53 protein-coding genes and 1 tRNA gene (1 of these 54 cut by a window edge) are annotated in these 56,786 nt (G+C 67.0%); 30 read left to right on the forward strand and 24 right to left on the reverse strand.

Annotated features, from left to right (window positions below; all coding sequences use genetic code 11):
* The 3 genes in view from BN976_RS21735 to BN976_RS21745 are tightly spaced (at most 7 nt apart) and all read left to right on the forward strand, a layout consistent with a single transcriptional unit that may run on beyond the window.
* A protein-coding gene (locus tag BN976_RS21735) for a hypothetical protein (protein WP_235622100.1) crosses the window boundary here: on the forward strand, positions 1-257 show its 3' end. The gene continues 397 nt to the left of window position 1, outside the view; 257 of the gene's 654 nt are visible here — the last part of the coding sequence; the start codon falls outside the window, past its left edge; its stop codon occupies positions 255-257.
* A complete protein-coding gene (locus BN976_RS21740) occupies positions 254-2,434 on the forward strand; it encodes an Rv1355c family protein (protein WP_036373775.1) in 2,181 nt (726 codons plus the stop codon). The genes BN976_RS21735 and BN976_RS21740 overlap by 4 nt, the downstream gene beginning before the upstream one ends.
* A 7-nt stretch (positions 2,435-2,441) precedes the next feature.
* Positions 2,442-4,295, forward strand: coding sequence for a putative bifunctional diguanylate cyclase/phosphodiesterase (locus tag BN976_RS21745; RefSeq protein WP_011779202.1), 1,854 nt, complete (start codon positions 2,442-2,444; stop codon positions 4,293-4,295).
* Here BN976_RS21745 and BN976_RS21750 read toward each other — a convergent pair.
* Positions 4,276-5,118: an FAD-binding protein gene (locus BN976_RS21750; protein WP_036373778.1), complete on the reverse strand. Its 843-nt coding sequence runs from the start codon at positions 5,116-5,118 to the stop codon at positions 4,276-4,278. The two genes, BN976_RS21745 and BN976_RS21750, sit on opposite strands and share 20 nt — an antisense overlap.
* A 327-nt stretch (positions 5,119-5,445) precedes the next feature.
* Between BN976_RS21750 and BN976_RS21755 the strand changes: the two genes are divergently transcribed.
* Together BN976_RS21755 and BN976_RS21760 are read left to right on the forward strand one after the other, a co-directional pair.
* Positions 5,446-6,678 carry an acyl-CoA dehydrogenase family protein gene (locus BN976_RS21755; protein WP_036373781.1) on the forward strand — a complete coding sequence of 411 codons (1,233 nt, stop codon included), beginning with the start codon at positions 5,446-5,448 and terminating at the stop codon, positions 6,676-6,678.
* Positions 6,679-7,821, forward strand: a complete 1,143-nt coding sequence (locus tag BN976_RS21760; RefSeq protein WP_036373783.1) for an acyl-CoA dehydrogenase family protein — start codon at positions 6,679-6,681, stop codon at positions 7,819-7,821. It abuts the gene before it with no gap.
* 48 nt (positions 7,822-7,869) lie between these two features.
* On the opposite strand, the gene BN976_RS21765 is transcribed toward BN976_RS21760, so the two are convergent.
* From BN976_RS21765 to BN976_RS21775, 3 genes are all read right to left on the reverse strand, one after another.
* Positions 7,870-8,754 carry a universal stress protein gene (locus tag BN976_RS21765; protein WP_036373786.1) on the reverse strand — a complete coding sequence of 295 codons (885 nt, stop codon included), beginning with the start codon at positions 8,752-8,754 and terminating at the stop codon, positions 7,870-7,872.
* A 128-nt stretch (positions 8,755-8,882) separates the two neighbouring features.
* Positions 8,883-9,995, reverse strand: coding sequence for a DUF1214 domain-containing protein (locus BN976_RS21770; protein WP_036373788.1), 1,113 nt, complete (start codon positions 9,993-9,995; stop codon positions 8,883-8,885).
* Entirely contained in the window at positions 9,992-10,567 is a 576-nt protein-coding gene (locus tag BN976_RS21775) for a TetR/AcrR family transcriptional regulator (protein ID WP_036373791.1), read from the reverse strand. Before BN976_RS21775 ends, BN976_RS21770 begins: the two co-directional genes overlap by 4 nt.
* A 27-nt stretch (positions 10,568-10,594) precedes the next feature.
* Here BN976_RS21775 and BN976_RS21780 point away from each other — a divergent pair, with 27 nt between their 5' ends.
* The gene (locus tag BN976_RS21780) at positions 10,595-11,839 is read left to right on the forward strand and encodes a sulfotransferase family protein (RefSeq protein WP_036373794.1); all 1,245 of its coding nucleotides are present in this window, start codon (positions 10,595-10,597) and stop codon (positions 11,837-11,839) included.
* Between the two features lie 22 nt (positions 11,840-11,861).
* Here the strand turns inward: BN976_RS21780 and BN976_RS21785 are convergent, their stop codons facing one another.
* Positions 11,862-12,686 carry an endonuclease/exonuclease/phosphatase family protein gene (locus BN976_RS21785; RefSeq protein ID WP_051558532.1) on the reverse strand — a complete coding sequence of 275 codons (825 nt, stop codon included), beginning with the start codon at positions 12,684-12,686 and terminating at the stop codon, positions 11,862-11,864.
* Positions 12,687-12,733: 47 nt separating this feature from the next.
* Between BN976_RS21785 and BN976_RS21790 the strand changes: the two genes are divergently transcribed.
* Both BN976_RS21790 and BN976_RS21795 read left to right on the forward strand, forming a co-directional pair.
* Positions 12,734-13,288, forward strand: coding sequence for a hypothetical protein (locus BN976_RS21790; RefSeq protein ID WP_036373797.1), 555 nt, complete (start codon positions 12,734-12,736; stop codon positions 13,286-13,288).
* Positions 13,289-13,488: 200 nt separating this feature from the next.
* Positions 13,489-14,166 carry a Crp/Fnr family transcriptional regulator gene (locus BN976_RS21795; RefSeq protein WP_036373800.1) on the forward strand — a complete coding sequence of 226 codons (678 nt, stop codon included), beginning with the start codon at positions 13,489-13,491 and terminating at the stop codon, positions 14,164-14,166.
* A 112-nt stretch (positions 14,167-14,278) separates the two neighbouring features.
* Here the strand turns inward: BN976_RS21795 and BN976_RS21800 are convergent, their stop codons facing one another.
* A complete protein-coding gene (locus BN976_RS21800) occupies positions 14,279-14,560 on the reverse strand; it encodes a fibronectin-binding protein (RefSeq protein ID WP_235622101.1) in 282 nt (93 codons plus the stop codon).
* Between the two features lie 989 nt (positions 14,561-15,549).
* Here BN976_RS21800 and BN976_RS21805 point away from each other — a divergent pair.
* The 9 genes from BN976_RS21805 (at position 15,550) to BN976_RS21845 (ending at position 25,256) form a co-directional block, all read left to right on the forward strand.
* Positions 15,550-16,260 carry an MlaE family ABC transporter permease gene (locus BN976_RS21805; RefSeq protein ID WP_036374263.1) on the forward strand — a complete coding sequence of 237 codons (711 nt, stop codon included), beginning with the start codon at positions 15,550-15,552 and terminating at the stop codon, positions 16,258-16,260.
* A gap of 20 nt (positions 16,261-16,280) precedes the next feature.
* Positions 16,281-17,111: an ABC transporter permease gene (locus tag BN976_RS21810; protein WP_199558995.1), complete on the forward strand. Its 831-nt coding sequence runs from the start codon at positions 16,281-16,283 to the stop codon at positions 17,109-17,111.
* A gap of 3 nt (positions 17,112-17,114) precedes the next feature.
* Positions 17,115-18,491, forward strand: a complete 1,377-nt coding sequence (locus tag BN976_RS21815; protein WP_036373810.1) for an MCE family protein — start codon at positions 17,115-17,117, stop codon at positions 18,489-18,491.
* A 24-nt stretch (positions 18,492-18,515) separates the two neighbouring features.
* Positions 18,516-19,547, forward strand: a complete 1,032-nt coding sequence (locus BN976_RS21820; protein WP_051558534.1) for an MCE family protein — start codon at positions 18,516-18,518, stop codon at positions 19,545-19,547.
* The gene (locus BN976_RS21825) at positions 19,544-20,824 is read left to right on the forward strand and encodes an MCE family protein (RefSeq protein WP_036374268.1); all 1,281 of its coding nucleotides are present in this window, start codon (positions 19,544-19,546) and stop codon (positions 20,822-20,824) included. Before BN976_RS21820 ends, BN976_RS21825 begins: the two co-directional genes overlap by 4 nt.
* Entirely contained in the window at positions 20,821-22,092 is a 1,272-nt protein-coding gene (locus tag BN976_RS21830) for an MCE family protein (RefSeq protein ID WP_036373812.1), read from the forward strand. Before BN976_RS21825 ends, BN976_RS21830 begins: the two co-directional genes overlap by 4 nt.
* Positions 22,089-23,237 carry an MCE family protein gene (locus BN976_RS21835; RefSeq protein ID WP_051558535.1) on the forward strand — a complete coding sequence of 383 codons (1,149 nt, stop codon included), beginning with the start codon at positions 22,089-22,091 and terminating at the stop codon, positions 23,235-23,237. The genes BN976_RS21830 and BN976_RS21835 overlap by 4 nt, the downstream gene beginning before the upstream one ends.
* 1 nt (position 23,238) lies before the next feature.
* Positions 23,239-24,690, forward strand: a complete 1,452-nt coding sequence (locus tag BN976_RS21840; RefSeq protein ID WP_036373815.1) for an MCE family protein — start codon at positions 23,239-23,241, stop codon at positions 24,688-24,690.
* Between the two features lie 74 nt (positions 24,691-24,764).
* Entirely contained in the window at positions 24,765-25,256 is a 492-nt protein-coding gene (locus BN976_RS21845; protein WP_036373818.1) for a CAP domain-containing protein, read from the forward strand.
* A 14-nt stretch (positions 25,257-25,270) separates the two neighbouring features.
* On the opposite strand, the gene BN976_RS21850 is transcribed toward BN976_RS21845, so the two are convergent.
* Both BN976_RS21850 and BN976_RS21855 read right to left on the reverse strand, forming a co-directional pair.
* Positions 25,271-25,921 (reverse strand): TetR family transcriptional regulator, encoded by a 651-nt coding sequence (locus BN976_RS21850; RefSeq protein ID WP_036373820.1) that lies wholly within the window; start codon positions 25,919-25,921, stop codon positions 25,271-25,273.
* Between the two features lie 230 nt (positions 25,922-26,151).
* Positions 26,152-27,720 carry an aldehyde dehydrogenase family protein gene (locus BN976_RS21855; protein WP_036373824.1) on the reverse strand — a complete coding sequence of 523 codons (1,569 nt, stop codon included), beginning with the start codon at positions 27,718-27,720 and terminating at the stop codon, positions 26,152-26,154.
* Between the two features lie 261 nt (positions 27,721-27,981).
* Here BN976_RS21855 and BN976_RS21860 point away from each other — a divergent pair, with 261 nt between their 5' ends.
* From BN976_RS21860 to BN976_RS21895, 8 genes are all read left to right on the forward strand, one after another.
* Positions 27,982-28,176, forward strand: coding sequence for a ferredoxin (locus tag BN976_RS21860; RefSeq protein ID WP_036373827.1), 195 nt, complete (start codon positions 27,982-27,984; stop codon positions 28,174-28,176).
* 346 nt (positions 28,177-28,522) lie between these two features.
* A complete protein-coding gene (locus BN976_RS21865) occupies positions 28,523-29,389 on the forward strand; it encodes an SDR family NAD(P)-dependent oxidoreductase (RefSeq protein WP_036373829.1) in 867 nt (288 codons plus the stop codon).
* A gap of 29 nt (positions 29,390-29,418) precedes the next feature.
* On the forward strand, positions 29,419-30,648 hold the full coding sequence (locus BN976_RS21870) for a cytochrome P450 (RefSeq protein ID WP_036373832.1): 1,230 nt from the start codon (positions 29,419-29,421) through the stop codon (positions 30,646-30,648).
* 7 nt (positions 30,649-30,655) lie between these two features.
* Positions 30,656-31,837 carry an aromatic ring-hydroxylating oxygenase subunit alpha gene (locus BN976_RS21875; RefSeq protein WP_036373834.1) on the forward strand — a complete coding sequence of 394 codons (1,182 nt, stop codon included), beginning with the start codon at positions 30,656-30,658 and terminating at the stop codon, positions 31,835-31,837.
* A 6-nt stretch (positions 31,838-31,843) separates the two neighbouring features.
* Positions 31,844-32,737, forward strand: coding sequence for a hypothetical protein (locus BN976_RS21880; protein ID WP_036373836.1), 894 nt, complete (start codon positions 31,844-31,846; stop codon positions 32,735-32,737).
* Entirely contained in the window at positions 32,734-33,489 is a 756-nt protein-coding gene (locus BN976_RS34710) for a Zn-ribbon domain-containing OB-fold protein (protein WP_036373839.1), read from the forward strand. The genes BN976_RS21880 and BN976_RS34710 overlap by 4 nt, the downstream gene beginning before the upstream one ends.
* Positions 33,486-34,652 (forward strand): thiolase C-terminal domain-containing protein, encoded by a 1,167-nt coding sequence (locus BN976_RS21890; protein WP_036373842.1) that lies wholly within the window; start codon positions 33,486-33,488, stop codon positions 34,650-34,652. The genes BN976_RS34710 and BN976_RS21890 overlap by 4 nt, the downstream gene beginning before the upstream one ends.
* Positions 34,653-34,685: 33 nt before the next feature.
* Positions 34,686-36,206, forward strand: a complete 1,521-nt coding sequence (locus BN976_RS21895; protein ID WP_036373845.1) for a class I adenylate-forming enzyme family protein — start codon at positions 34,686-34,688, stop codon at positions 36,204-36,206.
* A 15-nt stretch (positions 36,207-36,221) separates the two neighbouring features.
* Here BN976_RS21895 and BN976_RS21900 read toward each other — a convergent pair whose 3' ends face one another.
* The 3 genes from BN976_RS21900 to BN976_RS21910 form a co-directional block, all read right to left on the reverse strand.
* Positions 36,222-37,670: an aldehyde dehydrogenase gene (locus tag BN976_RS21900; RefSeq protein ID WP_036373848.1), complete on the reverse strand. Its 1,449-nt coding sequence runs from the start codon at positions 37,668-37,670 to the stop codon at positions 36,222-36,224.
* A gap of 117 nt (positions 37,671-37,787) precedes the next feature.
* Positions 37,788-39,185, reverse strand: a complete 1,398-nt coding sequence (locus BN976_RS21905; RefSeq protein WP_036373850.1) for a phenylacetate--CoA ligase family protein — start codon at positions 39,183-39,185, stop codon at positions 37,788-37,790.
* A gap of 51 nt (positions 39,186-39,236) precedes the next feature.
* Positions 39,237-39,527, reverse strand: coding sequence for a hypothetical protein (locus BN976_RS21910; protein ID WP_051558536.1), 291 nt, complete (start codon positions 39,525-39,527; stop codon positions 39,237-39,239).
* Positions 39,528-39,663: 136 nt separating this feature from the next.
* Between BN976_RS21910 and BN976_RS21915 the strand changes: the two genes are divergently transcribed.
* Together BN976_RS21915 and BN976_RS21920 are read left to right on the forward strand one after the other, a co-directional pair.
* Positions 39,664-40,215, forward strand: coding sequence for a DUF2243 domain-containing protein (locus tag BN976_RS21915; RefSeq protein WP_036374276.1), 552 nt, complete (start codon positions 39,664-39,666; stop codon positions 40,213-40,215).
* 204 nt (positions 40,216-40,419) lie between these two features.
* Positions 40,420-41,946 carry an HNH endonuclease signature motif containing protein gene (locus tag BN976_RS21920; RefSeq protein WP_036373853.1) on the forward strand — a complete coding sequence of 509 codons (1,527 nt, stop codon included), beginning with the start codon at positions 40,420-40,422 and terminating at the stop codon, positions 41,944-41,946.
* Between the two features lie 210 nt (positions 41,947-42,156).
* Here the strand turns inward: BN976_RS21920 and BN976_RS21925 are convergent, their stop codons facing one another.
* The 13 genes from BN976_RS21925 to pgm form a co-directional block, all read right to left on the reverse strand.
* Positions 42,157-43,611: a carboxylesterase/lipase family protein gene (locus BN976_RS21925; protein ID WP_036373857.1), complete on the reverse strand. Its 1,455-nt coding sequence runs from the start codon at positions 43,609-43,611 to the stop codon at positions 42,157-42,159.
* Positions 43,608-44,129, reverse strand: coding sequence for a VOC family protein (locus BN976_RS21930; RefSeq protein ID WP_036373860.1), 522 nt, complete (start codon positions 44,127-44,129; stop codon positions 43,608-43,610). The genes BN976_RS21925 and BN976_RS21930 overlap by 4 nt, the downstream gene beginning before the upstream one ends.
* 2 nt (positions 44,130-44,131) lie before the next feature.
* Complete coding sequence (locus BN976_RS21935; RefSeq protein WP_036373863.1) at positions 44,132-45,376, reverse strand: DUF1214 domain-containing protein; 1,245 nt, start codon at positions 45,374-45,376, stop codon at positions 44,132-44,134.
* The gene (locus tag BN976_RS21940) at positions 45,376-46,527 is read right to left on the reverse strand and encodes a sulfotransferase family protein (protein ID WP_036373865.1); all 1,152 of its coding nucleotides are present in this window, start codon (positions 46,525-46,527) and stop codon (positions 45,376-45,378) included. Before BN976_RS21940 ends, BN976_RS21935 begins: the two co-directional genes overlap by 1 nt.
* On the reverse strand, positions 46,524-47,648 hold the full coding sequence (locus BN976_RS21945) for an LLM class flavin-dependent oxidoreductase (RefSeq protein ID WP_036373868.1): 1,125 nt from the start codon (positions 47,646-47,648) through the stop codon (positions 46,524-46,526). The genes BN976_RS21940 and BN976_RS21945 overlap by 4 nt, the downstream gene beginning before the upstream one ends.
* Before the next feature lie 98 nt (positions 47,649-47,746).
* Positions 47,747-48,004 (reverse strand): DUF3297 family protein, encoded by a 258-nt coding sequence (locus BN976_RS21950; protein WP_036373871.1) that lies wholly within the window; start codon positions 48,002-48,004, stop codon positions 47,747-47,749.
* 222 nt (positions 48,005-48,226) lie between these two features.
* Complete coding sequence (locus BN976_RS21955) at positions 48,227-48,946, reverse strand: DUF4189 domain-containing protein (RefSeq protein WP_036373874.1); 720 nt, start codon at positions 48,944-48,946, stop codon at positions 48,227-48,229.
* A gap of 193 nt (positions 48,947-49,139) precedes the next feature.
* Positions 49,140-49,277 (reverse strand): hypothetical protein, encoded by a 138-nt coding sequence (locus BN976_RS33880; RefSeq protein WP_158498040.1) that lies wholly within the window; start codon positions 49,275-49,277, stop codon positions 49,140-49,142.
* 62 nt (positions 49,278-49,339) lie between these two features.
* Positions 49,340-49,627, reverse strand: coding sequence for a diguanylate cyclase domain-containing protein (locus BN976_RS34465; protein ID WP_322787923.1), 288 nt, complete (start codon positions 49,625-49,627; stop codon positions 49,340-49,342).
* Positions 49,519-51,165, reverse strand: coding sequence for a diguanylate cyclase domain-containing protein (locus tag BN976_RS21960; RefSeq protein ID WP_235622102.1), 1,647 nt, complete (start codon positions 51,163-51,165; stop codon positions 49,519-49,521). The genes BN976_RS34465 and BN976_RS21960 overlap by 109 nt, the downstream gene beginning before the upstream one ends.
* 565 nt (positions 51,166-51,730) lie before the next feature.
* Positions 51,731-51,803, reverse strand: a tRNA-Ala gene (locus tag BN976_RS21965).
* A 53-nt stretch (positions 51,804-51,856) separates the two neighbouring features.
* Positions 51,857-53,059 (reverse strand): MFS transporter, encoded by a 1,203-nt coding sequence (locus BN976_RS21970; RefSeq protein ID WP_235622103.1) that lies wholly within the window; start codon positions 53,057-53,059, stop codon positions 51,857-51,859.
* Positions 53,060-53,219: 160 nt separating this feature from the next.
* Positions 53,220-54,893: a phosphoglucomutase (alpha-D-glucose-1,6-bisphosphate-dependent) gene (pgm, locus tag BN976_RS21975; RefSeq protein WP_036373880.1), complete on the reverse strand. Its 1,674-nt coding sequence runs from the start codon at positions 54,891-54,893 to the stop codon at positions 53,220-53,222.
* Between the two features lie 61 nt (positions 54,894-54,954).
* On the opposite strand from pgm, the gene crcB (BN976_RS21980) reads away from it, so the two are divergent.
* From crcB (BN976_RS21980) to BN976_RS21990, 3 genes are read left to right on the forward strand one after another with little or no spacing between them, the layout of a single operon-like run.
* A complete protein-coding gene (gene crcB, locus BN976_RS21980) occupies positions 54,955-55,350 on the forward strand; it encodes a fluoride efflux transporter CrcB (protein ID WP_036373883.1) in 396 nt (131 codons plus the stop codon).
* The gene (gene crcB, locus BN976_RS21985) at positions 55,347-55,715 is read left to right on the forward strand and encodes a fluoride efflux transporter CrcB (protein WP_036373886.1); all 369 of its coding nucleotides are present in this window, start codon (positions 55,347-55,349) and stop codon (positions 55,713-55,715) included. Before crcB (BN976_RS21980) ends, crcB (BN976_RS21985) begins: the two co-directional genes overlap by 4 nt.
* On the forward strand, positions 55,712-56,737 hold the full coding sequence (locus BN976_RS21990; RefSeq protein WP_036373890.1) for a putative PII-like signaling protein: 1,026 nt from the start codon (positions 55,712-55,714) through the stop codon (positions 56,735-56,737). The genes crcB (BN976_RS21985) and BN976_RS21990 overlap by 4 nt, the downstream gene beginning before the upstream one ends.
* Positions 56,738-56,786: the final 49 nt, after the last annotated feature.

The following is a 56,786-nucleotide window of genomic DNA, read 5'->3' on the forward strand; positions in this document are numbered from 1 at the left end:
TGCAATTCTGCATGGCCACGTCGGCGCCTCACGTTCTCGACAAGTGGCGCTCCTCCGGTGGTGTGGTCGCCTCGATCCCCGCCACGCCGTACCCGGACCCCCGTTACCGCACCAAGATGATGTGGTGGGACCGCAGCACGTTCATCCGGCACGCGGAGCCGGCGCAGGTGTCGAAGATCTTCAACGAAATCCTGGACATGCAACGATCGCGGGTCGCGCCCGAGGGAACCGGAAGTCTGCGTGATAATGCCCTGTGACATTTGAGCACTCTGGTGCGCAGGCAGACGACTCCAACGGACGTGTCGAGGACCAGAGTGCCGCAGGCGCGCTCGTCCTCGACCCGGCCGAGCCGGCCGATCAACAGGTCCTGGACTCTCTGCGTGGCGATCCGGCCATCGTGTTCATCGACCGCGCCGCGCAACAGGCCGAGACGCTGGCTCGGCTGCTGCCGGCTCCGACAGGAGAACTGACCGACGAGCCGCGGCGCTGGGCCTACTATCCGTGGCGTCGTACCGTCGTCAGCATCCTCGGCCCGCGCGCGTTCGCGCGGGTGCGTGCGGACCGCAACCGCAACCTGATCACCTCGCAGGAGCAGGAGGCGCTCGGCTCGCTCCGGGTCGGAGTGGTCGGTCTCAGCGTCGGCCACGCCGTCGCACACACGCTGGCGATGCAGGGGCTCTGCGGCGAGTTACGCCTTGCGGACTTCGACGATCTCGAGCTGTCGAATCTGAACCGGGTTCCGGCAACGGTTTTCGACATCGGTGTGAACAAGGCGGTCACGGCGGCACGCAGGATCGCCGAGGTCGATCCGTACCTCGCGGTCCGCGTGATCGATTCCGGCTTGACGGACCAGACCGTCGATGCGTTCCTCGACGGGCTCGACATCGTGGTCGAGGAATGTGACTCGCTTGATGTCAAAGCGCTTGTCCGGGAAGCGGCGCGCAGCCGGCGGCAGCCGGTGCTGATGGCGACCAGCGACCGCGGCCTCATCGACGTCGAACGGTTCGACCTCGAGCCGGAACGGCCCATCTTCCACGGCCTGCTCGGCGAGGTCGACGCGGCGAGTCTGGCCGGCCTGGACAGCCGGGAGAAAATCCCCCACGTGCTACGGATCATCGACGGCGGCAACCTCTCCGCGCGGGGGGCCGCATCGCTCGTCGAGGTAGGGCAGACGCTGTCGACGTGGCCGCAGTTGGTGGGTGACGTCCTGGTCGGGGCCGCCGCCGTCGCCGAGGCAGTACGCAGAATCGGCCTGGGGGAACCACTTTCGTCGGGCCGGGCACGCCTCGACACGGCGACGGCCCTGACGGGGCTGACGGACCCGATGCGGCGGGCCCCGCAACCCGGTTGGGATCCGGTGTCGGTCGAGGATCCGGCGGACGTTCGCGATGCCGTGCACGCGGTGGCGCTCGCCGCCAATCGCGCGCCGTCGGGCGGCAATGTCCAGCCGTGGCACATCGAGTCTGGACGAGACGTCGTGACGATCCGTGTCGCCCCGGAGTTCCAGTCCACGATCGACGTGGCGTTCCGCGGTAGCGCGGTGGCGGTGGGCGCGGCCACGTTCAATGCGCGCGTCGCCGCCGCCGCCCATCAGTTGTCGGGCGAGGTGACGTTCGTCGAGGGTGACGACCGGTCACCGCTGACCGCCGTGGTCACCCTCACCGAAGGCCGCGACGAGCACCTTGCTTCGCTGTATCCGGCACTTGCGGCGCGAGAGACCAACCGCCGCCACGGAACCCCCTCGGAGCTGCCACGGGCCACCGTGGCCGCGCTTGACGCCGCGGGCCGGCGGGAAGGGGCCCGCGTGCAGCTGCTGGAGGATCGGGAGGTCATCGACGCGCTCGGCACCCTCCTGGCCGAGACCGACCGGATTCGCTATCTCACCCCGCATCTGCACACCGACATGGCCTCGGAGCTGCGTTGGCCCGGTGACGGCTTGCCAGATTCGGGGATCGACGTGCGCAGCCTCGAGTTGGGCGCCGCGGAGCTCGTCACACTCGACATCCTGCGCAGACCCGAGGTCATGTCACTGCTGACCACGTGGAATGCCGGCGCCGTGCTGGGCGCCGACACCAGGGCGCGCATCGTCAACAGCGGTGCGCTGGCGTTGATCCTGACCGATGACATTTCCCTCACCGGCTATGCGCGGGGAGGCTCGGCGGCCGAGGCCGTGTGGATCGCAGCGCAGCAGCACGGTCTTTCGGTACAGCCGATATCCCCGGTCTTCCTGTACGCCCACACCGCCGATGAACTCCACGAGCTTTCACCGCGATTCGCCGACCGTCTGGCTGATCTGCAGAGACGGTTCCGTCAACTGACAGCTGTCGGTCCCGGCGAGGCGACGGCGCTGATCCTGCGACTCACCTCCGCACCGCCCCCATCGGTGCGGAGCAGACGGCGCCCCCTCCACAGCGCTTCAACGCCCGTATCCTGACTCCACGATGTCTGACAGCGACACACTCCGCAGTCTCGACCTGGTCATCACCTCGGTGGCCACCAAGTTGATGGCTGCCAATGCGGCGACCTCCGTCGAGGTGAGTCAGCGGGTGTTGGCCGAACTCGTCGACTACCTGGGCGTCGACGTCAGCTTCCTGCGCTACAACGACCACAAGATCCGGGCGTCGCGTCTGGTCGCCGAATGGCCGGTGCGGCCCGGCGTTCCCGACCCCGATCCGCTCGCCCTCGTGTACTTCGCCGACGCCGACCCCGTGTTCGCTCAGTCCGAGCACGGCAAGAAGCCGATGGTGTTCCGCCCGGAGCCGGCCACGGACGACTACCAGAAGCGCATCGAGGAAACCCGCGCCGTGCCCGCGACATCGATGGCCGCGGCGCCACTGGTGTCCGGCGAACTCACCACCGGTGTGCTCGGATTCATCAAGTTCGGCGACAGGGAGTGGACCGCCGAGGAACTCAACGGTCTCGAAGCGATCGCGTCGTTGTTCGCCCAGGTCCAGGCGCGGGTGCAGGCCGAAGAACAGCTGCGCTACCTCGCCGAGCACGACGACCTGACCGGGTTGTACAACCGTCGCGCCCTGCTCGCCCATCTCGACGAGCGACTCGCAGAAGGCCGACCCGGCCCGGTGTCGGCGTTGTTCTTCGACCTGGACCGACTCAAGGCGATCAACGACTATCTCGGTCATACCGCCGGCGACTGGTTCATCCGGGTGCTCGCCGAACGCCTCCGGCGGGGCGCCGACTGCCCCAACATAATCGCCCGCCTCGGTGGTGACGAGTTCGTCCTCGTCCCCACCGTGCCGATGGACGGCGCGGCCGCCGAGGCCCTGGCCCACCGTCTGCAGTCGACGTTGCGCGAACGCGTCTCGATCGACGGCGAGATGCTGACGCGCACCGTCAGCATCGGGGTGGCGCAGGGCATACCGGGCCGCGACACCACGTCAGACCTGCTCCGCAGAGCCGATCAGGCCGTGCTGACCGCCAAAGGCTCCGGCGGCAACGAGGTCGTCGTCTTCACCGACGACATGTCGATGAGGCACGAGTTCAACAACGACATCGAACTCCATCTGCAGAGCGTGATCGAGAACGGCGCCCTGCTGCTGCACTACCTGCCCGAGGTCGACATGCGCACCGGCGAGATCCTGGCGTGCGAAGCCCTGGTCCGCTGGCAGCATCCCACCCGCGGTCTGTTGTCTCCCGAGTCCTTCATCGGTGTCGCCGAATCCATAAACCTGGCGGGCGAGTTGGGCCGCTGGGTGATGCGTTCGGCGTGCGCCGACTTCGCCGGCTGGCGCGCACGCGGCATCGGAACGGGCACGGTGATGCGCATCAACGTGTCACCGGTGCAGCTGGTCACGGACGGTTTCGTCGAGTCGGTGGCCGGTATCGTCGACGAGTTCGACCTCGACGAGGGGTCCGTGTGCCTGGAGATCACCGAGAGCGTGGTGGTGCAGGACATCGAGACCACCCGGGTCACCCTCAAGGGTCTCAAGGAGGCCGGTGTCCGCATCGCGATCGACGACTTCGGCACCGGATACAGCGCACTGTCGCACCTGAAGTCGCTGCCGGTGGACACCCTCAAGATCGACAAGAGCTTCGTCCGTGAACTCGGTTCCGATCCAGGCGATCTCGCGATCGTGCGAGCGGTCATCGCGCTCGCCGAAGCGTTCGGCCTGGAGTTGGTGGCCGAAGGCGTCGAAACCGAGGCCGCCGCAATGACCTTGCTGCGCCACGGGTGCCATCGAGCCCAGGGATTCCTGCTGTCGCGCCCGATCGACGGTGCCGCGATGAAAGCCCTGCTTGCCCGAGGCCGGGTCCCGGTCAGCTTCGCGAAGTCCTGACCTCCGGGGCGGCCGGCCGCGAGCTGTGAAGGGGGCACGCCTGGGCCACGGCGCTGTCGGAGGTCAGAAGTTCGACTCGCCCGAAACGGCTGGCCTCCTTGCCGACCAGCGCGACACGCAGCAGTGCATGTCCGGGAAAGCCGGGCGGGGACGCGCCGCGGGCGGGAATCCCGTTGCGACAGATGAGCACGCCGTGGCGTGCCCGGACTGTCAGCGGACCACTCTCGGTGCCGAAGACCGCCCCGGTCACCACACCGTCCTCGAACACCAGGCGCTCGAACCGAGTGACGGGGTTCGGAAATATGTCGCGGTCGCGGGCTTCGTCGCTGAGCCAATCGTGTACCGAACCGACCGTATCGTCGGGATCCGGCGCCATCACCCCGATCTCGGTGACCTTGAACAGGTCGCCGTCCCCACCATCCATCGTCGTCGAGGTCCAGTCGGTGACCTGGGTGTACAGGTAGCCCGACGGCGACGGAACGCAGACCGCGGCCCACTCCCGCAGCCGCGGGCCCTCGAAGGGCGGCACCATCCGTCCGCGCGCCGGCGTGGTCTCGCTCATCAGCCGCACGGGAAGATCCGGATCGAGTTGCCGCAGGCCTGCCACGTCGAGATCTGCGGTCAGCTGACCGAGGTATTCGACGGTGTCCTCGTCGCCGGCGTGGTCGAACCAGCCGCGATCGGCGTCCGTGGGCGACGGCGCAGTGGCGAGAAATACCTCTCCGTCTTGTTCGACAGCTGCAATTGCCGTCGCCAGTCCAGCCAAACCGGTGTCGGTGCACACCACGTCGACTTCGTCGTCCCAATCGGGCTCGCAGAACAAGGTTATTTGCCTCTTATTTGCCGTGACCGGAGTTTCTCGGCCCGCTAAAGGCTATGGCATCGGCAATATCGACACCAAACCGAATTGTGTCCGCGGGTCACCACAGCCGTGACGGGGTCTGAGGGGATTTGCCATCACGACTGTGGCAACCGACAAAAACTATCACCGAAGTGCCGTTCGGGCCCCGGTACGCCCGCTGCCCGACGGTCAGGGGCCGACTCGACAACCGGGGACAGAGCGTCCGAGGACACAATGCACCCCCGGTGTGACCCCCACTTAACTAACTAGGTTTACTGTGTTTCTGGCGTTCTGTGGGAGGAGACAGCGATGGACCTGGAGTGGTCGGCCACCGACCTGGCGTTCCGCGACGAGGTGCGGGCCTTTCTCGACGAGAGCTTGACCCCTGAACTGCGCCGCGCCGGACGCCTGATGACCAGCGTGTACGCCGACCACGATGCGAGCATGGCGTGGCAGCAGATCCTGCACGAGCGCGGCTGGGCGGCACCGGCGTGGCCGGTGGCCCACGGCGGCTGCGACTGGAGCCTGACCCAGCACTACATCTTCAGCCGGGAGTCCACCCTGGCGGGCGCGCCGTCACTGTCGCCGATGGGAATCAGGATGGTCGCCCACGCGATCATCAGGTTCGGCTCCGACGAGCAAAAGAACTACTTCTTGCCGCGCATCCTCACCGGCGAGGTCTTCTTCTGCCAGGGCTACTCGGAGCCGGAGGCCGGCTCCGATCTCGCCGCGCTGTCGATGGCGGCCCGTGACGACGGGGATCACCTGGTCTGCACCGGCAGCAAGATCTGGACTACGCACGCCCGGGAAGCCAACTGGATGTTCGCACTGGTGCGCACCACCCGCTCGGAGAAGAAGCAGCGGGGCATCACGTTCGTCCTGATCGACATGTCGACACCGGGCATCGAGATCCGACCGCTGGTGATGACCTCCGGCGAAGAGGTGCAGAACCAGGTCTTCTTCGACGACGTGCGCGTGCCGAAGGCCAACGTCATCGGTGAGATCGACGACGGCTGGACCGTGGCCAAGTACCTGCTGGAGTTCGAACGCGGCGGTGGCGCCTCCGCCCCGGTCCTCCAGGTGATGGTCGAGGAGATCACCACCGCGGCCGCCGGACAACCCGGCCCCTCCGGCGGACGGCTTCTCGACGATCCCGCCTTCGCGCGCAAGCTCGCCGACGTCCGGATCCGCACCGAGGTCCTGGAAATCCTCGAGTACCAGGTACTGGCCGTGGTGGCCGAAGGCGGTAACCCCGGAGCGAAGTCGTCGATGCTCAAGGTGCTCAGCACCGAGCTCAGCCAAGCCATCACCGAACTGGCCATGGAGGCCGCCGGCCCCCGCGGACGGGTGTATCAACCGCATGCGACGTGTCCCGGCGGACCCATCGCCGAGTTCGAGCCGCCCGCCGATGATTACGTCAGCGGCGAACCCTGGCAGGCCGTCGCACCACTGCGGTACTTCAATGACCGCGCCGGCTCGATCTATGCCGGGAGCAACGAAATTCAGCGCAATATCCTCGCCAAGGCTGCATTGGGGCTGTAGATGGACTTCAAACTCAACGACGAACAGGAATTGTTGCGCAGCGGGCTCACCAGGTTTCTGGCCACCCGCTACGACCTGGAGAAGAGCCGCGCGGCGGCCAAGACCGGCCTCGGCTGGCAGCCCGAGATCTGGCGTGCCTTCGCCGAAGAACTCGGTATCCTCGGCGCCGCGCTGCCCGAGGAGAACGGCGGCATCGGCGGCGGACCGGTGGAGATGATGCTGATCGCCGAAGCGCTGGGACACGCGCTCGTGGTCGAACCTTACGTCGACACCGCCGTCGTGGCCGCCGGGCTACTGCTGCGCGCTGGGGGTGACACCGCCACCGCGCTGCTGGAGGAGATCGTCGCCGGCACCGCGATTGTGTCGCTGGCCGCCACCGAACCCACCTCCGGCGAGTTCTGGCAGGATGTCACCACCAGCGCCACCCGCGACGGTGACAGCTGGGTCCTGAGGGGACAGAAGATCGTTTCGGCGAGCACCCCGCTGGCCAGTCACGTGCTGGTCACCGCGCGCACGTCGGGCGAGCGAGCCGACGCGGACGGCATCTCGCTGTTCCTTGTCGAACTCGGTTCGGCCGCAACGGATATCATGCTGCACCACTATCGCACGGTCGACGATCGACGGGCCTCCGACATCGCGCTCGACGGTCTGCGGCTACCGACGACGGCGCTGTTGGGCGCCGAAGGCGGTGCGTGGCCGTCGATCGCTCTGGCTCGCGACGAGGGCGCCGCGGCGATCTGCGCCGAGGCGGTCGGCGGCATGCGCAAGGTGCTGGCCGACACCGTCGAATACTGCAAGCAACGCCAGCAGTTCGGCCAATCCATCGGAAGCTTCCAGGTGTTGCAGCACCGGATGGTCGACATGTACATGGAAGTCGAACAGTCCGCGGCGGCGGTGCTGTTGGCGGTCCTCAAGCTCGACAGCGACGACGTCACCCGAGCCAGGGCGGTCTCGGCCGCCAAGGCGACGGTCGGGCGCGCCGCACAGTTCGTCGGCCAACAGGCGGTGCAACTGCACGGCGGTATGGGCATGACCGAAGAACTGGCGATCGGCCATTACTTCAAGCGGCTGACCGCCCTGCAGTTCGAGTTCGGGTCCACCGACCACCACGTCACCCGGTATGCCCGGCTGACCAATCGCTGAGTCGGCCGGTCGGACAGCGACCGCCCGGCCGTCAGCGGCCTGCGGTCGTCACCTCCTGGCCACGATCACCGGCCCGCGGGCCGACTGCACGACCTGGGAGCCCACCGAGCCGAGCAGCATTCCGCCGAACCCGCCGCGGCCGTGGCTACCGACCACGAGGAGCTGACCCTTGGCCGCCTCCTCCAGCAGTCGGCGGGCCGGTTGGTCACGACACACCACCCGATGCACGGTGACGTCGGGGTAGCGCTCCTGCCAGCCCGCCAACCGCTCGGCGAGCAGCATGTCCTCCTCCGGCTGTATCTCGGCCCAACCGGCACCGGGCAGCTCGTATCCGGCGTCACTCCAGGTGTGCACCGCGACCAGATCGACGCCGCGGAACGACGCCTCGTCGAACGCGATGGCGGTGGCATGCTCGGAGGCCGGCGAGCCGTCCACCCCCACCACCACCGGCGCCTGCGCGGGATGCGGGATCAGCGGGTCCTCGTCGTGGATCACCGCCACCGGGCAGTGCGCGTGGTGTACCACCCCGGAACTGACCGAGCCGAGCAGACGACGTTCCCACTTACCCAGACCCCGACTGCCCATGACGAGCATCTCGGCGTCCTTGGCCAGATCGACCAGTGCGGCGACGGGTTGACCGGAAAGCACCACCTCGTCCACGGTCAGCGCTTCACCACCCTCGGTGGCCGCAGTCACCAGGGCACGCGCATCGGTGAGAATCCGTTCGGCTTCCAGCTTCTCGTCCTCGAAGAAGGCGGCGGGAAGCGGAACCTGAATCCACGACTGCGTCGCAGCGCTGGGCAGCACGTGGGCCAACGTCAGCGGGATGCGGCGCATGGCGGCATCGCGGGCGGCCCAGTCGACCGCGACACGGGATGCGTCCGAACCGTCCACTGCGACAACGATGCCGACGGGTGCGGGTTGGGTGGACATCTGGGCGCCTCCTCGATGAGATCGGCGGCACGCTACCGCCGGACAATACGACAGTAACGCCGAGGCGGGCGCGCGGGTCAGTGGTCGGCCGTCACCGTGCGCAGGGACCAAAGTCCTCTGTAGCGATCTCAGCTCACGGTCGTCGGCGCCTCGGCGACGTCGACCAGCATCACCTCGGGCCGGGCAGGTACCTGGTCGGCCAGGAACCAGCGGAACGCCAGGTTCCCGCGCGGGTAGTCCAGCGTGGTCAGGGAGTTCGGGTGGCTCGTCATCCCCCGCGACACCACGACCGTGATCGAGCCGTCGCTGTTGGGTACTGCGGTGAACCCGTTGACCGAGCTACGGGCGTCGGACACACCCGGAACGGCCATGAACTGGTTCCACACCACGAGGTTCCAGAACCGGCAGCTCGGAGGTCGGTGCGTGATGACGAGCGCCTCGCCCTCGGCGAGGTCGAAACTGCCGTACGCATAGCAGGCGTCACGCGCCGACCAGCCGAAGTTGGCGTCCGGAACCTGGTAGGGCTCCGCGAATTCATTTGCCGCCATGGCTGTTTCGTGTCCGAGGCGGTGCGCATCGGCGTTCTTGACCCCCACCGCCAGCGGCAGGATGGCGAACATGGTGCGCAGCCACGCCGCGCCGGCCCGCAGCGCCGCCGCAGTCTCCGCCTCCCCGTGGCGGAACGGGTCGGGGGGCTCGAGCGCCTCGATCGTCCACGTCACCGGCCGCCCCACCGACGGATCGGCCTGGTAGTCGCGCGTCATCAGCACCGCCGCATCGGGTTCGGGGCCGAAGTCGAAACTGAAGTTGCCGTCCTCGTCGAAGTCGAGGTCGTCGTCGCGCAGGATCGCCACGATCCGGTCCGACCACGCGCCGGGACTGGGCTCGTTGTAGGCCGTCACCGAAAAATACACACTGTCACCGCGATTGCCGCTGATCCGGTACCTGCGGGCGGGGTCGACCGGACACATGTAGTAGATGGCGTCGGTGTTGTCCCCGCCCCAACGCCGATCCGGCCGGAACGGCGAGTTCACCTCCAGCCATCGCGGGCGGCTGCGATCGGCGAACAGGTAGGTGTCCAGTGCGACCCCCAGGGTGGTCGCGATCATCCGGTACCCGTCGGCGATGTGGCGGTCATCGGTGACGGCCCTCGGGCCGGTCATGAACGACTCATCCAAACCCCGCAGGGTGTCGAGCAGTTCCCGCCACGCAGCGGTGGCCTCATGAGATTCGGTGGTCATGAACTGATTCCCTTCGTGATCAGGTGCGCGGTCCGCTCGATCCACGCGTCGTCGACGTTCGCACCGCGGGTGATCAAGGCCAACAACGTCATTCCGGTCACCGCTTCGGCGAGTTCCACCGCGGTGACACCACGACGAACCTCGCCCCGCTGCACCGCGGACTCCAGATAGTTGTTGAGGTCGCGCACCAACACGTCGGCGAAGCGTTCCAGCAGCGCTGCATGCAGCGTCGGATCTGAGGCCATCTCACCGACCAGTCCGGGCAGGGCAGCGCGGGCGGCCGGGGTGCTGAGCACGGCGAGCGTACGCCGGAGCATTTCGCGCACATCCCCGTGCAGGGACCCGGTGCGGGGAATCTCGATCGTGGCGTCGACGGGGAACACCGCTTCGTGCACGAGGTGGGCTTTTCCACGCCAGCGCCGATAGATCGCCGGCTTGCTGGTGCCCGCGCGCGCCGCGATCGCATCGAGCGACAGCTCGGCGTACGACGATTCACTGATCAACTCGACCGTCGCCCGCAGCACCGCGTCGTCGATGGCCCGATTTCTGGGACGTCCCACATCTGTCGTCATTACGATACTGAGAGTAACATAACCGGCGTGACGGACACCACAGACGGTTTCATCCATCTCGACGACCTCGCAGAACCCCGGTACAGCCCTGCGGCGCAACAGCTTCGCGAGATGATGGCGACCCTGGCACCGGATTGCCCGCTGGACACCGACATCCTGCACGCGCGGGCGCGGGAGGCGACCGGACTGGACGATTTCGGCCCGCAGGACTACCGCGAGCGGCTCGATCGTTACGTGGCCGAGCTCCGCGAGATCGACATGCACGGTCCTGGACTCGTGAACTTCCACGCCCAGCTCTCACAATGGCTGAAGAACCGCCTCCTGCTGACCGATCTCCTCGCCCGGCATCCCGAGATCGAGGACATCGAACTCGTCGCACCGGTGGTGATCGCGGGCCTGCCCCGATCGGGCACCACCCACCTGCACAACATGCTGGCCTCGGCGCCCACCTTCCGCAGCCTGCCCTACTGGGAGAGCGTCGAACCGTTCCCGCTGCCGGCCGAGGCGGGTATCGAACCCGATCCGCGGGTGGGGCGGATGGACGTGGCCGTGCAGACCATGGATCTGCTGATGCCCCACTTCGCGCTCATGCACGAGATGACCACCGACCATGTGCACGAAGAGATCCAGCTGCTGGCCAACGACTTCTCCACGATGTTGATGGACACCCTCGCCCACGTGCCCCGCTGGACCGACTATTTCTGGAGCACGGATCAGACGTCCTCGTACCGGTATCTGGTCACCCAGCTCAAGGCACTCCAGTTCCTGCGCGGCGGCAGGCGATGGATTCTCAAGTCACCGCAGCACCTCGGGCAGCTGCGGGTCCTCGACAAAGTGATGCCCGGCGTCGTGGTCGTGTTCACCCACCGCGATCCGGTTCCCGTGGCGCTGTCGATGATCGCGATGGTCACCTACTCCGAGCGGATGCACCGTGACAAGGTGGACGTTCCGACAGTTGCCCGCGCATGGGTGGACCGACTGGAACACCTGCTCAACGCGTGCGTGCGCGATCGCGACGTCATTCCCGCCGAGCGCTCCGCCGACATCCCCTTCGACGATTTCATGGCCGACGAGATCGGTACCGCCGAACGTGTGTACCGCGTCGCGGGCGAACCGCTCACCGAGGAATCCCGGTCGGCCATCGGCCGGTACCTGGACGGCCATCGCCGCGGCAGGCACGGCCGGGTATACACGTCGGCGGAGATGTTCGGCCTGGACCCCGAAGAACTACGAGACCGGTTCACGCCCTACAGCCGGCGATTCCTCAGCTGATTTCGATGAGAGATCTTCGGAGTCAACGGTTTTCGCTCCTCCACAGAGATTCTTCGCCCGGGGCGCCGAGGTGACGGCCCTCGGGGCGGTGCTGCAGATCCACCACCACGGGCCGGTGATCGGAGATCGGCATCCGTGGTGTCCGGCACGCGGTGGGGGTGAGTGCGGGGTCATCGGTCAGTACGTGGTCGAGTTGCGATACGGGCCTGTCGGCGGGAAACGTCGGTGCTGACGCCAACTGCCGCAGCCCCGACCACCGCCGCGCGGCCGCAGCCGACATGTTGAGATCGCCGGTGACGATCCGCGGCCAGGGCAGCCCCCGGACGTCGCGCAACAGCCGGTGCAACTGGACACGGTTCCACCCCGGGACGAACGACAGATGGGTGTTGACCACGGTGAGATTTCCCAGCGGGGTGTCGAACTGGCCGATCACGGCCGCCCGCGGCTCCTCGTCGATGATCTGCACCCGGCGCGGAGCGCTCAGGTACATGGGAAAACGGAAAGGGATTCGCGGTAATCGGAGGACCTGCCAGTTCAATGCGGGATAGCGCGACAACAGCGCGACCCCGTAGGCCGCGGTTCCCGGCTGCTCCTCACCGGTAGCGGCCATCCAGGTGGCCCCCGGAGTGCCGGCGATAGCCGCGACGAAGCGGTGACTTCGCGCCCCCATCGCATCCGCCGCCAGGGCGGTCAGATCCGCCAGCCCGGACCGCGCCTGGATCGAGTCCACTTCCTGCAGCGCCAGGATATCGGCGTCCAGCCGGGCCACACACTCGGCGAACCGGTCCAAATCCACGCCGTCACCCGGGGTGCGCCCGTGCAGGATGTTGAAGGTCACCAACTTCATGGGTACCCGCCTACCCATCCTGCGACGAAAACCAACGGCGGTGCGAAATGTCCCACGATGATCTGCGCGAGGCGCTGCGCCGGGCCGCGTCGGCACTCAAGGCCGACGGCCCGCCGTTCGCGCTGGCCGGAAGCTACGCGCTCTGGGTGCACGGCGGCCCCGAACCCAGCCACGACGTCGACTTCGTGGTCGCCGAGGAGGATGTCGAGGCGGCGGCGATGACGCTGTCCAAGGCAGGTTTCGATATCCGCCGTCCGCCCGAGGAGTGGCTGTTCAAGGCCGCGCTCGGAGTCGACGGGCCCGCGCTCGTCGACGTGCTGCACCGGATCAACCGCGTGCCGGTCGACGCCGCACTGATCGAGCGTGCCGAAGTCCAGGATGTGCTCGCGCTGGCCATCCCCGTCCTGACTCCCACCGAGGTCCTCACGCAGAAGCTGCGCGCGCTCAACGAACACCACTGCGATTTCACCGCCCTGCTGCCGTTGGTGCGCGCGGTGCGCGAGCAGCTCGACTGGCCCGCACTGCGCGAGAACACCTCGGCGAACCCGTTCGCAGCGGCGTTCCTGTCCCTGTGTCAGAGCCTGGGCATCGCCCACGGTTAGCGAAGAGCGCTGAGGCATCGGCACATTCGGGAACCAGCTTGAGCAGCGCACCGGCTTGGCGGTTCCCGGCGCCGTAACGCAAACCGGCACGCACGCTCGCGAGATGTGCCCCGCACCTGCTACGTTACGCATGCTCTTGATGTGTAATGCCTGCCTCGGGGCGGCGCGCGGGTCAAGCGCGCGAATCGGGAAAGGGCAGCGTGGACGAAGTACTGGCGCGGGCCGCCATCTTCCAGGGTGTGGATGCAGACGCCGTGGCGGCGCTGTGCAGCCAACTGCAGCAGGTGTCTTTCCCCCGCGGTCACCGGGTCTTCGCGGAAGGCGAACTGGGCGACCGGCTCTACATCATCACCTCCGGAAAGGTGAAGGTCGGCTGCGCCGCGCCCGACGGCCGCGAGAGCCTGCTGACGCTGATGGGGCCGGCCGACATGTTCGGCGAGCTGGCCATCTTCGACCCGGGGCCGCGAACGTCCACCGTCACCACCCTGACGGCGGTGCAGGCCGTCACGATGGATCGTGACGCACTGCGGTTCTGGATCGCCGAACGCCCCGAGATCGCCGATCAACTGCTGCGCGTGCTGGCCCGACGGCTGCGACGCACCAATGACACGTTGTCCGACCTGATCTTCACCGACGTACCGGGTCGAGTGGCCAAGCAGCTGCTCGACCTCGCACGCCGGTTCGGGGTCCAGCAGGACGGTTCCCTGCGGGTGGATCACGGGCTCACGCAGGAGGAGCTCGCCCAGCTGGCCGGCTCGTCCCGCGAGACGATCAACAAGGCGCTGGCCGATTTCGTGCAGCGCGGCTGGATCGAACAGCGCGGCAAGTCGACCATCATCCGCGATCCGGCCCGGCTGGCCCGCCGCGCACAGCGCTGAAAGCCGATCGTCGATCAGCTCCCGCGCCACCCTGACCGGTCCGGTTGGATATCGCCGCGCCGACGGGCCCTCCCCTGTCGGGACGACCCCGCTATCGCCTGCCTGTCGACCGTCAGATGCACCCGTTGATGCAGTAGTCGGCCGGCGTCCGTTCCTCGGGCAGCGGTACGGAAGGGTCGGCCGCCGGCATATTCTGCGTCAGGTCGATGTCACCCTCCCACTCGGGGGCAATCGGCACGAAGTGGCAGAGGAACGTCACCGCCAACTGACAAGGATTCTCCACCGGCTCGGCGAGTGACGCAGGCGGCGAGGCGATCACAAAGCCCAGAGCTCCGGCCCCGATTGCAGCGCCCACCCGTCGCCGGATCCGGAGTCGCCGTTGCGATGTTCTCATCGTGTCCCACCTACGTGACGAACTGTGTCGGAGACGGCAGACATCGCCGCCGGCAGCACCGGTCAGTAAACCTAACGTCGCACGGTTTACTCCCTGGCAATCTACCCTGGCGCCGCAGCTGCTGCCAAGACCCGATCGGGAGCGGCACCAGCAACCACGGCCGTGGCCCAGCAACGGCGCCGCCCCTCGTCGGCCAGTCGCTCGGCCACCCACCGCTTGGCCGACCCCCGATGCGCACGACCCTTGGCGACAGCGCGCTCGCCGCGCGCCCGACTCGACCACCGATGCGGACAACCGGATCCCCCGACACGGAGACCGGCCCGGTCTCACACCACACCGTTCGAACGCGAGCTCTGCCGATCCGGTCGGCTCGATTCCCCTTCTGACGCCATAGCCATCCCGGCGACCGCGCCGCGCCACCTCCTGAATCAGTATGTTCCACCTGCATATACGCATCCGAAGAACACACAAACCGGACAGCCGATTGACCATCAATATCTATAGCGGTAAGGTTTGCGCAGCCCGGTGGCCTGGGTCACAGTGCACCGATACCCGCGCACGGAGGCACAGCACTCGGCCGTTCCAGACCGCACGCCGATGACCGAGATACGACCACAAGCTTGAAAGATGGAGGCGCATCCCATGCTCGGAGTGGGACCACGCGACGCGTCGCCGCGGGTCGGCCTGTTCGCGCCCAGAAACGGGCAGGGCGCAGGCCGCCACCGACAGAGCAAACATCGGTCTGCCTCATATCCGTCCAGAACTCCGCGACCGACTGCTGTCCCTCATCCCTCGCGTCGTGACACCGTCGGCCGCAAGCCGGCGAGCACCCGGGGTCGGGGATGTCCGGAATGAGTCAGACCGCGGGCCCCGAATCGCCCAACAGCTCGGTATCGGCCTTGTCCCGCAGCAGGTTTGACGAGGGTCTGACGCGATTCTCGGCCACCCCGACGGCGAAGCCACTGCGCGCGCTCGGCGGATTCTTCGCCATGGCGCTGGATGTGCTCGTGCTCATTCCGCGCCGCCCTTTCGCATGGCGAGAGTTTCTGCTGCAGGCCTGGTTCGTGGCGCGTGTGTCGATGATGCCGACTCTGATGCTGGCCATCCCGTTCACGGTGCTGATGGTCTTCACCTTCAACATCCTGCTGGTGGAGTTCGGTGCCGCCGACTATTCGGGGACCGGCGCGGCATACGGGACCGTCACCCAGATCGGCCCTGTGGTCACGGTTCTCGTGGTCTCGGGAGCCGGCGCCACCGCCATGTGCGCAGACCTCGGCGCACGCACCATCCGAGAGGAACTGGACGCCTTGAAAGTGATGGGCGTCGACCCGATACAAGCGCTGGTCGTTCCCCGGGTGCTCGCCGCGACAGTCGTCGCCACTCTGTTGTCGTCGGTGGTCATCCTCGTCGGCCTCGTGGGCAGTTTCGTCTTTGCAGTCTTCATCCAGCACGTGACACCGGGCTCTTTCGTCGGCGGGCTCACCGTCATCACCAAGGCACCCGACGTGGTGATCTCGTTGATCAAGTCGAGCCTGTTCGGGCTCGCGGCCGGGCTGATCGCCTGCTACAAGGGCGTTTCCGTGCGCGGAGGCCCCGCCGGCGTCGGTAATGCCGTGAACGAGACCGTCGTGTACACCTTCATGGCGCTGTTCGCCATCAACATCATCGCCACTGCGGTGGGAGTGAAGGCAACCCTGTGAGCACCAGCGTCCCGGCCGGCATGCACCCTCGGTTGCATCGCGCCTACAGCAGGCACGTCGAAGGTCTCACGCGGATCGGCACTCAGTCCCAGTTCTACTTCACCACAGTCGCGGGAATCCGCGATGCGCTGGTCCACTACAAGGGCGAAACCGTACGTCTGATCGCCCAGATGAGTCTGGGCACAGGGGCATTGGCGATCATCGGGGGAACGGTGGTGATCGTCGGATTCCTGACACTGTCGACCGGTGCGCTCGTCGCGGTTCAGGGCTACAACCAGTTCGCCAACGTCGGCGTCGAAGCCTTGACCGGCTTCGCGTCCGCGTTCTTCAACGTGCGGCTCATCGCCCCCGTCATCGCTGGGATCGCCCTCGCCGCGACCATCGGTGCCGGCGCAACCGCGCAACTCGGGGCGATGCGGATCAACGAGGAGATCGACGCTCTGGAGGTGATGGGCGTGCGGTCGGTGGCATACCTGGCGTCCAACCGCGTCATCGCGGGCGTGATCGTCGTGATGCCGCTGTACTGCGTCGCGATGATCACGGCCTTCCTGGCGGCGCGGTTCGGGACAACCGTGATCTACGGACAGTCCAGCGGTGTCTACGACCATTACTTCAACACCTTCCTGAATCCGACCGACATCATCTGGTCGTTCTTTCAGGCGGTCCTGATGGCGATTGTCATCATGCTCGTCCACACCTACTACGGGTTCAACGCATCCGGCGGTCCGGCAGGTGTCGGCGAAGCGGTGGGCCGAGCGGTCCGGACATCCATGATCGCGGCCGTCTTCGTCGTGTTGTTCGTCTCGCTGGCGATCTACGGCCAGTCCGGCAACTTCAATCTGTCGGGATAACGCATGCGTACGGGGCACCGAATCGATCGGATCCATCCGCTGTGGTGGACCGCGGGACTGTTCACGGCGATCGCCGTCTTCGTGGCGGTGTGTACGGCGTCGTTCACCGGAACGTTCCACAACTACCTGCCGGTCACTGTGACGTCTGATCGCACCGGCCTGGTCATGGAGTCCGGCGCCAAGGTGAAGATGCGCGGCGTCGAGGTGGGCCGCGTCGCCGGTGTCGCCGGAGGCAACGAGCACGTCAGCCTCAAACTCGAGCTCTACCCCGATAAGGTCGGCATGATCCCGGCCAATGTCGAACCAGAGATCAAAGCCACCACCGCATTCGGGGCCAAGTACGTCGACTTCGTCTACCCGCAGGACCCGAGCGGCACGAGTCTGGCCCCGGACGCGGTGCTGGCCTCGCGTAACGTCGGCACCGAAGTCAACACGGTGTTCGACAGCCTCGTCAGCATTCTCGATCAGATCGAGGTGCCCAAGCTCAAGGCGGTGCTGTCGGCTGTCGCCGAGGGCGTACGCGGCAAGGGCGAGCGGATCGGCCAGGCGATCACCGGCGCCGAGCACGTTCTGCAGGCGGTGAACCCGAGAATGGACACCGTTGCGGCGGACTGGCGGTCCGTTCAGGATTTCAGTGACGCGTACAGCCCTGCCGCCGAAGACATCATGGCCGCCCTGGACGCAGCCAGCACAACCAGCACCACCATCACGGGGAACGCGCAGAGCCTCGACGCCCTGTTGCTCAACGTCACCGGATTCGCCAACAGCGGCATCAACCTTCTGGCCGGAAATCGCGACACCCTCGTCGAGGCCGTCAACGTGCTCGAGCCGACGACAGCACTGCTGCTCAAATACAACCCCGAGTACACCTGCACAATCCAGGGCGCCCAGATCTTTCTCGACAAAGCCGGCAACGAATGGTTCGGCGGCAACGGTCGCACGGTGTACCTCGACGCAGGCATAGCGTTCGGCGACGATCTGTACGAGTACCCGAAGAACCTGCCCGTGGTGGCCGCCAAAGGTGGGCCCGGCGGCAAGCCGGGCTGTGGATCGCTGCCCGACGTCGCCAAGAACTTCCCTGTCCGACAACTGATCACCGATACGGGGTTCGGGACAGGGCTGGACTGGCGCCCCAACCCCGGCATCGGTCAGATCTGCGCCGCCGACTACTTTCCCGTCACACGGGCGCTACCAGAGCCCCCGCACGTCGGCAGATGCATGCCCGGCCCCGCGCCCGGACCCCCTCCCGCGTACCCGGGCGGCCCTCCGTACGGCGCCCCCTGGTACACCGCCGACGGCACACCGCTCTACCCCGGCCTGCCCGAACCACCACCGCCCGCGCCGTCACCGCCGTCACCGCCGGCACCCGCAGCGCCATGAGCAGGAAGCCGAGGAGGTCCGACCGTGCATGACAATCTCCGTCGCGCCACGATCAGCTTCACGCTCTTCGTCATCGTCTGTCTGGTAGGCACGTTCGCACTGCTGGCGGTCTTCTCGCAGTACCGCTTCTCCAGCACACAGACCTTTCGGGCCGAGTTCAGCGACGTCAGCGGACTGGCCGACGGCGACTTCGTCCGCATCGCCGGCGTGGAGGTCGGCAAAGTCACCAGCATCTCGGTGACCGACCAGTCGATCGCCCTGGTCGAGTTCAGCGTGGACCCGACAGTGGAGTTGACCTCCGCAAGCAGGGCAGCAGTGCGCTGGGAAAACCCTATCGGGGACCGCTATATGGCCCTCACCGAAGGCTCCGGCGGCGGGCAACGGCGACTCGACCCGGGCAGCACCATCGCGGTGTCCCACACCGAGCCGGCGCTCGACCTCGACACTCTCCTCGGCGGATTTCGGCCACTGTTCCGGGCCCTAGATCCGCAACAGGTCAACACCCTTTCCAGTCAATTGATCGGCGCCTTCCAGGGCGAAGGTGCAACGATCAACTCGTTTCTCAGCCAGGCCGCGGTCGTCACGGGCACCCTGGCCGACCGTGACGAACTGATCGGCGAGGTGATCGACAACCTCAACGCCGTCATGAGCACCTTCGGAGACGAACACACACAGTTCGCCAAGGCAGTCGACTCGTTGTCGCAGCTGATCGGCGGGCTGGCCGCGCGGCGTACCGACATCGCCAACACCGTCGCCCACACCAATGCTGCCGCAGCGACCATCGCCGACATGCTCGGCCAGGCCAGGGAACCACTCAAACACACCGTCACTCAGGGAGATCGCGTCGCCTCCATCATCGCTGCCGACCATGAATGGGTCGACGACTACCTGGAGACGATCCCGCAGTCCTACAAGGTGCTGAGCCGCCTCGGGATCATGGGTGACTTCTTCACCTTCTACCTCTGCGATCTGGTCCTGAAGGTCAACGGTAAAGGCGGACAACCGGTCTACGTGAAGCTGGCGGGACAGGACACGGGGCGGTGCGAACCGCGATGAGGTCATTCTCCGAACGAAATCATGTGCTCATCGGTGGGATCGGGATCCTGTGTGTCGCCGGAACCGTCGCGGCCGCGCTGCAATACGACAACCTGCCCTTCTTCGGCGGGTCGCGCAGCTACTCCGCCTATTTCAGCGAGGCAGGCGGGCTGCAGTCAGGTGCGGCCGTACAGGTTGCCGGATACCAGGTGGGCGAGGTGTCCTCGGTCGACCTCGACGGTGCCCGCGTCCTGATCACGTTCGACGTCGACAAAGACATCCGCCTCGGCGAGCAGACCGAAGCGAACATCCGCACCAAGAGCCTGCTGGGCGCCAAGGTCCTGGAGATCACCCCGCGCGGTGACGGCTACCTGAGCACGGCGATTCCGGTCGACCGCACCAAGGCGCCCTACCAGCTGCCGGACGCCCTCGGTGACCTGACCGCCACGATCGACGGCCTCGACACCGACGCCGTGTCGGGGTCTCTGGCGACCCTCGGCGAGACGTTCAAGGACACTCCACCGCAGCTGCGCGCCGCCGTACAGGGCGTGGGTCGCTTCTCCGAGACGTTGAGCACCCGCGACGCCACCCTGCGGAACCTGTTGACCGACGCGAACACCGCCACCGCCGTGCTGTCCGATCGCGCCGGCGACATCGCCACCCTGGTGGCCAACAGCAATGCCCTGCTGGCAGAACTTCGGACTCAAACCGACGCGCTGGCACAGATTTCGACGAACCTGTCAGCACTCGCGCATCAGATGAAGGGCTTCATCGACGACAACCGGGCCCAGCTGAAACCGACACTGGACAAGCTCAACGTCATCCTCTCGATCGTCGACAAACACAAGGCCGGCCTCCAAGAGGCGATCAAGTACCTCAATCAGTACGCCATGTCCCTCGGCGAATCGGTGGCGTCCGGTCCGTTCTTCAAGGCGTACATCGCCAACCTGCTCCCCGGCCAGTTCATCCAGCCCTTCATCGACGCCGCGTTCTCCGACCTCGGCCTGGACCCGAACGTCCTGCTGCCGTCGGAACGGACCGACCCCCAGACCGGTCAGGAGGCCACCCCGCCGATGCCTGTGCCCTTCCCACGCACCGGCCAGGGTGGCGAACCCAGAATGACGCTGCCAGAAGCGATCACCGGCAATCCCGGAGATCAACAGTGCGGTCCGCCGGGGAGCGCCCTGCCCGGGCCGGGCTGTTACCCGTACCGCGAGCCGTTGCCTGCGCCGCCTCCCGGCGGCCCACCGCCGGGTCCGCCGGCCGCGGTGCAGCCCACCGACGGAGGACAGCGATGAAGTCACGAAAGTGGCGGGCTGCCATGGCCATCTGCTTCGCCGTGTTGCTGGTTGCCGGGATCACCGTGCAGATGCGTCTGATCGGTGGCCTCAACCGGACCTACCTGGTGGGGTATTTCGACAACAGCAACGGCCTGTTCGAGAACGACGAGATCCGCATCCTCGGCGTCCGGGTCGGGCGCATCGCCGACATCGAACCCCAGCCCGAGCGGGTCAAGATCACCTTCTGGGTCGACGACAGGTACCAGGTGCCCGCCGACGCCAAGGCGGCGGTCATCGCGCCTCAGCTGGTGACCGCGCGCGCCATCCAGCTCACCCCTGCGTACACGGGCGGTCCGACGCTGGCCGATGGCGATGTCATTCCGCAGGACCGCACCGCGGTCCCGATGGAATGGGACGACCTTCGGCAGCAGTTGGCCAAACTCACCGAAGCGCTGCAGCCGACCGAACCCGGTGGTGTCAGCACGCTGGGGGCCTTCGTCGACACCGCGGCGGACAACATGCGCGGGCAGGGTGCCGACATGCGCAACACGATCCTGATGATGTCCCAGGCCTTCTCGGCGCTCGGCGATCGCAGTGACGACATGTTCTCCACCATCAAGAACCTCGCCGTCGTGGTCTCCGCGCTTCAGGACAGCTCGGCGTTGCTCCGTCAGCTCAACGGCAATCTCGCCGCTGCCACCGCAGCGATGAGCTCGACCCCGGATGCCGTCGGCAACGCGCTCACGGACGTCGACGAAATCGTCGACGACACCACTGCTTTCATCGCCGAGAACAAGGAGGCGATGGGCACCGCCACCGACCAGCTCGCCTCGGTCACCACCGCCGTGCACGAGAGCATCGACGACGTCGAGCAGGCCCTGCATCTGTTCCCCAACACATTGCAGAACTTCGTCAACATCTATCAGCCCACGCAGCAGGGCATCACCGGCGCGTTGACCATGCAGAACTTCGCCAACCCGATCTCGTTCCTGTGCGGCGGTATTCAGGCCGCGTCGCGGCTGAACAGCGAACAGTCGGCCAAGCTGTGCGTGCAGTATCTGGCGCCGATCATCAAGAACCGCCAGTGGAACTTCCCGCCGCTTGGCGCCAACTATGTCGTCGGCCAGGCGGCACGGCCGAACGAACTGACCTATTCCGAGGACCGGCTGCGCCCGGATTTTCGGCCCACTCCGGCGCCGGCACTCCCGGATCCCGGGCCGGCTGCCCAATCGACCGACCCGGCGGAGGGCCTGCCCGGCATGATGATCCCCGGCGGTGGATCGTGACGCGCGGGCAACACCGGCACCTGTATCGGGTCGCGGCGGCCGCGCTGCTCGCGGTCGCCGCCGGCAGCGCGTCCGCGTGTGAGTGGCGCGGGTTGAATTCGCTGCCCATGCCGGGCACCGAGGGCGGCGGCCCGGGCGCGTTCGTCGTGCAGGCGCAGCTGCCGGATGTCGGCTACATCCAGCAGAACTCGCGGGTGCGCGTCGGCGATGCCAACGTCGGAACGATCACCAAGATCGAGCGGCAGGACTGGCACGCCCTGGTGACGATGACGCTGAACGGGGACGTCGACCTGCCGGCGAACTCGACCGCCAAGGTCGGCCAGACGAGCCTGCTGGGTTCCCTGCACCTCGAGCTCGCGCCGCCCACCGACGTGCCGCCGCAGGGCAAGCTGCACGACGGCTCGCTCATCCCGCTCGCCCACGCCGGCGCCTATCCGGGCACCGATCAGACCCTGTCGGCGATGTCGCTCGTGCTCAACGGCGGCGGCATCGGCGAGATGCAGGACATCACGGTCGCATTCGCCACCGCGTTGGCCAACCGCGAGGCCGATCTGAGAAGTCTGATCGGGCAGCTCGACCAGTTCGCCGGTCATCTCGATGCACAGACCGACGACATCATCGCGGCAACCGAGAGCTTCAACAGCCTGGTCGGACAGGTCGCCGACCAGAAGCCGGTGCTGGACAGGGCAATCCGCACCATCCCTGATGCGTTGGCAGTGCTCGCCGAGCAACGTGACCACCTGGTCGATGCGGCCGACGCGCTGGGCAAGTTCAGTGCACTGGCCACCGACACCGTCAGCAGGAGCAGGGAGAACCTCGTCAGAGAGTTCGAGCAGGTCGGACCGGTCCTGCAGTCCTTGGCCGACACCGGCCCCGCCCTCACCCGATCGCTGGACTTCATCGGCACCTTCCCCTGGCCGAAAGGACCGCTGGACAAGTGGATTCGCGGCGACTACGCCAACATCACCGCCATCCTCGACCTGACTCTCAGCCGCATCGACAACACCCTTTTCACAGGAACACGGTGGGAAGGTGATCTCACCGAGTTGGAGATGCAATGGGGCCGTACGATCGGCCAGCTGCCCAGCCCCTACACCGCCGGCAACCCCCTGGTGGCGCCCTACCGGCTGGATCAGGGCCGCTGACATGCGCCTGACGAAGTGGATCAAGATCCAGCTGTCGATCTTCGCCACGGTGGCCGTGGTCGCCGGTTTCGTGATGCTGTTCGGATACATCAAGGTGCCCGCCATGCTCGGCATCGGTCACTACACGGTGACGATGCAGCTGACCCGGGCCGGCGGGCTCTACGACACCGCCAACGTGACCTATCGCGGAACCGAGGTCGGCAGGGTCACGGCGATCCGGCTGACGCCCGGCGGGGTCGAGGCGGATCTCTCGCTGCGATCCGACGTCCGCATCCCGTCCGACCTCCAGGCGGAGGTGCACAGCACATCGGCCATCGGCGAGCAGTACGTGGCGCTGCTGCCCCGTAACGGCGATGCGCCGCCGTTGAAGAACGGTGATGTCATCGCCCTGGCGGACACGTCCGTCCCGCCCGACATCGGCGAGCTGCTCGACGCCACTGACCGCGGTCTCCAGGCCATACCGGGGGAGGACCTGAAAACGGTCATCGACGAAAGCTACACGGCCGTCGGGGGTCTGGGTCCCGACATCTCCCGCCTAGTGGACGGGTCCACGAGGCTGGCGATCGACGCGGACGCCCACATCGGCCCGATCGTCGACCTGATCGACAAGTCGGGGCCGGTACTGGATTCCCAGGCCGATTCGGCAGATGACATTCACGCGTGGGCGGCGAACGTCGCCGGCCTGACCCGCCAGGTGAAAGACAACGACACCGCCGTAGCCGGGATCATTCAGGACGGCGCACAGGTCGCCGACGAAGCCCGACAACTGATCGACCGTCTGCAGCCCAGTCTGCCCGTCCTGATGTCCAACCTGGCGGGCATCGGACGGCTCGCGGTCACCTACAACGCCGGGATCGAGCAGCTCTTGGTGCTGATCCCGATGGGTGTGCAGGTGATGGCCGGGGGCACAGTGGCCAACCGGGACACCAAGCACCCCGGCCTCGTGCTGTCGTTCAACCTGAACCTCAACCTCCCTCCCCCATGCACCACGGGCTATCTTCCCGCGCAACAACAACGGATCCCGTCGATGGTGGACACCCCCGACCGACCCGCCGACGACCTGTACTGCCGGATCCCCCAGGATTCCTGGATGGCGGTGCGCGGTGCACGCAACCTGCCCTGCATGGCCAAACCCGGGAAACGCGCGCCCACCGCGAAGATGTGCAAGAGCGACGAACTCTATGTGCCCCTCAACGAGGGATTCAACTGGAAGGGCGATCCGAACGGGACGCTGTCGGGGCAGGACATCCCGCAGCGGCCGCCGGCAGTGCCGGCATCCGCCACGACGGCCTCCGCCGAGGCGATGCCGCCTCCCATCGCGACCGCATACTACGACCCCGCAACCGGGAAATACCTGGGCCCGGACGGACGCGTCCACCAACAGGCTGACCTCGTGGCGGTGGCCGCAGAGACGACGTGGCAGAGCCTGCTGACCACTCCATACCGCCGGTGAAGACCGCCCCACCGGGCTGCCGGACCCGCAAAGCAGCTCGCAGAGAACGCGATCCGTTGGGCGGTAACCGAACCATGCCCCGATCGTCGCGCCGCGCGCTCGCGGTGGCCGCAGCCCTCAGCCTTGTCGCCGTGGGAACGTCACCGTCGGCTGCTGCCGACAACAAACGGCTCAACGACAGCGTGGTGGTGAACGTGTACACGTTGCAGCATCAGGCGGGCTGCACCAACGACGTCAAGAAGAACCCCCAACTCCAGCTTGCCGCCGAATGGCATGCGCGCGACGTCGTCAACAACCGAAGCCTCGCCGGGGATCTCGGCTCCGACGGATCGACCGCCCAGGACCGCGCCCGCGCCGCGGGCTACACCGGCATCGTCGCCCAGACCGTGGCGATCAACCCGGCACTGGCCATCAACGGCATCGAGATCCTGCAGCAGTGGTACCACAACCCCGTCAGCTACGCGATCATGGCGAACTGTGCCCATACCCAGATCGGAGTGTGGTCGGAGAACAGCCTGGACCGCAGCGTGGTGGTCGCGGTGTACGGCCACCCCCAGCCGGCGTAAGACGAAAGCCGTCGTCAGGCAGAAGTTTCCACAGCGGGCTGCTCTCCGTCGCTGAGCATCACGCCATAGAGGAAATTGCGGATCCGCGCGGCGAACAGCTCCTTGACCGAGAACTCGTTCTCCTCCAAAGCCGCTGCCAGGTTGGGATATTCGTCAGGATCGACGGGTGGGAACAGCGCATGCCGGCTGCGGGGTCTGCGAGCCGCCTCGGCGAGGACCGCGCCGATGCACAACGTCTCCATGCCGTCGAGGATCTGCACATGCAGGTGCGTGGGCACACCCGAGTCACGAAGGAATCGGGCGGCGTCTTCGAAGCTGCCGACCAGGGTCTCCCTCGGCAGGTGCTCGATCAACACAGTGGCCGCGTTGCGGTGCCGCAATACCGACTGGCGGAAATTCAGGGCCAGGCTGACGAAATACTCGGGCCAGTCCGGCCCCGGAGCGCGCCGGGGCCTGATCACCGACTTGCCCGCGATGTGGCGGGCAATCGCCGTCATGATCTCGTTCTTGTCCGCGAAGTGGTGGTAGAGCGACGGCGCGCGCACCCCCATGTGCGCAGCCAGCCTGGGGAGACTGAACGCATTGAGACCCTCGGCGTCGATGATCTCGATCGACGCTTCCACGGCTGCGGCCTTGCTGATCAACGGCTTCGACGGGCGGGCCATGTCAGAACCCCACCCATGTGCCGACGTGGCCTCCACCAATGGACATTCGGCCAGTATACGGTCGGCAACCGTACTCATGGCGCGCGACGGGCCGAGCCTGCGCGGACCGTGCGACATCGGCGCCGAGGACGGAACCTAACGGCCAAAGATTCACCAAACAGCCAAGTCGCGCTTTCCCATTCAGCGGCCGCGACGGCGCCGGACACTGAGGTCGGCCAGGCACGCCCGGCTCAGCGCCGGCCACGCAGACCCAGGCGCCGACGCCAGTCATGCGCGCCCAGGAGCCGCACCGCCCGAGCCATGAATCGCGATCTCGCCGGAACCACCGGATACCACAGAGGTTCGGACTTGAGTGAGAACCGCTCCTCCACGACCGTTTGCCGGCGGCAGTACTTGAGGACGCCCTGGGCTCCCCCGAATCGGGTCCCGAGACCGGAGTTCTTCCAGCCCCCCATGGGAACCGGCAGCTGAAAGGTCGCCACCAACGCGTTGTTGACCGAGACCGATCCCGCCTCGATCCGGCGCGAGAGTCGGTCAGCCTTGCGCCGATTGCGCGTCCACAGGCTCGAACTGAGCCCGTACTCGGAATCGTTGGCCAGCGCGATCGCCTCGTCCTCGTCGGCGACGCGCATGATCGCCAAGGTGGGCCCGAACGTCTCCTCGCGCATGCACCGCATGGTGTGGTCGACGTCGACAAGCACTGTCGGCTGGAAGCAGTTCCCTTCGGCGCGTTCACCGCCCACCAGGACACGAGCGCCCTTGGCCACCGCGTCAGCGACGTGGTCGGCAACGATGTCGATCTGCGCGGCTGTCACCATCGCGCCGATGTCGCAGGCATAGCTGCCGGGGGCGTCCGTCCCCTGACGCAGGGCAGCGACCTTGGCCGTCACCAACGACACGAACTCGTCGTAGACCGGCGCTTCGACGTAAACCCGTTCGACGCCCACGCAGGCCTGCCCGGAGTTCGTCATTCCGCCCCAGACCGCCGCTCCGGACGCACGGTCGAGATCCGCGTCCGCCAGCACGATCAGGGCATCCTTGCCGCCGAGTTCGAGACTGCACGGAATCAGGCGTTCCGCGGACCGCACCGCGATGGCCCGACCCGTGCGCACCGAACCGGTGAACATGACCATGTCCACCGCGTCGACCACGGCCCGCCCGGCCGCGCCGCCGCCGGTTGCCGCGGCCAGCACCGGTGGGGCCCCGATCTCTTCGCGCCAGCCCCGCACCACCTCGCGCCACGTCAGCGGCGTCACCTCAGACGGTTTGGACACCACGGCGGCACCGGCGACCAGCGCACCGACCACGTCCATCATCGGGCCGGCCAGCGGTCCGTTCCACGGTGTGATCAACCCGACCAGCTGGTACGGGCGGGCCTGAACCCGCAGGCGCCGAACCGCGTTCGCCGGGCCCGCCGACTTGACCTTGCGATCCTGCAGAAAAGTCTCCGCGTTGGACGTGAAGTAGTTGATCACGTCGACCGCGACCGACATCTCCAGGGACGCATCGGCCCACGATTTGCCGGTCTCGCGTTGCACCAGCGTCAGTAGCCGCCGCTCGTTGTCGAGAAGCCAGTCCAGCCATCGCAGCACGTGGGCACTGCGCCTCCGCGGGCCCAGCGCCTCCCAAGCCGGCTGAGCACGCCGCAGGTCAGCACACATCTCGCCGATCGCACCCTCGGTCATGTCCGGAACCGAACCAACCACCTCCCCGGTGGCGGGCGAACGGACGGTGATCACCTCGGGCGCCGAAGAATCCTTACCGAGCGTTCCTGACACGGCTGCCGGGCCTGACACCATTGCGTTCCTCGGATCCTCGTCGACGGTGACACTTAACCTAAAATAGCAAGGTTTACAGCGGTCGTCACGCAATGGGTGGTCGCCACGAGCGGCAGGCGGCGCGAGGGCAGAATGACGAGCTTTCACCGCCACCACCTCGTCCTGGACGGCCCTACAACTAACGCTTATAGTTTTAGTCTGAGCTCTGCGCTGCGCGCGAAGCCGGCCCGCGCCAACCCCGAACCAGGGCCGTGTCGAACGCGGCCACGAAGGAGGACACGGATGAAGGTCCGTCTCGATCGCGCCAGGTGCGCAGGACACGCACAATGCCATGCGGTCGCTCCGGACATCTTTCCGATCGACGACGAAGGCTTCTGCATCATGGAGGACCACACCGTCGCACCCGCAGACGAGCAGTTGACGCGGCTCGGCGCCGACTCGTGCCCTGAGTTGGCGCTGATCATCGAGGAGGATTGAACCTCGCCCCGCCGATTTTCGGGCTCCTCATCGGAGACGGGTGGAGCCGCCTCTCGCCGTCGAAGAGGACAAGCGTCCGGCGGACCGATTTTGGGCTAGGGCCACGACTTACCGGCAAGGGCCGGACCCGTCCGCGCAAACACCTCTAGCTGCAACGATCCGACAGAATAAGGAGCATTACGGAGCCTGTCGTTGACGCCACATACCTATTGCCGTAAGGTTTCGGGCGCTAGTGGTGCGGGTCACAAGCTCGGAGCGGCCAAGCGCTACCACCTCGTCGCGGAGCCACTTGGACCGCACTCCAGATGGCTCCGCGGGCGAGTCGTCGACACCTGTAAGGAGGGTCATGAGACTGCAAGGCAAGGTTGCGTTGATCACCGGCGCCGGATCCGGCCTCGGACGGCACTGCTCGGAGCTCTTCACCCGCGAAGGGGCCAAGGTGGCCATCGTGGACATCGACACCGACCGCGCCGAGCAGACCCTCAAGCTGGTGCAGGAAGCCGGCGGCGACGCCATCGCCATCACCGCCGACGTGGCCGACCGCGCCCAGATCACCGACGCGGTCAACCAAACAGTCGACCACTACGGAAAACTCGACATCGCCTGGGCCAACGCGGGGATCGTGTCCCGTGGCGGCGTGCCGACGGTTGCAGGCGGCGAGTTCGTCGCCTTCGAGGACCTCACCGAAGCCGACTGGCAACACGTACTGGGGGTGAACCTCTCCGGCGTGGTGTACACCGCGCAGGCCGCCGTCCCAGCGCTGAAAGCCAACGGAGGCGGCACCATTTTGGCCACCTCCTCGGCGGCGTCGATGGTCGCCTACCACAACATCGCGATGTACTCGGCCACCAAGGCCGGCGTGAACGGGCTGGTGCGTGGCCTGGCACTTGACTTGGGCCGCTTCGGGATTCGAGTCAACGCGATCGCCCCGACGCACGGCATGTCGCCGAACTTCCTGATGCCTCCGGGCAGCCCCGTGGTCGGGCAGTCCTACGAAGAGGTCGCGGGCCCGTGGAATCCGACGGTGTCGCCGATCCCGCTCAAGCTATCGCGCCCGCCGTCACTGTCCGACAACGCGAAAGTGGCCCTGTTCCTGGTCAGCGACGATTCCGCCTACATCTCGGGCGCCACGATCGGCTCCACCGACGGCGGAACCCTCTCGCGCGTCGGCATGTGGTTCGAAGAGGACCTGAACCCCGAGCCCGTGTCCTGACGCCGAGAAACTCACGGAGATCAGATCAAATGACCACTGTCGAAAAGGTTCCCGCCGAGCTTCTGGTGGATTTCGATGTGTACGACGCCGCACTCGCCCATCCCGTCGACAGGATGCAGGAAAAGATCGCCGAACTGGCCGCCAAGGGCCCGATCGTCTATTCGACCGCACATGGCGGGCACTGGATCGTGACCCATTACCAGGAGATCTACGACATCCTGACCGATGCCGAGACGTTCTCCAGCTACCCGAACAACCTGGTCACTCCGGCCGATTTCGGCCGCTTCATCCCACTGGAGCTCGATCCGCCCGACCACACCTCCTACCGGCACGCGCTGCAGCCGCTGTTCAGCCCGCAGCGGATGAAGAAGCTGGCCGACGACATCCGGGTTCAGGTCAACGAACTCATCGATGCGTTCGCACCCAAGGGTGAAGCCGAGTTCGTCTCCGCGTTCGCTCACGAACTGCCGGCGCGCGTCTTCCTCTCCCTGATGGATTGGCCGCTGTCGGATGCGCCGATGTTCACCGAGGTGACCGATACGATCCTGTTCGGAAAGCCCGGTGGCACGAAGGAAGAATCGGACCAGGCGATGATGATGGCCGCGATGACCGTCGCCGGCTACTTCAACAACGTCATCGCTGAGCGGCGCGCCAACCCCGGCGAGGATGCCACGTCGGCGCTGATCCACACCGAGGTCGAACTCTCCGACGGCACGCGACTGCTCAACGACGAAGAGCTGTTCCGGATGTTCTTCCTGCTGTTGATGGGCGGCCTGCACACCGTCCAGGGTTCGCTGACCTGGACGATCGCCCACCTGTCGAAGAACCCCGAACAGCGCGCCGCGTTGATTGCCGATCCGGAGCTCACGCCGAAGGCGGTGGAGGAGATCCTGCGCATCGAGGCCGCGGTGATTCCGGGCCGCCGCGCCACTCGTGACGTCGAGATCGGCGGTGTGCGGATCGCCAAGGACGACCAGTTGATCCTGACGCTGTGCTCGGCCAATCGGGACGCCGAGCAGTTCACCGACCCCGGCGTACTGGACATCAACCGCTCCCCCAACCGACACCTGTCCTTCGGTGCAGGCGTACATCGTTGCCTGGGATCACATCTCGGCCGCATCGAACTCAAGATCGCGCTCGAGGAGCTGCACCGCCGGATCCCGGACTACGCCCTGGTGGACAGCGATCCGCCGGTGTTCCATTCCACCCAGGTCCGCGGGTGTGCGCGCATGCCTATCACGTTCACCCCTGAGAAATGAGGTAGCGGTGACGACATCACCTCCCCGCCAGGACCGCATCCGGCGCGCCCTGGAGCTTCTGCGCCGCGAGACCACCGACAAGTTCGAAGACGTCGTCAGCTTCTCGGCCGATGAATTCACCGATCCTGTCCTGGCCCAACAGGAACGGGACCTGATCTTCGGCAAAGTGCCCTCGATCGTCGCGCACGGGTCGGAGATCGCCCGCACCTATGACTTCATCACGGTCGCGATGCCGCGGAACAACGTCATCGTGGTGCGCCAGAAGGACGGTGGGGTCAAGGCATTCGTCAATTTGTGCCGCCACCGGGGAGCATTGCTCGAACAGGCGGAGAAGGGCCGGTGCCGGTTCTTCTCCTGCCCCTACCACCGGTGGTCCTACGATCCCGACGGCTCGCTACGAATGGTTACCAGGGACAACACCTTTGGCGACATCGAACGCGAGCGGCACGGACTGATCGAGCTGCCATGCGAGGAGCGGCACGGGTTCATCTGGCTGGTGGACAACGCCCACGAGACCATCGACGTGGCCGCGTGGCTCGGTCCGGAGATGGACGCCATTCTGGCCGGTTACCACCTCGACAAGTTGGTCTGCGCACGCTCGGCCGGATTCGAGGAGCCGACCAACTGGAAGATCATGCAGGACGCGTTCCTCGACGGCTACCACATCCAGTATGCCCATCCCAACACCGCGGGCAAGGTCATACACACCAACGTGATGGCGTTCGAAGACTTCGGCAGGCATTGCCGGTTCATCGCACCGCGCAAGACGATCGACCGGTTCCTCGAGGAGGACCCCGGCGATCTCCCGTTGGACCCCTACGTGACCGAAACCCACTTCCTGCTGCCCAACAGCACCCTGCTGCGCCAGCCGGATCACTTCCAGCTCTTGACCTTCCGGCCGGACCAGCAGGACCCGACCAAGTCACGGATGGAACAACGGTTGATGGTGCCCACCGTGGAGGACTCGGGTCTGGAGGAAGCCCACTGGAACAAGCGCTGGGACAAGAACTGGGAGATCCTGCTGGCAGTTCTGCACAGCGAGGACTTCCCGCTGCTGCGTAATTCCCAGCGGGGCATGGCCAGCGCCGACGCCGGCGACCTGCTGCTCGGCCGCAACGAGACCGCCAACCAGGTGTTCCGGCGCGAGACCAAGAAGCTGCTCGCCGGGGGCGTGGCGACAACTACGTAACTGTCGATGATCAAGTACGAATGGCGGACAGAACTCGACGGCGCCGAGATCGACGAGTTGGCTGCCCTGCTGGAGCGCGCCGCGCGTTACGACGCCGAGCCCGAGTACACCACGATAGCGATCGAAGACGTCCTTGACGCGATGTCGCGGTCCGACTCCCGGGTGCACCATCTGGTGATCTGGATGTTGCCCTATGCCACCACGCTGGGGGGCCGCGAGGGACCCGAGCAGATCGCCGGTCTGCTCCAGCTCGTCACCAAGGCCGACGGCACTGCCGACGCGTCGATCGTGATCGAGCCGCGGTTGCGGTCCATCGGCATCACCACGCTGCTGCTCGAACGCGTCGGGATCGACACCGCGGGACCCGGTGGATGGCTCGGCACCGGCGCGCGCGAGGTGACGTCCTGGGCGCAGGGCAACCATCCGGCGGCCGGAAGGCTCAGCAACCGGTTCCTCATCCCCCGCACCGACCGCGTCTGGAAACTGATCCGCTCGACCGATTCCGCTCAGTCCATCTCTGCCGCAACGGTTTTGGATCCGATCGCGCCGGAGGCCCTGAACGACCTGGGGTGGGCGTCCGATTTTCCCGCCACACAGGCCTACGCCCTGCGCGAAGTCGGCACGGTGGCCGGTGTGATCGGCCTCGACCTCACTCCGCTGCTGTCCGAGGAGTTCGGCGAATGCGCCACGATCAGCGCCTTCCGCGCCGCACCGACCGCGTCGGGGCGGAGTCGGCGGGCTCTACTCGAGGGTGCCGCCGCCCTGGCACACGAAGCGGGCCGCACCGGCATCGTCATCCACCTCGACTCCGACGACGCCGGTTGGGTGAACCCGTGTCGACTTTCGGGCTTCCAGCACGACCGCACAGACGTGCGCTATCAGATAGGTGGACATCGATGACCCGCACCGATCCCTCGGTGCCCGCAGATTTGGCCGGTATCGTTGCGGCCCATGGTAAATCGGTTGCCGCTGGGGACAACGCCGCGGTACTGGCCGACTTCTCACCCGATCGCATCGGCCAGCTGATCGCGTCGGCCGATGTACCCACGCCCCTCAAGGGAGCCGAGGTGCAGTCGATCGCCGACGTCGACGACGGCTATTTCGACGCCGTGATCCGGTACACGAAACCAGACGATTCGTGGTTCGAGCTGCGCAGCCGCTGGGTCCGGGATGCCGAAGGCATCTGGCGGACGTTCAGCGTTCGCAACATCCCCGACACTCCCCCGTGGATGGACCTCACCGGACCGTCCGCCGACGGACTGGACACACCGCACTGGGACGCGCTGCGGGACGGCAGGATGCTGCTGCAACGCTGCTCTGCGTGCCGGACCTGGGCCTGGTCCCCGCGCCCGATCTGTCCCACCTGCCATGAGTTCGACATGCGTTGGGAGCAGGTCGAACCGGTCGGCACCGTCTACTCCTGGACGCGGACCTGGCAGGCCTTCACCAAGGAGAGCACCGGCCATCTGCCTTACGTCGTGGTGCTCGTCGAGTTGCCGCACGCAGGCGCACGACGGGTACTGGGCGTGCTGGCAGACGCCGATGGGGTCACACCGACAATCGGAAGCACGGTCCGCGGCGAGATAGAGCAACCGCCCGACGATGAGCACTGGCCACTCGTGCGATGGCATCTGGAAGGGACGACCTCGTGACCGGGTTCCGCGGCGCCACCTCGGTCGTCGGCGTCGGTACCACCGACTACTTCAGACGTGGCACGAGCCCGATGACCTCGGCCCAACTCGTGTTGCAGGCCATCCTGCGGGCCTGCCGGGACGCGGGCGCAGACCCGCGCGCCGTCGACGGATTCGTGTCCTACGGCGGCGACGCCAATGAGGGGTTGGCCATCGCCGCGGCGCTGGGTGTGCGTGAGGTGCGGTGGTCCAGCGAGGTCTGGGGCGGTGGCGGCGGCGGTATCGCCGCCGCCGTCAACAACGCCGCCGCGGCGGTCTACAGCGGCCAGGCCAGTTGCGTCGCCGTCTACCGGGGGCTCAGCGAAGCAGACGACGGCCGGCGAGCCTTCGCCAAGGGGCACCTGGGGTCGCTGTACACCGCACACGGTGTGCTGGCACCCCCGCAGATATGCGCTCTGCGGACCCAACGCCTGATGGAGGTGGACGGCGTGCCGCGCTCGGCACTCGAGGCGGTGGCGCTGGCGGGATACCAGCATGCCCAACGGAACCCTCGCGCGGTGGCCTACGGGAAACCCCTGGACCACCGGCTCTACGAAGGCAGCCGGATGATCTCCGAGCCGCTGCGCCTGTTCGACTGTTCCCGGGAAAACGATGGTGCAGCCGCCGTTCTGGTGGTTTCCTCGGACCGTGCCGGTGACTATCAGGGTCGACCCGCGGCGATCCTGGCGGGTGTGCAGGGAGCAGCCGCCGGCTGGACCGATTCCGTTGAGAACGAGGACCGTTACACCTCGGCCGGCTTCCATCCCGCCCTCGTCGCCAGACTGTGGGACGACGCTGGAGTGGGGCCCGGAGAGGTCGATGTGGCTCAGGTGTACGAGAACTTCACCGGGCCGGCCGTGGCTGCGATGATCGACCATGGCCTCTGCCCGCCCGGTCCCGCCGCCGGCGATTTCCTCACCGTCGAGAATCTCACCGTGCCCAGCGGGTCGCTGCCGATCAATACGGCCGGCGGCAACATCGCCGAGGGCTTCGTCCACGGGATCGGGCTGGTGGTGGAGGCTGTCCGGCAGATCCGGGGAGGATCGGCCAATCCGGTCACCGGCGCCGACGTCTCGCTGCTCATCGGAGGACCGATGGCACCGCTGGTCAGCTCGACGGTGTTCGGCTCTGCGGCGACGGTCTGATTCCCGCCACATCGTCAACGTCGAAGGAGGAACATGGCCGCCACCGTGGGGTCCGCACTGAGCTGGTGGGCGCGCACCAAAGGTGGCCAGCCCGCGGTGCACGTCGGCAACGACACGACGACCTACGGCGAACTCGCCCACTGGTCGGGCCGGCTGGCCCGCCGATTGGCCGAAAGTGGAGTCGCGCCCGGTGACCGCGTCGGCCTGCTGTCGCCGAACGCGATTCAGTGGCCGGCGGCCGCCCTGGCGGTCATCAAGTCGGGTGCCGTGCTCGTCCCGCTGAACTCGCGGCTCAAACCCGCCGAGATCCGCAAGGTCGCCGACGACGCGGGTATCACCCTGGTGATTGCCCACCCGTCGCATCGCGAGTCCGCCGAGCGGGCCGCAGCGCTGGGGCAGCCCTTCGCGGTCCTCGACTTCGACGTCGTCGACCGTCTGCGGGTCGGCGCTCCGGACGACTTCAGCGTCGAGCGTCCCGCCGACGATCCGATTGCGGTGATCTTCACCAGCGGATCCACCGGCCTGTCGAAGGGGGTGATCCTGACGACGCAGACCCTGCTGAACATCGTCCTGGAGAACACCCTGACCGAGGACGGCTTCCGGCCGGGAAGCGTTGCACTCCTGGTGTTGCCGTTGGCCTTCACGCCGGGATTGGTTTACGGGCTGCTGATGACCACCGTGCTGGGTGGTTCGCTGATCGTCGAGCCCGAGTTGAATCCGTCGCGCGCGGTCACCCTGATCGAGCAGCACGGCGTGCAGGCGTTGTTCGGAGTGCCTGTCATCTTCGAATCTCTCTCCCGGGCAACCGAGTTCGAAACCGCCGACCTCAGCTCGCTGCAGACGGCGATCGTCGGCGGGGCGGCGGTGCCTGTCGATCTGCTGCACCGCTGGGCCGCCAAAGGCGTCATGTTGCGCCAGATCTACGGCATGACCGAGGCCGGCGGCGTCGCGACGGCCACGCTGAAATCCGAAGCGCTGGAGCACCCGGACTCCTGCGGCAGCGGGTCGATCTTCACCGAGGTCCGGGTGATGCACGAGGACGGCACCCTGGCCGGACCCGGCGAGCAAGGTGAGATCGTGGTGCGCGGCCCCCTGGTCACCCCGGGGTACTGGAACGACCCCGCCGCGACCGCCGAGGCGATCCGTGACGGCTGGTTACACAGCGGGGACATCGGAACCAGCGACGTCGAGGGCCGCGTCAGGTTCGTCGACCGGAAGAAGGATCTCATCATCTCCGGCGGGATCAACATCTCACCGGTGGAACTGGAGACCGTGATCGGCAAGCTTCCTGGAGTGGCGGAGGTGGCCGTCATCGCCGTCGCCGACGAGCGCTGGGGTGAGACACCGGCGGCGATCATCACGGCGGCCGAGGGCGCGCTCGACCAGTCGGCGGTGATCGCCCACTGCGAGGAGCAGCTGTCGGATTACAAGGTGCCGCGCTATGTGGTGCTGCGTGCGGACCCGCTGCCGCGCCTGCCCAGCGGAAAGCTGGACAAGCCCGCAATCCGAGATGAATACCGCGACGTGGCCGCCCGATTCAGCAAGGCCCGCTGACCGTCGTGCTCGCGTCTAACTGGGGAGCGGGTCTGCCCGGTAGATCGATTTCGTGATGCGGTAGGCGTCCAGACCCTCCGGCCCCAGCTCGCGGCCGAGGCCGCTGGACTTGACTCCGCCGAACGGGGATTGGATGTCGAGCTGGTAGTGGTTCACGCCCACCGAGCCGGTGTGCATCGCCCGTGCGATCTCGGTGGCCCGCGCGTTGTCCTGCGACCAGACGGTCCCGGCCAGCCCGAACTCGGTGTCGTTGGCCAGCCGCACCGCTTCGGCGTCGTCGTCGTACCCGGTGATCGTGATCACCGGGCCGAAGATCTCTTCCTGCGCAAGTCGATCCCTGTTGTCCACATCGGCGAAGACGGTGGGAGCGACGAACCAGCCGCGCGACAGTCCGGCGGGCACCGATCCACCGGCGACCAGTCGTGCGCCGGACTCCCGCCCGATCCGGATGTAGTCGAGAACCCGTTCGCGCTGACGCTCGCTGACCAGCGGGCCGATCTCGGTGGCGTCGTCGAGCGGATCTCCGACGGTCAGGCTGTTGGCCAACTCCGCTATCGCGGAGACGAATTCGGCATACCTGGTGTTCGGCACCAGGATGCGCGAGCTGAGGTGGCAGGTCTGCCCGTTGTTGACGAACGATGCGGTGCGCAGGCCTTCGATGGTGGAATCCAGGTCGGCGTCGTCGAGGATCACCGCCGCACTCTTACCGCCCAGCTCAAGGGTGACCGGCCGGATCAATCGACCGCATTCGGCGCCGATCACCCGCCCGGCGTTCGTGGAGCCGGTGAACGCCACCTTGTCGATACCGGGGTGAGTCACCAGGTGCGCACCCGCGGCAGCGTCTCCGGGCACGACATTCAACACTCCGGGCGGCAGGCAGGCCTCCTCGGCGGCCTCGGCGAAAACCAGGGCGTCCAAAGCCGTCTCGGGAGCGGCCTTGAGTACCACCGGACATCCCGCCACCAGCGCCGGAGCGATCTTCATGATGGCCAGCGCCTGCGGGTAGTTCCACGGAGTGATGGCACCGACCACACCGACCGGTTCGCGCCGAACGATGGTGTGACCGACCAGCGCCGGGCGAACCTCCTCGGCCTCCCAATCCGCGATCAGCTTCGCGTAGTAGCCGACCAACACCGACGGGAAGACGCCGTTGACGACGCGCGACAACGTGATCGGCATGCCGTTCTCGCGACTGACCAACCTCGCGGTGTCCTGTCCCCGCGCGCGCAGTGCCGCCGCGAAGCGTTTGAGGCCGTCCGCCCGTTCGGCGACGGTCGCGTTTCGCCATTGGGTTGCGGCGTCGCCATGCGCAGCGGCCACCGCGTCGTCGATGTCGGAGACAGTGGCGCACGGACCGTCCGCGAGCACCTCGCCGGTGGCCGCCTCGATGACCGGAACCGTCTTGGCCGCACCACGGAACGCTCCGCCGATGAACAGTCGGGCGGTGTCGATACTCTGCGTCATACCCTGTGACCTCCACAATCGGTTTCGGAGCCTGCTCGCCGCGCCAGCGCAACCGCAGCCCCGACCCCGTAGGCTATGCAGGCCCGCCGACGTCGTCAATACCTCATGCCTTTAGTTTTACTGCGTTCTGTGTGCAACCTCCGAGTAGACCTGCCGGAACTTCCCGCTGCGGGGATGCGGCGCGGGTGGTTCGTCGGCTCTCTCGATCGTGGCGGTGGTGACCCCCTGGGCAGACAGGAAGAACGCCAAGCGTTCTCGCAGCGCCGCCCACACCGCGTGGTCGTCGTCGGGCTGTTCGACGCGCAGCCGAACAGTGAGAATCGTCGGCGCTCGCTGGATCAGCTGGCACCCGGCCACTCCCGGGGTCTCCTCGGCCACAGTGGCGATGGCCAGCGGCAGGATCCGCACCTCAGTACCTTCAGGCGTCGCAAAGACCAGGGTGTCGTCGGTGCGGCCGACCACCTCGATGGACGGGAAGGCGCTGCCGCAGGGGCACGGCTCGGGGTCGACGGTGACCCGGTCACCGAGCTGGTAGCGGATGATCGGTTGAATCCTGTTGGCCAGGTTCGTGACCAGCACGCCGTCCGAGAGCTGCCCGGCCGGGACCGGGCGGTTGTGTTCGTCGACGGGTTCGAGGATGTACCAGTCGCTGTTGACGTGCAGTCGGTCCGCGGCGCACTGGTAGGTCAGGCCGACGGCTTCCGAGGTTCCGTAGTAATTGCCGACCCGACATCCGAACGCCGCACTGATCAGCCGGCGTTTCGCCGCGGGCAGCGATTCCCCCGCCGCACTGATCATCATGGGGTGGATGCGCAACCGGCCGGCTCGCTGTTCACAGGCCAAGGTGACAAGCGCGCTGGGATAGCCGCCGAGGATGACCGGCTGAAAATCGTTGAGGTCGGCGACCAGTTCGGCGACCGGGGCCATGGCCGAGAAGATCCGCTGCATTCGGCCCCGCCACGGCACCTTGCGGATGCGTCGGGCCATCATCGTGTTGGCCAGGAAATGCCCGCCGGTGACCAAAACCGCAGCCATCCGGCCACGCCCGCGCAGCAGCTCCCACACCTTCCGGGGCGACAGCAGTGCCACCGGCAGCGACCGGGCGTAACCCAGCACGTTGTAGACCGCCAACGCGAAATGGTCGTGCAGGAGGATCGCGGGTATGCCGGTCGCCCCCGACGTCGTGCACACCACGTAGCGGCCCAGGAAGTCGCGGCCGACGTTGCCGGGATCGGCGAGAAACTCCTCGACGCGGGCTCTGGTCACCGCGGGGTCGGTCACCCAGCCGTCGAAGTGGCCCATCAGCTCGGCCTTGGTGACCACCGGCAGCTGGCCGATCGCCGAAATCGACTCCGGCACATCGCGATAGATCTGGCTGTAGTAGGCGGAGTGCGCGCGTGCGTAAGCGACGATCTCGCGCAGCCGCTGCCGCTGGCGCCGGTCGATGCCCGCTCGTCCGTCACGGCGGATGCGCCGCGCGTCCCAGAGGACGCGGCTATACCCCGGCCGGTGCACGCTGCATCCCTTTTCGACTGAGGCCCACTCCCGCCTCTCCGGTTGAACCGGTCAGGTCGGAGCGCCGACGGGCACGGGCCGGCCATTCTGCTCGGCAGTCACAGAGGTGGCCGTTTTCTGCTGGTGGGCTTGATGTTTGGAGATCCAGCCGAGGTATCCGAATGCCAAACCGGCGGCGGAATAGACGGCGGCCTCGGTCCACATGTAGCCGACACCCCATCTCCTGCCGAGGAACACGGGCTCGTTGATGATGCCGCGCGAGGTGGCGACGGCATAGGCCGCGTGCACATACGCCAACGCACCGAACGACCCGGAGAGGAACTTGCACACTTCGCGGTTCATACCGTTTCCTTCACTTCTGAGGTCCGTGACGGCATCGGGACCGTCGCGCCTTCAGTCTGGGCTTGGCCGCTCACGTGTCGGTAGGGGCCGAAGTCCTCGGTGTTTGTCCCGCTGGTCGGCGGGTATGCGCGCGGCCATGGCGACATCAAAGAGTGACTCCTCCGTCGAGCCGAGGAAACCCAGCGTCGCACCGGCTCTGCTGCTCGGCCTTGGCCTGGGCGGCTTCGTCGACGGCATCGTCCTGCACGAGATCCTCCAGTGGCACCACATGGTCAGCCACGTCGATGAGTATCCGATGGACACGCTGTCAGGGCTGGAAGTCAATGTCCTGGCCGATGGCTTCTTTCACGTGGCAACCTGGCTGCTGGTGTGGGCCGGCACCACGATGACCGTCGTTGCCTGGCGGCGACGTCGGCTGGCGCCCACCTGGCCGTTCCAGGTCGGGCTGCTGCTCGCGGGTTGGGGGATCTTCAACGTGGTCGAGGGTTTGATCGATCACCAAATCCTCGGTGTTCACCACGTGCGCGACGACCTCGGTGCCCCGCTGTCGTGGGACATCGGATTCCTGATCTTCGGCGCACTTCTGGTGGCCGCCGGCTGGGCGCTGTACAGACGGGGCACCCGCACGCTCGAGGAGCACTCCCGCCCGACCATCCGTGAGGACAGCGAGGGCACTGTCCGAAGCTGAAACCACGGGGCGCGTCATCGGGCCACTGTGAGATCGCGAGGCGGACGCGTGGATCGATAGGTTCATCGACTGCCACCACCGCAGCTTCGGCGCAGAAGTGTCACCACCAAGACCCACCGAAGTGTCACCGATGTCTTGATGCAGAACTGTCACCGATGTCCTGAGAGATAACAGCCGACAGCGGCCCTTTTTGTCGGTGGTCGAATGTATGTTCGAGCTATGTCGGGAAGCGACGTACAGGCCGCGGTCACCGCGCTGCGCGCTGCGTTCGACGACATGGCGGCGTGTGATGTCGACCTGCTGACTCGGCCCGATCTCGTTGCGGCCCTTGATGAGCTCGAAACCCTGGGGTGTCGACTGCCCGCGTTGAGTTACCGGTTGTTGGCGCGGTTGCAGGCCGAGACGACACCGCCCCAGATGGGCGCCAAATCCTGGAAAGAAGTCCTGGCAGTCCGCTGGCGGATCTCGACCAGCGAGGCGCATCGCCGGCTCACCGAGGCCGCGGTGTTGGCGCCACGCCAAGCCATGACCGGAGAAGCGTTGCCGCCGGCGCTGCCCGCCACTGCTACCGCCCAAGCCCACGGGCTGATCAACGCCGAGCATGTCGAGGTGATCCGCAAAGCCATGGCCAAGGTGCCGGGCTTTGTGGACACCACGACGCGGGAACGCATCGAGGTCGATCTGGTCCGCAACGCCGTCGGCAACGGCCCCAAAGAACTCAAAGACTCCGCGGATCGGACGTTGTTCCTGCTCGATCAGGACGGACCCGAACCCGACGAGCGCGAACGCGCGCGCAAGCGTGGGGTCACCAAACACAAGCAGCGCGAGGACGGCATGGTCGACGTGTCGGCGACGTTGACTCCGGAAGCCTGGGCGGTGTGGGAGGCGATCTTCGCCAAGTTCGCCGCCCCCGGGATGTGTAATCCCGACGATCCTGAGCCGTGTACCTCGGGGACGCCGTCACAGGCCCAGATCGACCACGATCAGCGCAGCCTGGCCCAGCGCCAGCACGACGCGCTCCTCGCCGGCGGGCGTATCGCACTGATGAGCGGACAGTTGGGGCAGCTCAACGGGTTGCCGGTGTCGGTGATCATCCGCACCACCCTGCAAGACCTGGAATCGCGCGCCGGGGTCGGTGTCACCGGCGGGGGCACGGTGATGCCGATCGCCGAGGTGATCCGGATGGCCGGCCACGCCCACCACTACCTGGCGGTGTTCGACCGGGCCACCGGATCAGCGTTGGATCTGTTCCGCGCCAAGCGGGTCGCGTCGGCGGCGCAGCGGATCATGTTGATTGCTCGCGACGGGGGTTGTACCAAACCGGGCTGCACTGTGGGGGCTTACGGTTGTCAGGGTCATCATGTGGAGGCTGACTTCGCCAAGGGTGGTAACACCAACGTCGACGAACTCGGCCTCGCGTGTGGGCCCGACAACCGCAGCGTCGACAACAACGGCGGCTGGACCACCCAGATGAACGAGCGCTGCGAGGTCGAATGGATTCCCCCACCGCCACTGGACACCGGCCAAGCCCGAATCAACAACTACCACCGCCCCGAACGACTCCTACGCCCACCCGAGCAACCAGAACCTCACAGCGACAACGACATTGCAGCGTCGGCCAAGCCGGCCGAAGGTAACGAGATCGGCGACGCCCAGCCAGGCGCCCCACAGCCGGCCGACAATCCCGGCGAACCCGGCGGCCCTGCACCACCAGACAACCAAGCGGCCTGACCGCCGCGGGCTCTCAAACCCGTGAACGAGGATGCGCTTGCCGGCCAGACCGATGAGCTAAGCCGTCTCGCCGATCGACGTCGTCTTGCCGCCGCCTCCCCCTGGCGCCGGTGTCGTCTGGCCGCCGGCTCCCCCTGTCGACGGCGTCGTCTTGCCGCCGCCTTGTTCACGCTGACCAGGTTCGCCGGCGCGCGCAAGTCGCCAAATCGCTCATCCATAGGCGGGATAGCGGTTCTCCCAGAACGCGAGTTGCTCTGCGCGGTGGCCGCGGGCGATTCCCGTTTCGGGGCCGAGCAGCATCGTGGGCCCGCCGGCACCGTCGTAACGTTCCCAGGGCTCGTGCCCGCGAACGAATTCCAGCCACAGCGACTGAACCGCATCCGGCATGTGGCGAGCTGCTTCGTCGTCGCCGGCCAGCGCAGGTGCAGCGTCCAAGTTGCCGAACACCAAGGGCAGGCACGAATCGTGGCATGCCCCCAATCCGGCACGCGGAGAAGGCCACTGCAGTTCGTAGCGGAACACGGTGTTGCCGCGCTCGGCGTGTGCCCGGATGAATTGCTCGGTCGGCGCGGTGAAGTGGTAGTCGGTCACCATCGCGCTGGCGGCATCGCGAAGCTTGTGGTGGTCGGCGCAGTACGTCGCCACCACCGCGCCGGCGTCGTGACCATCCCCGGCGAGTGCGTGCGCCCTGTCCCGCACGTACTGCTCGGTGAAGACGCCCTCATCCAGCGCCGCGTCGAAGACTCGCCACTCGTCACGCGTCGTTCCGGCGAGGACGGGGATCGCCGGCATGGCGCGCGTCCGCGCGACCACCAACGGATGCTCGGCGATGACGTCGCCGTCTATGCAGGGATGGAACGGGCCCTGCGGCGGAACAAATCCGGGGTCGATGCAGCGTTGGGCGGCAAGGATTTCCTCGACACCTGGTTCCTCGCCGCGCGTGAGGGCGCCGGTCGCGAGGAGCTGCGCGGCCACGGACGATGCAGCCGCCGTGGAACGGACGCGTTCCAAGCCGCCGCTCTGCAGGATCGCGCGGTCGAACAGGTCGCACCCTCCGGCGAGCAAGGCCGATATCGCGATCGCACCGGAGGACTGGCCCGCCACCGTGATGGCGCCGGGGTCGCCGCCGAACGCGGCGATCTGCTCACGCACCCATTGCAGAGCGTGCCTCTGATCGCGCAGTGTCAGGTTGGTGGAACCGGCTCCATGCCAGTCAGGCGCGTAGAGCGAACCCAGCACACCGAGCCGGAAGTTCATCGTCACCACCACGATGTCGCCGCGCCGGGCGAGTCGCGAACCGTCGAGCAGCGGAGCGGATCCGTGACCCTGCGTCTGCCCGCCGCCGTGCAGGAACACCAGCACGGGTCTTCGGTTGTCGTCGGCCGCCGGCGTCCAGATGTTGAGCGTGAGACAGTCCTCGCTCATGGTGAGGCCACGCTTGGCCAGCCGCTCGGGCGAGATGTCCTGCGGGGCGATCGCCCCGAACCCGACCGCGTCGCGCACGCCTGCCCAACTGGTCACGGGTTGCGGTGGGCGCCAACGACGCGCGCCCGTCGGCGGCGCTGCGTAGGGCACACCACGAAAAGCGACGACGTCTCCACATGAGCCGGACCCGCTCGCATCGCCGCGCAGCGTTCCGTACGAGGTGTGCGCGACCGCGGTCACGGGCGCATGGTCCGGGGGGTTTCGGTCAGGGGGTATTGCCTTGCCATCTCGCCGTCGAGCACCCGGGTCAGGAAGTCGCGGCCCTTGAAGCTCACCACTTCCACCCGAAGGCCGCTGCGCGGACCGCGCAGGAATGCGACGCCTGCACCCGTGCGCTCCAGATCCCAGCCGTCGTCCTGCAACCGCGCGACGTCGTCACGCCAGCGCTGTGCGTAGTAGCCGACGTGGTGCATGCCGCCGAGCTTCGGTTCAGCGAAGATCGAGTCCGCGGCAGCGACGACCTCGATCAGCTCCAGATAGGGCGGACCGGACGTGGAGAACGCGATGCGCACCGCCTGATCGTCGGCGGACCCGTCCGGGCGGCTGAAGCCGCTACGCATCTCGAACGGTGGCGCCCAGATGATCTGCATGGCCTCGCCGAGCGTCTTCATGGCCAGCAGCAGATCGGGGACGAGGTGGCCCACGTGGTAGACGTTGTCGAAGGCCGACGCGGCGAGCGTCTCGAGATTCGAGTCCATGTTCAAATCCTGTACCTGCGGCGGATGGCGTCGAATCGTGCGTGCAGTTGCCCGGCCCGCTCCCCGGGCGTGACGCGCCGGGTGTCGGCCGGCAGCACGGTGTCCAGCTCAGCCCGAGTGACGACCGTGGTGCTGACTTCGGGCAGGTGTCGACTCCCGATGACGCGCATCGTCAGGTAGCCCTCCCCGAAACCTTGCGTGTCGATCCAGTTGTGTACACCAGGATCGTTGTGCGCCAGCACCATTCGTACGCGTCCATCGGAGTCGACCGCCGATCTGCTCGGCGTGTAGCTCACCGGTCGGTACAGGTAATCCATGCTGTTCCAGAACGCGCCCATGTTGGTCAGCATCCAGAACTCCCCGTCGTCCGCGAACTCGAACATCAACACTTCGTCCGGCCCGAGGCGCCACGGCATGGTGACGATGAGCCGGCCGCGGCGCGCATCGCGTTGCTCGGCCGTGCCTGCGAAGCGCGCACCGGGAAACACGTTCGGCTCGGGCTCACCGAAAAGCGAACCGATCTCCAGCTCGCGGTCCGGCCAGTCCGTCATCACCCCGGTGAGGAAGTCGCCAGCCCACTGCATCGACGCGATCAGATCCTGCGGGGTCGGCACGGGACGTGGCTCATCCATGTCGATGCGCTCGATGCTGAATTGCGCCGACCGCTCGGCCCAGGAGTCGAAACCCTGCCGCATGAACAGCTTTCGCGAACCCGGGGTGGTCGGCAGCCAATTCGGTTCTCGCGGTGCACCACCGATGTAGAGAACGAAGCTACCGTCGGGCTCGGTGATCAGGTCGTCGCCGGTGATGTTCGCCTCGGGGGTATCGCCGAACGGCTCATGCAGGTTGGGGTGATCGGCGCCGTAGTACACGTCCTCCTCGGGTCGCGGCCCTTGGACGGTGAAGTTGATGAAACGCGCCGAGCCCCGGTTGCCCGCGATCCGGTACGTCGATGCGCCGTCGATCCACGCCTGCAGATAGACGAAGTCGGCGTTGTCGCCGCCGAGCTTGCGGGTCGGCCCGCAGAACGGGTGGATCATCGGATAACGGGTGTTCTTCGTCTCCAGGGCGAGATCGTAGGCCTGCCCGAGGTTCTGTGTCAGGTAACGAAACGCGTCGGCGCGCTGCAGGGCATTCGCCGGCGAGGTGTCCTTGAAGGCCAGATCCCCCGCCGCTTTGAGCCGATCGCAGAAGTCGTGCCACGCCGCGCGCAATGCCGCGTCGTCGTCGCTGTCACCGAACGCCATCAGCGCCTCGTCTCGACGTCGATGCCGAACCTGTCTCGGTAGTCGGCGAATTCGTCGTGCAGCTGCTGCACCGGCACCGGCAACACATCGGTGGAGTAGGTGAACTTGCCGTACCGGTCGCCACGGTTGGTGACGAGGTACTCGCGCATCGCCTTCTCGGCTTGTGCCGGGAACGGCAGCCCGGCGAATTCGTAGAAGCCCCCGATCGCGCCGACCGGGTCCGCGACGAAGTCGCGGTAGCGGACGTGGTGGATGCGCGGGTCGTCCACCAGCGGGTCGGTGAGGTAAGCGTGGAAGTTGGCCCGCGACCCCTCGATCGTGTCTTTGGCGTACTGAGTCCAGTCCAGCGTCCCGGCCAGGCTCTCGTTGATCTGCCCGAAGGCCACGATCTGCGAGGCGAGCACCTGCACGGGGTCGCGGTGTACCCAGACGATGCGGGCGTCGGGGTAGGCGCCGAAGAGCGCGCGCAGGCGTCGGCCGTGAAACCCCTTGAGCACCCAGCGCTTCGGCGGGCGGGTGTACTGGATGTGCTGCAGCATCATGTGATGCAGGGCGTACTGCGCCTGATGGTCCTGCGGAAAGTTCTGGATTTTCACGGGAACTCGCCACCAGGCGCTCGGGTTCATCGCGCGGAAGTCGAAGGCCCACGTGCGCTCACACTCGGGCAGCCCGGCACCGAGCAGATCGTTGTAGGGGTGGCTGACGATCCACGGCGGGATGCGGCCGAGGATCTCCCGCCAGTCTTCGTCGGCCTGCGCGCGGCGTGGGTCGTCGGCGACGGCCGGTCCGGGCGGCGGCGAGGGGTACATGACCTCCCAGAAGCGCAGTGCCCGCGAGTCCTCGTCCTCGGCGAGCAGGGCGTGCAGCAGCGTGGTGCCCGACCGCGGCTCACCTGTGGCGAAGAGCGGGGCCGTGATTCGTTCCGCCGCAAGGGGTAGGCATGCGTGGTCGGCCATGAAGCGCAGGCGGCTCGTCAGCAGTCCGCCGATCGTGCGTGCGGCTGCCCGCGAACCTGTGCCGTCGAGCACAGCACTGTTCAACCTGTCGACGACCAGCGCCACGCGGCCGGGAAGGGTGTCGTCACCGAAGTCGGTGAGCCCGGTCGATTCTCGCGCGTCGGCGATGAGGACGTCGGCGTCCAGAACTGTCATGGCGTGCTTCCTGTGAGCTGCAGCAGTATGTCCTCGACCTCGCGAACCTTGCGTGCCGACTCGGCGGCGTAGGCCTGCCCGGCCATGCCGCTGTAGTCGAGCACCGACACGACCCGGGCACCCGCCTCGCCGAATTCGGCGATCTGCGCGGCGACCTGCTTCGGTGTGCCGTGCGGGACAACAGACAGGATCGCGGCCGGGTCGACCTGCTCGAACAGCCGGAGCAACCTGTCGCGGGTCAGCGCGCGCGGGTCGATGTCCTGGATGCCGCGCCAGTGCTCCCCCATCGGATGGCGGTGACCGGCGGCTGTCAGTGCGTCGGCCGTCAGTTGCAGCACCAGCGACTTCACCAGCGGACGTTGCAGAATCTCGCGCAGTTCGTCGGGCTCGCCGATGAGGCAGACCACCATCTTCGCCGGCGTGATCGCTTGCGGGTCCCGTCCGGCCTGTTCGGCCGCCTCCTGGATGCGTGCCAGCTGGCCGGCATAGGTCTCGGGTCCGGCGCTGCCCGTCGGCCACCAGCCGTCGCCGAGTTCCCCGACCAATCGCAGCATGCGGGGGCCGTTGGCGCCGATCCAGACCGGTGGCGGGCCGGTGTGGTGAAGCTCGGCGTCCAGCCGGGCATGCTCCAGCCTGAAGTGCTGCCCGGCGAAGTCGATCGGCCCGTCGGCGCCCCAGAGCAGCCGGATCAGCCGCAGCGCCTCGGCGAACCGGCTCACCGTGCGATGGTCGTCGAAGCCGTACGGAGCCAGGTTCTCGCGCTCGCCGGCACCGAGCCCCAGGATGAACCGGCCGTCCGAGAGATGGCTCAGGGTCAGCGCCGACTGGGCCAGCATCACCGGGTGGCGGCGGACGGTGTCGAGGACGCTCGTGGCGATCCGGGTGCGTGTCGTGCGGGCCGCGACGGCACCGGCGAGGGTGAGGGCGTCCAGGTAGCGGTGCGGCGACGGCGAAACCTCGGCGAGGTCGGTGAACTCCGGCGACCAGATCGAGTCCGGCCAGAAGCCCACGAGGTGATCGGGCAGCCAAATGGACTGGTAGCGACCATCATCGAGGGCGTCCAGCGCGCTGAGGTCGAGCGGCAGAGTCGTCCGGACGAACGCGGCCAGCTCCAAGGGCATGCAGCGCAAGCTACCCGAGGATCGAGGCTACGTCCCCGAATTGCTGTGCATCTGCTCAGCAGAGCCGGCGGCGCAACGGCCGATCATCCCGGCATCCGCTATTTCGCCAGGCGAAAATACGGTTCAACGGTGCCGCTGAGCTTCACAACCATAGGGTTCCCGCGACGATCCTTGGCGGTGGGCACTTCGACACGCACCCAACCCTCGGCCACGTCGTATTCGACGACATTGGTCTTCTCGGCGCCGTTGAAGCGGATGCCGACGTCGCGGAGGAGCGCCTCTTGGTCATAGAACGGGCTGTTCGGATCGATGGAGAGGTGATTTGGCGGAACGTCGGTGCTCTGGTCCTCGGACATGATGGCTTTCGGTAGATGCTGCGTCGGTCTCGTGTTGATTCGCTGTGAACCTACCCGACCCTGACCGGCGCGACCGATTCCGTGGACTGCTCGTTTCGTGGGTGGATCGGTTGAAACGAAGAGGCTTCTCTGGTGCGCAGCCTGATCGATCACCGCAACAGCCGAAGACCGCCCGGACCGTAGCGTCACGGTCCGGGCGGATTCGGCTGTCAGAACCGTCGGTCAGAAGTATGTCGTTGTCGCCGTGCTGGTTCCGTTGTCACAGGCGATGTTGACGTTCCAATTCTTGAACCGCGGAACCGCCGGGACGATCCGTAGGTCGTACTGGGAGTTCGCGGGTAAGGCGAATGCACGGTTGAAGTTGTCCGCCGTGTATGTGCACTGCGACGACACCCCACTGCGATCCGTGATGTGAGCGACCAGGCCACCCACAACCGTGTCGAACGACACCGTCGGACCCAGCTTCGGCGCCGGCGGTGGCGGTGGCGGATCGTTCGGCGGCGGCGGGGTGTTCCCATTCGAGCATCCCGACACGATCACCTTCGCACCTGTCTGGTTCTGCAGTTTGGCCAACGCGCTACTCGAGGCGGCAGCGATCGTCGGACCTGATGCCCCGACCTCTTCGCCGTAGTTGTTGGAGGCGGCCGCCGCGCACTCGTTGGTGGCGATGACCACCGTCACGCAGTGACCGGCGCCGTTGTTGGAACAGTTCGTCAGTGCCCCCTGGGCGGCCTGATCTTGGCTGCCGGCGATGGACGAACCGCCTGCCATCGTGACGGGCGGATTCTCGTTGACATATCCGAGCGCCAACGCGATGTACTGATCGGCAGCCTGCGCCGATGCGGGCGTGAGCAGGCCGACGGCGGCCGTACCCGCGGCCACCAGGATGGCGGCCGCGGTCCGGCCTTGCCAACCCACACGGTTCTTGGAAGTGGTGTTCATGATCGTTCCTGTCAGGTCGTGCTGCCCTGGGGCGGGCGCGAATTGGTCGTTTGGCCGTTCACCGCGGGTCTGTATGTGGTCTGCCGATCTTTCGGCCGTCTCCGGTTTTTCCCGCTGCAGCAATAGTCGTGCGCCGCAAGCGGCTGCGTAATCGCCGGGAAGCCAGAACACGACGCCCGAAAGCAAGGGTTTCCTATCCGCCGGGCAAGGGACGACGGCGTTGCTCAGCTCGCCAGTTGCCGCCCTCTTGGCCGACGCTGCTGATCCCCGGCCGCTCGGCGAGCTGCTTGTGATCCACGTCGATCGCCATGGATTCGAGTGTTTCTGACATCGTCAGTCCTTCCCGCCGAGCTCACACTTGGCGTGTCAGACCAGAACCAGATCCACCGGTATTCAGACAGTCCCCCGCGAGCGAACGGCGGGATCACCGGACTCACGATCGTGTTGCTGGGTTGGGTCGACCAGGATGACTGCGTTCCTGCTGCCAGACTTGGCCTGGTACATGGCCGCATCGGCCCTGGCCGTGACTGAGGAAGCGGGCTCTCCGGTGAGGGCGATGGCGGCACCGATGCTCAGGGTTGCGTGGATCGTGTTCCCGGAGACGTGGATCGGTTCGGCGGTGCGACAGCGAATTTTCTCGCCGATCCGGACGAGCTCGTCGATGCTGCGGAGGCCGGGCAGTACGACGAGTATCTCGTCTCACCCCCTGTCCGGCCGACGGTGTCTTCCTTGCGGACAGACTCGCGGATCCGGGCCGCCAAGGTGGTGAGCACGGTGTCTCCCACGCTGTGTCCCCAGGTGTCGTTGATGTCCTTGAAGTGGTCGACGTCGCAGAACAAGATGCCCAGGTGTGTTCCCGGTGCCGGCGGGTGCTCCAGAGCGGATTGAAGGCGGTCCAGCGCCTCGGCACGGTTCGCCAGTCCGGTCAGTGCGTCGAATCGGGCCAACCGTTCGAGTCGGTGTTCCACCTCTACCCGATCGTCGGCGATACGCAGGGCGGCGATCAGCCCATCGGGATTGCCGTCGGCATCCACGTAGGGCTTCCCGTGGCCATCGATCCAGTGGTACTCACCGTCGGCGGCACGGGCCCGGAACCGTTGCAGAACCGATTCGCCGCCGGTGATCTTCTGCAGCGCGGCTGCGATCGCGACGAGGTCGTCGGGGTGGATGTGGCCTGTGAAGTCTGAGGTGATCCACCACTGCGGCGGCCTCCCCAATGCGGTCTCCACCGACGGCGATACCCACACGATCTGGCGGCCGCGAAGGTGAACGATGATGTCAACAGCGTTGTCAGCGAGAATGTGGTAGCGCTTCTCAGCATCCGCGCGTTCTCTGCTCAGTTGTTCCTTCTCGATGAGCAGACTCTGCTCTTGGTGGCGCACGCGGAACCCGACCAACACGGTAAAGACGGTGCACACCAATACCGAGAGGGCAAAGGCCGCATTCTCGCTGCGGCCCAGGGCCAGGAATGCTTGCCGTGACAACGCCACCAGGATCGGAAAACCGAGGGCTAGGCCGTACCACCGGACCAGCGCCCCCCGGTCGGGTCGGGTGAGCAGCCAGGCCAGCGGCGGTCGGTCGGTGCGCACGACCGACGTCGCCGCGACAAGCAGCAGCAGAGCCAAGGCAGTCGAGATCGCCATGCCGGTTGAGGGTCTGACGTCTACCAAGTCGATCGCGCCGAAGAAGTAGGCCGCCACTGCGACCAACGGGATGAACCCGCCACCCACGACGCACACCGTCCACACCAGGCCAACCCAGCGGCGATCCAGCCGCGCCAGTCCGATAGCGGCGGCCAGGGACAGGACCGACGATGCGGTCTGCGGGCTCGGACGCCCTGGCCAGGACGATTGCAGCGTGCCTACTGCCTCTGCGAACCACAACTGGTCCAGGCCGAACGACCTGGCGATCGCATACTCCAGGAGAACCACGACGGCGAGGGCACCCACCGTTGCGGCCACACCGCGCCCGACCCACACCCGAGTACGCGACGGCCGCCCCGATTGCACCAGGATCGCCGCCCCCAATGCGGCCAGCCACAGCGCACTCCAGGGCGTCATCTGCGGCCAGGTCGGGTAGATGCGCGTCAGCTGTTCGACACCGCTCGCCCAGCCCACCCAGTCCAACGCAGCAACGACGAACACGACCACAACAGCGGCGCGGCCCCATCGTGCCAACCCCTCCGCTTCCGGGGCCACACCAGTGTCGGGCCTGTCCATCGGTGATTCCCTCCCCCGAGCGGCGCTACTCCCTGCAGCGGCGCCTACGAGCAACGTCGCGCCCCACGGCGAGCATCTCGACGAAGGGATCGCCGGACACGTGGCGGGTGGTCACCACGCACGCCCTCGTGACCGCGATAGCTCGACCTTCGTCGCCTGATCGTCTCGGTCAGCGAACGTTCCGACCTAGAGGCCAAAGTCACCGATCGCGGGGAAAGACATACGAAAGCCCTGATCGTCGGCCTCTTCTGCACACCGGGGAACCAGATCGTCCACGTGCGGCGCGAACACGGCTGGGGTGTGCCCATGGTCGAAGTCTCCCGGCTCGCCTCAGCCGCAAGGTCTACGAACACACGTCATCTGGTTCGACGCCCGCGGCCAGGAGTTCCTCTACGCGCTGGTCGAGGACCGCCTGATTCAGATGGGGGTTCGAGTGTGATCGGCCGCTCGGTGTCCGGGTGTGGCCGTTGCGTCGAAGGGCAACCGGCGTCAAAGGTGTCGTGAGAGCGACGGTTTCGGCTTCAGGCCGAGCCGGCAATGACCGCAGACCACCTGCCAAAAGGAGTGGAGCTAAGGGGATTCGAACCCCTGACCCCCACACTGCCAGTGTGGTGCGCTACCAACTGCGCCATAGCCCCTTGTCGTGCTCATCGAAATTACACCACGAGGGGTTGCCGCTCAAAATCGCTGGTCACGGCACTTCACCGCCGGCCTCTGGGCCGAGCGGACGGGCCTGCGTGTGCTCGGTGGACGCCCGCGGCCGGGTCTCGGGAGCGAAGATCCACCCCACCGCCGCCACCGCGAGGATGACGCCGCTGATCAGGAAGGCCCACCCGAACGAGGTGTACTGCGCGATCAGCCCGACCAAAAGTGATCCGCCGATCGAGCCGAAGTCGGCCATCATCTGGAACGTCGCCACCGCCGTCCCGCCCCGCGATTTGTTGCCCACCACGTCGGCGACCGCGGCCTGCTGCGGGGAGACGAAGATGCCGGTGGCCGCCCCGGCGATGTAGGCCGCCACCAGAAACACGGGCAGCGACGTGGTGAAGCCCACCAGCGCGGTGGACGCCGCCGCCAGCGTCAGGCCGAAGATCATCAGCTTGCGGCGTCCCAGCCGGTCCGACAGATGGCCGCTGGGGATGACGACCGAGATGTTGCCGACCGCGAACGCGGTCAGCGCCAGACCGGCCGCGCCGGGGCTCTGACCCAGCACCTCCACGATGAACAGCGGCACCAGCGCGATGCGCAGGCCGAACGACGCCCAGCCCGTCGCGAAGTTGGAGAACAGCGCCGCCCGGTAGGCCCGGTGCCGGAACACCGTGCGGAAGGGCACCGGCTCCTCCGGGTCCTCGTCCTGCTGCCCGACCACCGTCGAATGACGAAGGCTGACGAACACGACGGTCGCGGCGACCAGCAGCGCCGCACCGTAGATCAGGAACGGCGCCGACAGCCCGAATCCGGCGGTCAGCGCGCCCAGGATGGGTCCGCCCACCGAGCCGACCATGAACCCCGACGAGAACAGCCCGGCGACCCGGCCGCGCGCGTCGGGCGGCGAGATACGGATCATCAGCCCCAGCGACGACACCGTGAACATCGCGGAGCCGATCCCGCCCAGCGACCGGAAAAGCAGTAGCTGCCAATATGTTTCGGCGAAGGCACACGCGGCGGTGGACAGCGCGACGATGATCAGGCCGCTGATGTAGACCCGCCGCTCCCCCAGCCGCTGCACGAGCATCCCCGCCGGCGGGGCCCCGACCAGACGCATCACCGCGAACGCGGTGATGACGAACGTCGCGGCACTGATGCTGACGCCGAAGTGGCGGGCGTACTGCGGCAACACCGGGGCGACCACCCCGTATCCCAATGCCACCACGAAGTTGGCGGCTACCAGCACCCACACTTCACGGGGCAGCGGCTGCTTCGTCGCGGATTGTGAATTGCTCCTCGCGTCCGCAGTGCCGGAATTGCTCCTCGCGTCCGCAGTGCCGGAATTGCTCCTCGCGTCCGCACCTGGACACTCGCCCTCCGTGTGCGACGTCACGGACCGACCGGCCTCACGAAATGACCTTCGTCACCACTTCGCGGGCGGCGTCCTGCACCTCGGCGAGATGATCGGCGCCGAGGAACGACTCGGCGTAGATCTTGTAGACGTCCTCGGTGCCCGACGGCCGGGCGGCGAACCACGCGTTCTGCGTGGTGACCTTGAGCCCTCCCAGCGGCGCACCGTTGCCGGGCGCGGTCGTGAGTTTGGCGGTGATCGGCTCACCCGCCAGCTCGGTCGCGGTCACCTGTTCGGGCGACAGCTTGCCCAGCCGCGCCTTCTGCTCCCGGTTGGCCGGGGCGTCGATGCGGGCGTAGGTCGGAGCGCCGTACTTCCCGGCCAGCTCCGCGTACCGCTGCGACGGCGTGGAACCCGTCACCGCGAGGATCTCCGACGCCAGCAGCGCCAGGATGATGCCGTCCTTGTCGGTGGTCCACACCGAACCGTCGCGCCGCAGGAACGACGCCCCGGCGCTTTCTTCGCCGCCGAAGCCGATGGAGCCGCCGATCAGCCCGTCGACGAACCACTTGAAGCCGACCGGTACCTCGACCAGTGTGCGGCCCAGCCCGGCCACCACGCGGTCGATGATCGACGAGCTCACGGCCGTCTTGCCGACCGCCGTTCCGGTCGCCCACTCCGGGCGGTGCGTGAACAGGTAGTCGATCGCCACCGCCAGGTAGTGGTTCGGGTTGAGCAGCCCGCCGTCGGGTGTGACGATGCCGTGCCGGTCGGAGTCGGCATCGTTGCCGGTGGCGATCTGATAGGACGCCTGGTCGGAGCGCACCGCCCGGATCAGTCCGGCCATGGCGTTGGGCGAGCTGCAGTCCATCCGGATCTTGCCGTCGGTGTCGAGCGTCATGAACCGCCAGGTCGCGTCGACCAGCGGGTTGACGACGGTCAGCTGCAGGTTGTGGCGTTCGGCGATGGCGGCCCAGTAGTCGACGCTGGCGCCGCCCAGCGGGTCGGCACCGATGCGGATGCCCTCGGCGCTGATCGCGTGCAGGTCGACGACGTTGGGCAGGTCGGCGACGTAGGACTCCAGATAGTCGTGACGTTGCGCGGTGTTCAGCGCCCGCGCCAGCGGGACGCGCTTCACCGCTTTGAGGCCGTCGCGCAGGATTTCGTTGGCCCGTCTGGCGATGACGCTCGTGGCGTCGGTGTCGGCCGGTCCGCCGTTGGGCGGGTTGTACTTGAACCCGCCGTCGCGCGGCGGGTTGTGCGAGGGGGTGACGACGATCCCGTCGGCGAGGTCGCCCGCACGCGAGGAGGAGGTACTGCCGGAGTCGCGGCCCCGGTTGAACGACAGGACGGCATGGCTGACGGCAGGCGTCGGCGTGTAGCGATCGGCCGAATCAATCATGGCCACAACGTCATTGGCGGCCAGCACCTCCAGCGCGGTGGACCAGGCCGGCTCCGACAATGCGTGGGTGTCGCGGCCGATGAACAGCGGACCGGTGGTCCCCTGGGCGGCGCGGTACTCGACGATCGCCTGGGTGGTGGCAAGGATGTGCGCTTCGTTGAACGCCGCGTCCAGACTCGACCCGCGATGACCCGAGGTCCCGAACGTCACCTGCTGGTCCACGTTGTCCGGGTCGGGAGAGACGGTGTAGTACGCCGTCACCACCGCCGCGACGTCGATGAGGTCTTCGGACTGCGCCGGCTGACCGGCTCTGGGGTTGGCCGCCATGGTGTTGATTCTGCTATGTCGTGACGCCACAAGCCGCCTCCGGGGCGGCATACTTTCGCCCATGCCCTACGACCGGCGGGAACTGGCCGCGGTATTCGCCGGTGGCGCACTGGGCACTCTGGCGCGGGCAGGCTTCGAGGCGCTGGCCGCCCCCGATCCCGGCCGGTGGCCGTGGCCGACGTTCACCGTCAACATCGTCGGCGCCCTACTGCTCGGCGTCTTCGTCACCCGTCTGCTGGAACGGCTGCCGGTGTCGAGCTACCGACGCCCGTTTCTGGGCACCGGCCTGTGCGGCGGTCTGACGACGTTTTCCACCATGCAGGTTGAGACGTTGAAAATGGTCGAGCACGGCCACTACGGCCTGGCCGCCGGTTACACGGCGGGCAGCATCGGCGCCGGTCTGGTCGCGGTGTACATCGGGACCGTCCTGGTCCGGCGGGTGAGGGTGCGTCGATGACGGCGGCACTGGTCTGGGTGGGCGTCTTCGTCGTCGGCGGCCTGGGTGCCGTCGCCCGGCTGACGGTCGACAAGGCGGTGTCCCAACGGGCGGGTTGGTCGTTTCCGCTCGGCACTCTCGCCGTCAACGTCAGCGGAGCGTTGCTGCTGGGTTTTCTGGCCGGCCTGGCCCTTCCGCCCCACCTCGCGCTGTTGGCCGGCACGGCGTTCGTCGGCTCCTACACCACGTTCTCCACCTGGATGCTGGAGACCCACCGCCTCGCCGAGGAGCGCCAGATCTGGCCCGCGCTGGGCAATATCGTGATCAGCGTCGTGCTCGGCCTGGCGGCCGCGCTGCTGGGCCAGTCACTGGGGGCGCTGCTGTGAACGACGAAACCCTGACGCTGACGGCATACTTCGCCGAACGGCAACGCAGCGGCCACCGGTTCTCGGCCGACGCGCTGCTGGATCTGTTCGAGCGCCGGCGCATCGCCACCAGCGTGATGGTGCGCGGCATCGCCAGCTTCGGACCGGCCAATGTCACCCGCAGCGACCGGTCCCTGAGCCTGTCCGAAGATCCTCCGGTGAGCGTCTGGGCCATCGACGCCCCGGACCGGATCTCGGCCGTCGCCGACGACGCCGCCGCGCTCATCGGGCGCGGTGTGCTCACCGTCGAAAACGGGCGCTCCCTGCGGGCCGATGAACCCGTCAACGGGGACACGGTGCGCCTGGCGCTGCACCTGGGCCGGCGGCAACGCCTTTCGGGTGCACCCGGCTACCTCGCGGTGTGCGACGTCCTGCACGCCCACGGGTTCGTCGGGGCCGACGTGTATCTCGGGGTGGACGGCACGGTCGACGGCGCCCGCCGCCGGGCGCATTTCTTCAGCCGTAACTCCGAGGTGCCACTGTCGGTCGTCGGCGTGGGCACGACAGCCCAGGCTGTCACGGCGGCCGCCGAACTGCGCACCGCACTACCCGATGCACTGTTCGGCATCTCCCCGACCCGGGTGTGCAAGAACGACGGCCGACACGTGTCCCGCCCCATGCCGTCGGACGGTCCGTACCAGCGGCTGACGGTGCACACCGCCGAGGCCTCCCGACACCGGGGTCAGCCGATTCACCGCGCCCTTGTGCACCGCCTCAAGAACTCCGACCACGCCGGCGGCGCCACCGTCCTGCGCGCCATCTGGGGCTTCCGCGGTGCCGAGCGACCCCACGGCGACCGGCTACTCCAAGTGAGCCGCCAGGTTCCTGTGACGACGGTCCTCATCGACACCGCGACCAACATCGCCGCGAGCTATCCGATCGTCGACGAGCTCACCGAGCATGAGGGACTGGTCACCGTGGAAGCGATTCCGGGGCTGCTCGAGGTGAACGGCGACCAGAGGTTCGGCAGCCTCCATCCGTGACCCGGCCAACATTTGTGAGGGTAGCCTATCTTTAGCTGACGCGGTAACC

It is taken from the genome of Mycolicibacterium austroafricanum (assembly GCF_000612725.1).
In the GTDB taxonomy this organism is placed as follows: domain Bacteria; phylum Actinomycetota; class Actinomycetes; order Mycobacteriales; family Mycobacteriaceae; genus Mycobacterium; species Mycobacterium austroafricanum.

What these genes read in the sequence shown, in the direction of transcription:
- BN976_RS21745 (WP_011779202.1), top strand. Translation starts at nt 2,442, where the DNA reads ATGTCTGACAGCGACACACTCCGCAGTCTCGACCTGGTCATCACCTCG.
- BN976_RS21755 (WP_036373781.1), top strand. Translation starts at nt 5,446, where the DNA reads ATGGACCTGGAGTGGTCGGCCACCGACCTGGCGTTCCGCGACGAGGTG.
- BN976_RS21760 (WP_036373783.1), top strand. Translation starts at nt 6,679, where the DNA reads ATGGACTTCAAACTCAACGACGAACAGGAATTGTTGCGCAGCGGGCTC.
- BN976_RS21765 (WP_036373786.1), bottom strand. Translation starts at nt 8,754, where the DNA reads ATGTCCACCCAACCCGCACCCGTCGGCATCGTTGTCGCAGTGGACGGT.
- BN976_RS21770 (WP_036373788.1), bottom strand. Translation starts at nt 9,995, where the DNA reads ATGACCACCGAATCTCATGAGGCCACCGCTGCGTGGCGGGAACTGCTC.
- BN976_RS21775 (WP_036373791.1), bottom strand. Translation starts at nt 10,567, where the DNA reads ATGACGACAGATGTGGGACGTCCCAGAAATCGGGCCATCGACGACGCG.
- BN976_RS21785 (WP_051558532.1), bottom strand. Translation starts at nt 12,686, where the DNA reads ATGAAGTTGGTGACCTTCAACATCCTGCACGGGCGCACCCCGGGTGAC.
- BN976_RS21790 (WP_036373797.1), top strand. Translation starts at nt 12,734, where the DNA reads ATGTCCCACGATGATCTGCGCGAGGCGCTGCGCCGGGCCGCGTCGGCA.
- BN976_RS21800 (WP_235622101.1), bottom strand. Translation starts at nt 14,560, where the DNA reads ATGAGAACATCGCAACGGCGACTCCGGATCCGGCGACGGGTGGGCGCT.
- BN976_RS21805 (WP_036374263.1), top strand. Translation starts at nt 15,550, where the DNA reads ATGGCGCTGGATGTGCTCGTGCTCATTCCGCGCCGCCCTTTCGCATGG.
- BN976_RS21810 (WP_199558995.1), top strand. Translation starts at nt 16,281, where the DNA reads ATGCACCCTCGGTTGCATCGCGCCTACAGCAGGCACGTCGAAGGTCTC.
- BN976_RS21815 (WP_036373810.1), top strand. Translation starts at nt 17,115, where the DNA reads ATGCGTACGGGGCACCGAATCGATCGGATCCATCCGCTGTGGTGGACC.
- BN976_RS21825 (WP_036374268.1), top strand. Translation starts at nt 19,544, where the DNA reads ATGAGGTCATTCTCCGAACGAAATCATGTGCTCATCGGTGGGATCGGG.
- BN976_RS21830 (WP_036373812.1), top strand. Translation starts at nt 20,821, where the DNA reads ATGAAGTCACGAAAGTGGCGGGCTGCCATGGCCATCTGCTTCGCCGTG.
- BN976_RS21840 (WP_036373815.1), top strand. Translation starts at nt 23,239, where the DNA reads ATGCGCCTGACGAAGTGGATCAAGATCCAGCTGTCGATCTTCGCCACG.
- BN976_RS21845 (WP_036373818.1), top strand. Translation starts at nt 24,765, where the DNA reads ATGCCCCGATCGTCGCGCCGCGCGCTCGCGGTGGCCGCAGCCCTCAGC.
- BN976_RS21850 (WP_036373820.1), bottom strand. Translation starts at nt 25,921, where the DNA reads ATGGCCCGCCCGTCGAAGCCGTTGATCAGCAAGGCCGCAGCCGTGGAA.
- BN976_RS21855 (WP_036373824.1), bottom strand. Translation starts at nt 27,720, where the DNA reads ATGGTGTCAGGCCCGGCAGCCGTGTCAGGAACGCTCGGTAAGGATTCT.
- BN976_RS21860 (WP_036373827.1), top strand. Translation starts at nt 27,982, where the DNA reads ATGAAGGTCCGTCTCGATCGCGCCAGGTGCGCAGGACACGCACAATGC.
- BN976_RS21865 (WP_036373829.1), top strand. Translation starts at nt 28,523, where the DNA reads ATGAGACTGCAAGGCAAGGTTGCGTTGATCACCGGCGCCGGATCCGGC.
- BN976_RS21870 (WP_036373832.1), top strand. Translation starts at nt 29,419, where the DNA reads ATGACCACTGTCGAAAAGGTTCCCGCCGAGCTTCTGGTGGATTTCGAT.
- BN976_RS21880 (WP_036373836.1), top strand. Translation starts at nt 31,844, where the DNA reads ATGATCAAGTACGAATGGCGGACAGAACTCGACGGCGCCGAGATCGAC.
- BN976_RS34710 (WP_036373839.1), top strand. Translation starts at nt 32,734, where the DNA reads ATGACCCGCACCGATCCCTCGGTGCCCGCAGATTTGGCCGGTATCGTT.
- BN976_RS21895 (WP_036373845.1), top strand. Translation starts at nt 34,686, where the DNA reads ATGGCCGCCACCGTGGGGTCCGCACTGAGCTGGTGGGCGCGCACCAAA.
- BN976_RS21900 (WP_036373848.1), bottom strand. Translation starts at nt 37,670, where the DNA reads ATGACGCAGAGTATCGACACCGCCCGACTGTTCATCGGCGGAGCGTTC.
- BN976_RS21910 (WP_051558536.1), bottom strand. Translation starts at nt 39,527, where the DNA reads ATGAACCGCGAAGTGTGCAAGTTCCTCTCCGGGTCGTTCGGTGCGTTG.
- BN976_RS21915 (WP_036374276.1), top strand. Translation starts at nt 39,664, where the DNA reads ATGGCGACATCAAAGAGTGACTCCTCCGTCGAGCCGAGGAAACCCAGC.
- BN976_RS21920 (WP_036373853.1), top strand. Translation starts at nt 40,420, where the DNA reads ATGTATGTTCGAGCTATGTCGGGAAGCGACGTACAGGCCGCGGTCACC.
- BN976_RS21930 (WP_036373860.1), bottom strand. Translation starts at nt 44,129, where the DNA reads ATGGACTCGAATCTCGAGACGCTCGCCGCGTCGGCCTTCGACAACGTC.
- BN976_RS21935 (WP_036373863.1), bottom strand. Translation starts at nt 45,376, where the DNA reads ATGGCGTTCGGTGACAGCGACGACGACGCGGCATTGCGCGCGGCGTGG.
- BN976_RS21940 (WP_036373865.1), bottom strand. Translation starts at nt 46,527, where the DNA reads ATGACAGTTCTGGACGCCGACGTCCTCATCGCCGACGCGCGAGAATCG.
- BN976_RS21945 (WP_036373868.1), bottom strand. Translation starts at nt 47,648, where the DNA reads ATGCCCTTGGAGCTGGCCGCGTTCGTCCGGACGACTCTGCCGCTCGAC.
- BN976_RS21950 (WP_036373871.1), bottom strand. Translation starts at nt 48,004, where the DNA reads ATGTCCGAGGACCAGAGCACCGACGTTCCGCCAAATCACCTCTCCATC.
- BN976_RS21955 (WP_036373874.1), bottom strand. Translation starts at nt 48,946, where the DNA reads ATGAACACCACTTCCAAGAACCGTGTGGGTTGGCAAGGCCGGACCGCG.
- BN976_RS33880 (WP_158498040.1), bottom strand. Translation starts at nt 49,277, where the DNA reads ATGTCAGAAACACTCGAATCCATGGCGATCGACGTGGATCACAAGCAG.
- BN976_RS21960 (WP_235622102.1), bottom strand. Translation starts at nt 51,165, where the DNA reads ATGGACAGGCCCGACACTGGTGTGGCCCCGGAAGCGGAGGGGTTGGCA.
- pgm (WP_036373880.1), bottom strand. Translation starts at nt 54,893, where the DNA reads ATGGCGGCCAACCCCAGAGCCGGTCAGCCGGCGCAGTCCGAAGACCTC.
- crcB (WP_036373883.1), top strand. Translation starts at nt 54,955, where the DNA reads ATGCCCTACGACCGGCGGGAACTGGCCGCGGTATTCGCCGGTGGCGCA.
- crcB (WP_036373886.1), top strand. Translation starts at nt 55,347, where the DNA reads ATGACGGCGGCACTGGTCTGGGTGGGCGTCTTCGTCGTCGGCGGCCTG.